This is a genomic window from Citrobacter sp. RHBSTW-00671, assembly GCF_014103415.1.
Lineage (GTDB): Bacteria > Pseudomonadota > Gammaproteobacteria > Enterobacterales > Enterobacteriaceae > Citrobacter.
The window spans coordinates 1-57,671 of record NZ_JABXPR010000003.1 but is presented as its reverse complement, the minus strand read 5'-3'; the positions used below and the strand labels follow the sequence as shown (position 1 = coordinate 57,671).

54 protein-coding genes, 1 tRNA gene and 3 pseudogenes (1 of these 58 running past the window's edge) are annotated in these 57,671 nt (G+C 52.5%); 30 read left to right on the top strand and 28 right to left on the bottom strand.

Going from position 1 to position 57,671, the window contains the following annotated elements:
* Positions 1–479 carry the 5' portion of a ribosome biogenesis factor YjgA gene (yjgA, locus tag HV261_RS25225; protein WP_202039778.1) on the bottom strand. 73 nt of this gene lie to the left of the window's left edge, so the window shows 479 of its 552 coding nt (coding positions 1–479); it begins with the start codon at positions 477–479; the stop codon falls past the left edge of the window.
* A gap of 95 nt (positions 480–574) precedes the next feature.
* Here yjgA and pmbA point away from each other — a divergent pair, with 95 nt between their 5' ends.
* The 13 genes from pmbA to HV261_RS25160 all read left to right on the top strand — a co-directional run bounded on the left by pmbA (position 575) and on the right by HV261_RS25160 (position 10,738).
* Entirely contained in the window at positions 575–1,927 is a 1,353-nt protein-coding gene (gene pmbA / locus HV261_RS25220) for a metalloprotease PmbA (RefSeq protein ID WP_202039777.1), read from the top strand.
* Positions 1,928–2,007: 80 nt separating this feature from the next.
* Entirely contained in the window at positions 2,008–2,394 is a 387-nt protein-coding gene (gene cybC, locus HV261_RS25215) for a cytochrome b562 (RefSeq protein WP_005134218.1), read from the top strand.
* Between the two features lie 345 nt (positions 2,395–2,739).
* Positions 2,740–3,048, top strand: a complete 309-nt coding sequence (locus HV261_RS25210; RefSeq protein WP_202039776.1) for a glycine dehydrogenase — start codon at positions 2,740–2,742, stop codon at positions 3,046–3,048.
* A gap of 10 nt (positions 3,049–3,058) precedes the next feature.
* Positions 3,059–3,421, top strand: a complete 363-nt coding sequence (locus HV261_RS25205) for an SFCGS family glycine-rich protein (protein WP_002437459.1) — start codon at positions 3,059–3,061, stop codon at positions 3,419–3,421.
* Positions 3,422–3,423: 2 nt separating this feature from the next.
* Entirely contained in the window at positions 3,424–3,723 is a 300-nt protein-coding gene (locus tag HV261_RS25200) for a DUF4312 family protein (protein ID WP_003025762.1), read from the top strand.
* 22 nt (positions 3,724–3,745) lie between these two features.
* On the top strand, positions 3,746–4,522 hold the full coding sequence (locus HV261_RS25195) for a DUF4311 domain-containing protein (protein ID WP_043018215.1): 777 nt from the start codon (positions 3,746–3,748) through the stop codon (positions 4,520–4,522).
* An 11-nt stretch (positions 4,523–4,533) separates the two neighbouring features.
* Positions 4,534–5,178, top strand: a complete 645-nt coding sequence (locus HV261_RS25190) for an EF_0833/AHA_3914 family membrane protein (protein ID WP_003830379.1) — start codon at positions 4,534–4,536, stop codon at positions 5,176–5,178.
* 58 nt (positions 5,179–5,236) lie between these two features.
* The gene (locus HV261_RS25185; RefSeq protein WP_202039775.1) at positions 5,237–6,370 is read left to right on the top strand and encodes an EF_0837/AHA_3915 family putative deacetylase; all 1,134 of its coding nucleotides are present in this window, start codon (positions 5,237–5,239) and stop codon (positions 6,368–6,370) included.
* Positions 6,354–7,472 carry a DgaE family pyridoxal phosphate-dependent ammonia lyase gene (locus HV261_RS25180; RefSeq protein ID WP_202039774.1) on the top strand — a complete coding sequence of 373 codons (1,119 nt, stop codon included), beginning with the start codon at positions 6,354–6,356 and terminating at the stop codon, positions 7,470–7,472. The genes HV261_RS25185 and HV261_RS25180 overlap by 17 nt, the downstream gene beginning before the upstream one ends.
* Positions 7,469–8,209: a 2-dehydro-3-deoxy-phosphogluconate aldolase gene (gene dagF / locus HV261_RS25175; protein ID WP_202039773.1), complete on the top strand. Its 741-nt coding sequence runs from the start codon at positions 7,469–7,471 to the stop codon at positions 8,207–8,209. The genes HV261_RS25180 and dagF overlap by 4 nt, the downstream gene beginning before the upstream one ends.
* Positions 8,210–8,230: 21 nt before the next feature.
* Positions 8,231–10,144 carry a BglG family transcription antiterminator gene (locus HV261_RS25170; protein ID WP_202039772.1) on the top strand — a complete coding sequence of 638 codons (1,914 nt, stop codon included), beginning with the start codon at positions 8,231–8,233 and terminating at the stop codon, positions 10,142–10,144.
* Between the two features lie 77 nt (positions 10,145–10,221).
* Entirely contained in the window at positions 10,222–10,464 is a 243-nt protein-coding gene (locus tag HV261_RS25165) for a type II toxin-antitoxin system RelB/DinJ family antitoxin (protein ID WP_137383949.1), read from the top strand.
* A complete protein-coding gene (locus HV261_RS25160; RefSeq protein ID WP_137383948.1) occupies positions 10,454–10,738 on the top strand; it encodes a type II toxin-antitoxin system RelE family toxin in 285 nt (94 codons plus the stop codon). Before HV261_RS25165 ends, HV261_RS25160 begins: the two co-directional genes overlap by 11 nt.
* 3 nt (positions 10,739–10,741) lie before the next feature.
* On the opposite strand, the gene nrdG is transcribed toward HV261_RS25160, so the two are convergent.
* The 5 genes from nrdG to treR all read right to left on the bottom strand — a co-directional run bounded on the left by nrdG (position 10,742) and on the right by treR (position 18,140).
* Positions 10,742–11,206, bottom strand: a complete 465-nt coding sequence (nrdG, locus tag HV261_RS25155) for an anaerobic ribonucleoside-triphosphate reductase-activating protein (RefSeq protein ID WP_202039771.1) — start codon at positions 11,204–11,206, stop codon at positions 10,742–10,744.
* A 159-nt stretch (positions 11,207–11,365) separates the two neighbouring features.
* A complete protein-coding gene (gene nrdD / locus HV261_RS25150; RefSeq protein WP_137383946.1) occupies positions 11,366–13,504 on the bottom strand; it encodes an anaerobic ribonucleoside-triphosphate reductase in 2,139 nt (712 codons plus the stop codon).
* 410 nt (positions 13,505–13,914) lie between these two features.
* On the bottom strand, positions 13,915–15,567 hold the full coding sequence (gene treC, locus HV261_RS25145; protein ID WP_202039770.1) for an alpha,alpha-phosphotrehalase: 1,653 nt from the start codon (positions 15,565–15,567) through the stop codon (positions 13,915–13,917).
* A 49-nt stretch (positions 15,568–15,616) separates the two neighbouring features.
* Positions 15,617–17,035: a PTS trehalose transporter subunit IIBC gene (treB, locus tag HV261_RS25140; protein ID WP_202039769.1), complete on the bottom strand. Its 1,419-nt coding sequence runs from the start codon at positions 17,033–17,035 to the stop codon at positions 15,617–15,619.
* A 157-nt stretch (positions 17,036–17,192) separates the two neighbouring features.
* The gene (gene treR / locus HV261_RS25135) at positions 17,193–18,140 is read right to left on the bottom strand and encodes a trehalose operon repressor TreR (protein ID WP_137383943.1); all 948 of its coding nucleotides are present in this window, start codon (positions 18,138–18,140) and stop codon (positions 17,193–17,195) included.
* Between the two features lie 417 nt (positions 18,141–18,557).
* On the opposite strand from treR, the gene mgtA reads away from it, so the two are divergent.
* The 4 genes from mgtA (at position 18,558) to HV261_RS25115 (ending at position 24,501) form a co-directional block, all read left to right on the top strand.
* Entirely contained in the window at positions 18,558–21,266 is a 2,709-nt protein-coding gene (mgtA, locus tag HV261_RS25130) for a magnesium-translocating P-type ATPase (protein ID WP_202039768.1), read from the top strand.
* A gap of 375 nt (positions 21,267–21,641) precedes the next feature.
* Positions 21,642–22,619, top strand: a complete 978-nt coding sequence (locus HV261_RS25125) for a TRAP transporter substrate-binding protein (RefSeq protein ID WP_202039767.1) — start codon at positions 21,642–21,644, stop codon at positions 22,617–22,619.
* 55 nt (positions 22,620–22,674) lie between these two features.
* The gene (locus tag HV261_RS25120) at positions 22,675–23,184 is read left to right on the top strand and encodes a TRAP transporter small permease (RefSeq protein ID WP_202039766.1); all 510 of its coding nucleotides are present in this window, start codon (positions 22,675–22,677) and stop codon (positions 23,182–23,184) included.
* Positions 23,185–23,214: 30 nt separating this feature from the next.
* Entirely contained in the window at positions 23,215–24,501 is a 1,287-nt protein-coding gene (locus HV261_RS25115) for a TRAP transporter large permease (protein WP_202039765.1), read from the top strand.
* Positions 24,502–24,592: 91 nt separating this feature from the next.
* On the opposite strand, the gene ridA is transcribed toward HV261_RS25115, so the two are convergent.
* The 4 genes and pseudogenes from ridA to pyrL all read right to left on the bottom strand — a co-directional run bounded on the left by ridA (position 24,593) and on the right by pyrL (position 26,604).
* Entirely contained in the window at positions 24,593–24,979 is a 387-nt protein-coding gene (ridA, locus tag HV261_RS25110) for a 2-iminobutanoate/2-iminopropanoate deaminase (protein WP_202039764.1), read from the bottom strand.
* 76 nt (positions 24,980–25,055) lie between these two features.
* Entirely contained in the window at positions 25,056–25,517 is a 462-nt protein-coding gene (pyrI, locus tag HV261_RS25105) for an aspartate carbamoyltransferase regulatory subunit (RefSeq protein WP_003025816.1), read from the bottom strand.
* A 13-nt stretch (positions 25,518–25,530) separates the two neighbouring features.
* Positions 25,531–26,466, bottom strand: coding sequence for an aspartate carbamoyltransferase (gene pyrB / locus HV261_RS25100; protein WP_003025818.1), 936 nt, complete (start codon positions 26,464–26,466; stop codon positions 25,531–25,533).
* Between the two features lie 2 nt (positions 26,467–26,468).
* Positions 26,469–26,604: pseudogene (pyrL, locus tag HV261_RS25095) on the bottom strand (pyr operon leader peptide).
* Between pyrL and HV261_RS25090 the strand changes: the two are divergent.
* Entirely contained in the window at positions 26,584–26,706 is a 123-nt protein-coding gene (locus HV261_RS25090; protein ID WP_085951582.1) for a hypothetical protein, read from the top strand. The pseudogene pyrL and the gene HV261_RS25090 overlap by 21 nt on opposite strands.
* Here HV261_RS25090 and HV261_RS25085 read toward each other — a convergent pair.
* The 5 genes from HV261_RS25085 to arcA all read right to left on the bottom strand — a co-directional run bounded on the left by HV261_RS25085 (position 26,703) and on the right by arcA (position 32,008).
* The gene (locus HV261_RS25085; RefSeq protein WP_202039762.1) at positions 26,703–27,182 is read right to left on the bottom strand and encodes an arginine repressor; all 480 of its coding nucleotides are present in this window, start codon (positions 27,180–27,182) and stop codon (positions 26,703–26,705) included. The genes HV261_RS25090 and HV261_RS25085 overlap by 4 nt on opposite strands.
* A 144-nt stretch (positions 27,183–27,326) precedes the next feature.
* Positions 27,327–28,730 carry a YfcC family protein gene (locus tag HV261_RS25080; protein ID WP_202039761.1) on the bottom strand — a complete coding sequence of 468 codons (1,404 nt, stop codon included), beginning with the start codon at positions 28,728–28,730 and terminating at the stop codon, positions 27,327–27,329.
* Positions 28,731–28,785: 55 nt separating this feature from the next.
* Entirely contained in the window at positions 28,786–29,790 is a 1,005-nt protein-coding gene (argF, locus tag HV261_RS25075) for an ornithine carbamoyltransferase (RefSeq protein ID WP_202039760.1), read from the bottom strand.
* Between the two features lie 55 nt (positions 29,791–29,845).
* The gene (arcC, locus tag HV261_RS25070; protein WP_123268586.1) at positions 29,846–30,778 is read right to left on the bottom strand and encodes a carbamate kinase; all 933 of its coding nucleotides are present in this window, start codon (positions 30,776–30,778) and stop codon (positions 29,846–29,848) included.
* Positions 30,779–30,787: 9 nt separating this feature from the next.
* Positions 30,788–32,008, bottom strand: a complete 1,221-nt coding sequence (gene arcA, locus HV261_RS25065; protein WP_202039818.1) for an arginine deiminase — start codon at positions 32,006–32,008, stop codon at positions 30,788–30,790.
* A 673-nt stretch (positions 32,009–32,681) separates the two neighbouring features.
* Between arcA and HV261_RS25060 the strand changes: the two genes are divergently transcribed.
* On the top strand, positions 32,682–33,134 hold the full coding sequence (locus tag HV261_RS25060) for a YhcH/YjgK/YiaL family protein (protein ID WP_202039759.1): 453 nt from the start codon (positions 32,682–32,684) through the stop codon (positions 33,132–33,134).
* 95 nt (positions 33,135–33,229) lie between these two features.
* On the opposite strand, the gene argF (HV261_RS25055) is transcribed toward HV261_RS25060, so the two are convergent.
* The gene (argF, locus tag HV261_RS25055) at positions 33,230–34,234 is read right to left on the bottom strand and encodes an ornithine carbamoyltransferase (protein WP_202039758.1); all 1,005 of its coding nucleotides are present in this window, start codon (positions 34,232–34,234) and stop codon (positions 33,230–33,232) included.
* Positions 34,204–34,299, bottom strand: a complete 96-nt coding sequence (gene argL / locus HV261_RS28055; protein WP_416348267.1) for a putative translational regulatory protein ArgL — start codon at positions 34,297–34,299, stop codon at positions 34,204–34,206. Before argL ends, argF (HV261_RS25055) begins: the two co-directional genes overlap by 31 nt.
* Positions 34,300–34,397: 98 nt before the next feature.
* Here argL and rraB point away from each other — a divergent pair, with 98 nt between their 5' ends.
* Positions 34,398–34,823: a ribonuclease E inhibitor RraB gene (rraB, locus tag HV261_RS25050; protein ID WP_003025845.1), complete on the top strand. Its 426-nt coding sequence runs from the start codon at positions 34,398–34,400 to the stop codon at positions 34,821–34,823.
* Between the two features lie 51 nt (positions 34,824–34,874).
* Positions 34,875–35,639, top strand: coding sequence for a tRNA isopentenyl-2-thiomethyl-A-37 hydroxylase MiaE (miaE, locus tag HV261_RS25045; protein WP_202039757.1), 765 nt, complete (start codon positions 34,875–34,877; stop codon positions 35,637–35,639).
* A gap of 8 nt (positions 35,640–35,647) precedes the next feature.
* On the opposite strand, the gene HV261_RS25040 is transcribed toward miaE, so the two are convergent.
* A complete protein-coding gene (locus tag HV261_RS25040) occupies positions 35,648–36,151 on the bottom strand; it encodes a GNAT family N-acetyltransferase (RefSeq protein ID WP_196210239.1) in 504 nt (167 codons plus the stop codon).
* A gap of 192 nt (positions 36,152–36,343) precedes the next feature.
* On the opposite strand from HV261_RS25040, the gene HV261_RS25035 reads away from it, so the two are divergent.
* Positions 36,344–37,534, top strand: a complete 1,191-nt coding sequence (locus HV261_RS25035; protein ID WP_202039756.1) for a YjgN family protein — start codon at positions 36,344–36,346, stop codon at positions 37,532–37,534.
* Between the two features lie 117 nt (positions 37,535–37,651).
* Here the strand turns inward: HV261_RS25035 and HV261_RS25030 are convergent, their stop codons facing one another.
* The 3 genes from HV261_RS25030 to pepA all read right to left on the bottom strand — a co-directional run bounded on the left by HV261_RS25030 (position 37,652) and on the right by pepA (position 42,580).
* Positions 37,652–40,507, bottom strand: coding sequence for a valine--tRNA ligase (locus tag HV261_RS25030; protein WP_202039755.1), 2,856 nt, complete (start codon positions 40,505–40,507; stop codon positions 37,652–37,654).
* Positions 40,507–40,950: a DNA polymerase III subunit chi gene (gene holC / locus HV261_RS25025; RefSeq protein ID WP_202039754.1), complete on the bottom strand. Its 444-nt coding sequence runs from the start codon at positions 40,948–40,950 to the stop codon at positions 40,507–40,509. Before holC ends, HV261_RS25030 begins: the two co-directional genes overlap by 1 nt.
* Positions 40,951–41,068: 118 nt before the next feature.
* Positions 41,069–42,580, bottom strand: a complete 1,512-nt coding sequence (gene pepA / locus HV261_RS25020) for a leucyl aminopeptidase (RefSeq protein ID WP_003025870.1) — start codon at positions 42,578–42,580, stop codon at positions 41,069–41,071.
* Between the two features lie 153 nt (positions 42,581–42,733).
* Here pepA and ytgA point away from each other — a divergent pair, with 153 nt between their 5' ends.
* From ytgA to HV261_RS28050, 4 genes and pseudogenes are all read left to right on the top strand, one after another.
* Positions 42,734–42,784: a protein YtgA gene (gene ytgA / locus HV261_RS27555; RefSeq protein WP_211180521.1), complete on the top strand. Its 51-nt coding sequence runs from the start codon at positions 42,734–42,736 to the stop codon at positions 42,782–42,784.
* A 63-nt stretch (positions 42,785–42,847) separates the two neighbouring features.
* Positions 42,848–43,948 (top strand): LPS export ABC transporter permease LptF, encoded by a 1,101-nt coding sequence (gene lptF / locus HV261_RS25015; protein ID WP_202039753.1) that lies wholly within the window; start codon positions 42,848–42,850, stop codon positions 43,946–43,948.
* A complete protein-coding gene (gene lptG, locus HV261_RS25010) occupies positions 43,948–45,030 on the top strand; it encodes an LPS export ABC transporter permease LptG (protein ID WP_137383924.1) in 1,083 nt (360 codons plus the stop codon). The genes lptF and lptG overlap by 1 nt, the downstream gene beginning before the upstream one ends.
* Positions 45,031–45,045: 15 nt before the next feature.
* Positions 45,046–45,141: pseudogene (locus HV261_RS28050) on the top strand (hypothetical protein); the annotation flags it as partial.
* Here the strand turns inward: HV261_RS28050 and HV261_RS25005 are convergent.
* The 5 genes and pseudogenes from HV261_RS25005 to idnD form a co-directional block, all read right to left on the bottom strand.
* On the bottom strand, positions 45,136–46,638 hold the full coding sequence (locus tag HV261_RS25005) for a helicase HerA-like C-terminal domain-containing protein (RefSeq protein ID WP_202039752.1): 1,503 nt from the start codon (positions 46,636–46,638) through the stop codon (positions 45,136–45,138). The pseudogene HV261_RS28050 and the gene HV261_RS25005 overlap by 6 nt on opposite strands.
* A 79-nt stretch (positions 46,639–46,717) precedes the next feature.
* Entirely contained in the window at positions 46,718–47,716 is a 999-nt protein-coding gene (gene idnR, locus HV261_RS25000; RefSeq protein ID WP_202039751.1) for a DNA-binding transcriptional regulator IdnR, read from the bottom strand.
* A gap of 51 nt (positions 47,717–47,767) precedes the next feature.
* Positions 47,768–49,083 (bottom strand): annotated as a pseudogene (gene idnT, locus HV261_RS24995) (gnt-II system L-idonate transporter).
* Positions 49,084–49,180: 97 nt separating this feature from the next.
* Positions 49,181–49,945: a gluconate 5-dehydrogenase gene (gene idnO / locus HV261_RS24990; protein WP_005134165.1), complete on the bottom strand. Its 765-nt coding sequence runs from the start codon at positions 49,943–49,945 to the stop codon at positions 49,181–49,183.
* 11 nt (positions 49,946–49,956) lie between these two features.
* Positions 49,957–51,000: an L-idonate 5-dehydrogenase gene (idnD, locus tag HV261_RS24985; protein WP_137383920.1), complete on the bottom strand. Its 1,044-nt coding sequence runs from the start codon at positions 50,998–51,000 to the stop codon at positions 49,957–49,959.
* Positions 51,001–51,218: 218 nt separating this feature from the next.
* On the opposite strand from idnD, the gene idnK reads away from it, so the two are divergent.
* Positions 51,219–51,740, top strand: coding sequence for a gluconokinase (idnK, locus tag HV261_RS24980; protein ID WP_137383919.1), 522 nt, complete (start codon positions 51,219–51,221; stop codon positions 51,738–51,740).
* A gap of 30 nt (positions 51,741–51,770) precedes the next feature.
* On the opposite strand, the gene ahr is transcribed toward idnK, so the two are convergent.
* Entirely contained in the window at positions 51,771–52,790 is a 1,020-nt protein-coding gene (ahr, locus tag HV261_RS24975; RefSeq protein WP_103768575.1) for an NADPH-dependent aldehyde reductase Ahr, read from the bottom strand.
* A 219-nt stretch (positions 52,791–53,009) separates the two neighbouring features.
* Here ahr and HV261_RS24970 point away from each other — a divergent pair.
* The 3 genes from HV261_RS24970 (at position 53,010) to HV261_RS24960 (ending at position 57,107) form a co-directional block, all read left to right on the top strand.
* A tRNA-Leu gene (locus tag HV261_RS24970) sits at positions 53,010–53,094 on the top strand.
* A 163-nt stretch (positions 53,095–53,257) separates the two neighbouring features.
* Entirely contained in the window at positions 53,258–54,523 is a 1,266-nt protein-coding gene (locus HV261_RS24965) for a tyrosine-type recombinase/integrase (RefSeq protein WP_202039750.1), read from the top strand.
* Between the two features lie 64 nt (positions 54,524–54,587).
* Positions 54,588–57,107: a P-loop NTPase gene (locus tag HV261_RS24960; protein ID WP_202039749.1), complete on the top strand. Its 2,520-nt coding sequence runs from the start codon at positions 54,588–54,590 to the stop codon at positions 57,105–57,107.
* Positions 57,108–57,409: 302 nt separating this feature from the next.
* Here HV261_RS24960 and HV261_RS24955 read toward each other — a convergent pair.
* On the bottom strand, positions 57,410–57,671 hold a 262-nt coding region (locus tag HV261_RS24955; protein WP_326929182.1), incomplete at its 5' end, for a phage polarity suppression protein.

Sequence of the window (57,671 nt, the reverse complement as noted above, 5' to 3'; positions counted from 1 at the left end):
GCTTTTTCTTTCCTGGCGTTACGCACCAGCGAACGCAGTTGCTGACGGTCGGCATCAGGCCACAGGTTCATCACTTCTTCGATGGCTTCATCGCTACCGTCAACCATACGGTCACGCAGTTGCTCCAGCTTATGGAAGACAACAACTTGCTGGTTGTGGCGGTTTTTCAGCTTGTCCAGCGCCTGGCGGATGGGATCGACGTCGCGCTGGCGCAACATTTTGCCAATCAGCTGCAGCTGGCGGCGGCGTCCTTCCATCTTAATACGCTGGGCCAGCTCAATGGCGGCACGTAAATCCGCATCGAGCGGGATTTTATCCAGCGCGTTTTTCCCCAGTTTTACCAGTTCCACGCCCAGATGTTTTAACTCCTCGGCGTCACGTTTTATTTCACTTTTACTGACCCAGATAATTTCATCGTCTTCGTCATCGATGTCATCACCGGGAACGTCGTCGAGCCAGTCTTCGGGCTGCTTAGTCATGTCAGGCTCCTTAAAAAAAGAGGCTAATGTTACCAGTTAAGATGCGCACTGAAAAACGGTTCTCTGTTAGACTTCAGAGAAACTCTCTCTACATTATGGCATTTGCGATGAAAGTAATCTCACAAGTTGAAGCGCAGCGTAAGATTCTGGAAGAAGCGGTCTCGACAGCACTGGAATTAGCGTCAGGTCAGTCGGATGGCGCGGAAGTCGCTGTAAGCAAGACCACGGGTATTAGCGTCAGCACCCGTTATGGTGAAGTGGAGAACGTAGAATTCAATAGCGATGGTGCGCTGGGGATTACGGTTTATCACCAGAACCGTAAGGGCAGCGCATCGTCCACCGATTTAAGCCCACAGGCGATAGCGCGCACCGTGCAGGCCGCGCTGGATATCGCCCGTTACACTTCACCGGACCCGTGCGCAGGCGTGGCGGATAAAGACCTGCTGGCCTTTGATGCGCCAGATTTAGACTTGTTCCACCCGGCGGAAGTCTCCCCTGACGAAGCCATCGAACTGGCGGCGCGCGCTGAACAGGCAGCGTTGCAGGCGGACAAACGCATCACCAATACCGAAGGTGGCAGCTTTAACAGCCACTATGGCATCAAAGTGTTTGGTAACAGCCATGGCATGTTGCAGGGCTACTGCTCTACGCGTCACTCTCTTTCCAGCTGCGTGATCGCGGAAGAAAATGGCGATATGGAACGCGATTATGCCTACACCATTGGCCGGGCGATGGGCGATCTGCAAACGCCGGAATGGGTGGGGGCTGACTGTGCGCGCCGCACGTTATCGCGCCTGTCGCCGCGTAAGCTCTCCACCATGAAAGCACCGGTTATTTTCGCCAATGAAGTGGCGACCGGGCTGTTTGGGCACCTCGTCGGCGCCATTGCGGGTGGCTCGGTATATCGTAAATCGACCTTCCTGTTGGACTCGCTGGGCAAACAAATTCTGCCGGAATGGCTGACTATTGAAGAACATCCGCACCTGCGCAAAGGACTGGCTTCTTCGCCGTTCGACAGCGAAGGCGTGCGTACGGAACGCCGTGACATTATTAAAGATGGCGTGCTGACCCAGTGGCTGCTGACCAACTACTCTGCGCGTAAGCTGGGGCTGAAGAGCACCGGCCATGCTGGCGGAATTCACAACTGGCGAATTCCGGGGCAGGGGCTAAGCTTCGAGCAGTTGCTCAAAGAGATGGGCACTGGCCTGGTGGTGACTGAGCTGATGGGGCAGGGCGTGAGCGGTATTACCGGAGATTACTCGCGCGGCGCGGCGGGCTTCTGGGTTGAAAATGGCGAAATTCAGTACCCGGTGAGCGAAATTACCATCGCCGGTAACTTAAAAGATATGTGGCGAAATATCGTCACCGTCGGTAATGATATTGAAACCCGCAGCAATATACAGTGTGGTTCGGTACTGTTGCCGGAGATGAAGATCGCCGGGCAGTAATACCCGTCATACTTCAAGCTGCAGCTCGAATGATTTAGGGTATCCGGCGTTATTTTTTAATAATAAAAAGGAAGTGAGCAATGCGTAAACACCTGTTAGCGATCGTCGCGGCTTCAACGCTGGTTCTTGGTTCTTCTGCCTTTGCAGCCGATCTTGAAGACGATATGGGGATCCTCAACGACAACCTGAAGATCGTTGAAAAAACGGATAACGCGACCGAGCTAAAAGATGCGTTAACCAAAATGCGTACAGCTGCGCTGGATGCACAAAAGGGAACGCCACCGAAGCTGGAAAGCAAATCCCCTGATAGCCCGGAGATGAAAGATTTCCGCCACGGTTTTGACACGCTGATCGGCCAGATCGACGGTGCGCTGAAACTGGCGAATGAAGGTAAAGTCTCAGAGGCGAAAGCCGCAGCGGAAGAGCTAAAAACCACCCGCAACGCTTACCATAAGAAGTATCGTTAATTTATGTATCCGGCCTGCGCAACCGTAGGCCGGATAAGACGCGGAAGCGTCGCCCTCCGGCACCACTCTCACCCATAAGTAAACGTTATCCCCATCACATTATTTAACTTTTAACGCCAACCCGTTTTTCCTGCTGCTTGCGGTTTCCCTGCTATCTCGTGCGATCTCCATCACGTTATCTAAGGGGAAAATAACCAATCCCGCCCTTTTTGCGGCACAGATCACTGTCGCTGCATCCCTTTCCACTTCGAAGTGGAAAACAACTCGCTACAAACTTTTAACCTCCACCGCTACTTTACCCTCAGAGCCATTAGTGGGGTAAGACGAGTGAATAACGGAGCTGTAATGAATGACATGGGGGAATCGGTGGAACTGGCCGACCGCATGCTGGCGCAGGTGTATGCCTTGCTGCGCGAACGTCACATTATTCCCAACGCAGTACAGGAACAGATGCTGACATCGCACGTTCGCGCCATGGCGCACCGTTCGGTCACGTGTGAACCGCTACCTGAAGTCGATGCCAGCTTATTTGATGAAATATCTGCCGAATCAATGGCGCTTGCCCGCGACATCGTCGCCGAGTTTGGCAATCTTCCTGAGGAAGAGGCCTGGCTGCTGTCGGTGCACTTCGAAGTCGCGAAAGACAACCTTTAAGGAGCAAAAGATGGAACAGATTACCGTAGTGATTGGCGATCGTCTGGGTAAAGGCCAGAAAGTGGCGGCAGGCGTTGAGAAAGCGGGTGGCCGTGCGGTTGTGGTACCGGGCGTTGCCGCTGATATGAAGCTGGGCGATGTGATGAAAGCGGAAAATGCCACCTTTGGCATCTCGTTTTGCGGCAGCGGTGGTGCGGGGGCGATTACCGCGCAGACCAAATACGGCTACAAGGCGAAATACGGCATGCGCTCGGTTGAAGAGGGCGTAACCGCCATCAACGAAGGGTGCAACGTGCTGGGGTTCGGCTTTATGGACAAAGAAGAACTCGGCGAGCGCCTGGTGCAGGCGTGGCAAAAGAAACACGGCGCTTAAGCATGAAAGAGCAATTCACCACCACGGTGAGAGTCACGGGTAAGGGCGAGACTAAAGCTCGCGCCTTTGCCGATGCCCTGAACCACGTTCAGGCTGCGGTGATGAAAGCGTCGCCGCATATCTTACTGCGTATTGAGCCACAGGATGTGCAGGTTGTTCAAGCGCGTGAATCGGTGCGTAAAGAGGCATTTTTATTCCTCTTTTTGCGCCGGGAAAGACGTACTTTCAGCGTGGAGCTGGACGTGACCGTCAACGTGACTGCCATCAATCTCGACAAGGTGGATTTCGTTACGCAACGCTGATTCTCTATTAAAAGGCATAATTATGTTCCTGATAATATTAATAAAATCGCTCATCATCGGTGGCCTGGTTGGCGTCGGTGTCGGCGCTGGGGCTGCACGCATGTTTCATGCGCCTACCACGCAAGGGATGGGCGCGTTTCGTACTCTGGGAGAACTGAATTCCTGCGAAGGGGATCCGGCGTCTCACTTCTCGTTCGGCCTGGGCTTCTTCTTTAACGCCTGGGCTTCTTCCGTTGCGGCAGGGGCGTTCACGCAAGACGTTGACCACCGCATCATCCCCAACTGGGGGGCCGCCGCGCTGATGATTAAAAATCGCAACGTCGGTGAAACGCTGCACGATCCTAAACGCATGGCGATTGCTTGTGGCGTTATCGGGATGATTGTCGTGACGTTCCTGAACCTTACCGCATCATCCGTACCCGAAGCATTGCAGGTTACCGCCGTTAAGGTGCTGGTTCCTGCAGCCAACCTGTTGGTCAACACGGTAATGCCGGTGATCTTCTGGCTGGCGGCGATCGATGCCGGTAAAAAATCTGGCTTCTGGGCGACCGTTTTCGGTGGTGCAGCACAGCTGATTATGGGTAACGCCGTTCCGGGTTTGGTCCTCGGTATTCTGATTGGTAAAGGTGTTGAAGAGAGCGGCTGGAACCACGTCACCAAAGTGATGATGGTGGCTATCGTCGCGCTGTTCGTCCTGAGCGGCTTCTTCCGCGGCTTCGATATGAAGATGATCGAATCCTTCCATCTGACCGTGCCTAACTGGCTGGAACTGATCCACAACTCGCTCAGCGGCAAATAACGGAGGCCATCATGGAACAAAATAAAGGTTTTTGGTTTGCCGACTGGTCGTTCCCGATCTTCGTTGGCCTGCTCTCTTCCGGCGTCTTTGCCGGAACGCACATGTACTACCTGTATGGCATTGGTGCATTCAACGAAGTGGCGTTTGTGGCGATGCTTAAAGCGGGAATGGATACCGGCTCCTACGGCGCGGTAGCGGCATTTGGCGCAAGTTTCCTGTTTGCCCGCATCATTGAAGGTTCGTTGGTGGGGATTTTGGACATTGGCGGGGCGATTCAGACCGGTGTTGGGCTAGGCGTTCCGGCGCTATTGCTGGGCGCGGGCATTATTTTCCCGGTCGCCAATTTTGCCGCCTCACTGGTCACTGGTCTGGTGATTGGTCTGGCGATTGGCTACATCATCATTCTGGCGCGTAAGTTCACCATCAACCAGAGCGACTCGACCTACGGGGCTGACGTGATGATGGGGGCCGGCAACGCCTCCGGCCGCTTCCTTGGGCCGTTGATTATCCTCAGTGCCATGACGGCCTCTATTCCTATCGGGATCGGCTCTCTGGCGGGCGCACTGCTGTTTTACCTGTGGCAGAAACCAATCACCGGCGGTGCGATCCTCGGCGCGATGATCCTCGGTTCCATCTTCCCGATTGCCATTAGCTAACTGTTGATTTGCAGGCCGGATAAGGCGGTTACGCCGCCATCCGGCAAAGGAGAGAGCAATGTTTGATTTACTCCTGCGCCATGCGCGTCTGGTTCACGATACGGTGAGTGATATTGCGCTCAAGGACGGCAAAATCGCGGCGCTGGGCGACATTGATAGCCCGGCGGCAAACATCATCGACTTACGCGGCGAGTGCTACGTCAGCGCAGGCTGGATTGATTCCCACGTCCACTGTTATCCCAAATCCCCGATTTATCATGACCAACCCGACAGCGTCGGCATTGCCACCGGCGTCACCACGGTGGTCGATGCGGGCAGTACCGGGGCGGATGACATCGACGATTTTTACACCCTGACGCGCGATGCCGCCACCGAGGTGTATGCGCTGCTGAATATCTCCCGCGTTGGGCTTATTGCCCAGAACGAGCTGGCTAACATGGCCAATATCGACGCCGATGCGGTGCAACAGGCGGTGAAGCGCCACCCTGATTTTATCGTCGGCCTGAAAGCGCGTATGAGCAGCAGCGTAGTCGGTGAAAACGGCATCACGCCGCTGGAGCGCGCCAAAGCGATGCAGGCGCAGAACGGTGACCTGCCGCTGATGGTGCACATCGGCAACAACCCCCCGGATCTGGATGAGATTGCCGAACGCCTGATGGCGGGCGACATCATCACCCACTGCTACAACGGCAAGCCAAACCGCATTCTGACACCGGAAGGTGAGCTGCGTGCGTCGGTGACACGGGCGATTTCGCGCGGGGTTCGTCTGGACGTTGGGCACGGTACAGCCAGCCTCAGCTTTGCGGTGGCGAAACGCGCTATCGAACTGGGTATTCTGCCGCACACCATCAGTTCCGATATTTACTGCCGCAACCGCATCAGTGGCCCGGTGCATTCCCTGGCGAATGTGATGTCGAAGTTTCTCGCTATCGGCATGTCACTGCCACAAGTTATTGAATGCGTAACCGCTAATGCGGCCGATGGTCTGCGTCTGAAAAACAAGGGCCGACTGCTGGTGGGGCTGGATGCCGATCTGACCCTCTTTGCGCTGAAACGCCAGCCTGGCGTGCTGGTAGATGCCGAAAACGACAGCCTGCAGGCTGAACAACTGCTGGTGCCGCTTGCCGCAATACGTGCGGGTAAGGGCTATATGACCGAACAAGGGAGCGCGGAACATGCCTTCAATTTTTGAGAAGTACCATTTAAAACAGGTGATTAATACATCCGGTCGCATGACGGCACTGGGTGTCTCCACGCCACGACCGGAAGTGGTTCAGGCTGCGATGGCGGGGATGAATCAATACTTCGAAATGAAAGATCTGGTCAATAAGACAGGTGAGTACATTGCGAAGTTACTGGATGTGGAAGGAGCAACCGTTGTTTCCTGTGCCTCGGCAGGGATTGCCCAGTCGGTGGCGGCGGTGCTGGTGAAAGACAGTGACTGGCTATTGGAAAACCTGCACGTGACGCCTGTCGATAACAACGAAATCGTGCTACCCAAAGGCCACAACGTTAACTTCGGCGCCCCGGTTGGCGCGATGGTGGCGCTCGGCGGCGGTAAGTTAGTGGAAGCAGGCTATGCCAACGAATGTTCGGCGGCGCAGTTGGCTGCGGCTATTACACCGCGCACGGCGGCAATTCTGTATATCAAATCGCACCACTGTGTACAGAAAAGCATGCTCAGCGTGGAGCAGGCTGCGGTGGTCGCTCGCACGCATAACCTACCGTTGATCGTCGATGCGGCGGCGGAAGAGGATTTGCAATGTTACTACCGTGTCGGCGCGGACCTGGTCATTTACAGCGGTGCGAAGGCGATTGAAGGGCCAACCAGCGGTCTGGTGATTGGCAAAACGCAGTATGTTGAATGGGTCAAGCGCCAGACGGCGGGCATTGGCCGGGCAATGAAGGTCGGCAAAGAAGGCATCCTCGGTTTGACCTGTGCTATCGAACTGTATCTAAGCGCGCAGAAAGAGAGCGGTGCGGAGATGGTAGAAAAAATGACGCCGTTTATAGCGGCGTTGAATGCCCTGAATGGCGTGAGCGCTCGTGTCGTGTGGGACGGTGCGGGACGCGACATTGCACGCGCAGAAATTAAGTTTGATGAAGCGGTAACCGGTATCGCTACGGGCGAACTGGTCGAGGCGCTGAAACAGGGGGAGTATGCGATTTACTTCCGTGGTTACAAAGCCAATGAAGGCATCATCGAGGCGGATGTGCGCAGCGTCGATCGCGCGCAACTGGAGATTGTGGCTCGCCGGATTGCTGAAGTGATTTCGCAGGAGAAAAAAGCATGAAATTAACCCCTAATTTTTACCGCGATCGCGTCTGTCTGAACGTGCTGGCAGGCTCCAAACAGAACGCCCGGGATATTTATGCGGCGGCGGAAGGCCATGTGCTGGTTGGCGTGCTGTCAAAAAATTACCCCAACGTCGCAAGCGCGGTTGCGGATATGCGTGAATACGCGGCGCTTATTGACAATGCACTGTCTGTGGGGCTGGGGGCGGGCGATCCGAACCAGTCGGCGATGGTCAGTGAAATTTCCCGCCAGGTGCAGCCTCAGCATGTTAATCAGGTGCTCACCGGCGTGGCAACCAGCCGTGCGCTGCTTGGTCAGCAGGATACGGTGGTCAACGGTCTGGTCTCGCCAACGGGGACGCCTGGCAGGGTGAAAATTTCCACCGGTCCGCTAAGCAGCCAGACGCCGGACGGCATTGTGCCGGTTGAAACCGCGATTGCTCTGCTCAAAGATATGGGCGGTAGCTCAATTAAGTACTTTCCGATGGGCGGTCTGAAATGCCGTGACGAATACATCGCGGTCGCGCAGGCCTGCGCCCGTCATGACTTCTGGCTGGAGCCAACCGGCGGTATCGATCTGGATAATTTCACTGAAATCCTGCAAATTGCCCTCGATGCCGGAGTGAGTAAAATCATTCCTCACATCTATAGTTCGATTATTGATAAGGTGAGTGGTAACACTCGTCCGGACGACGTACGCCAGCTGATGGCGATGACCCGGGCCTGCGTAGGCTAACTGACAGATGAGGAAACTGACGTGCGATTCCCCAACCAACGTTTAGCACAGCTGTTTGACATGCTGCAAAACGAGGCGCTCCCGCAGGATGAGCTGGCGCAGCGGTTGTCGGTTTCTACACGCACCGTACGTGCGGATATTACGGCGCTAAACGCGCTGCTTACTCAGTATGGTGCCCAGTTTGTTCTCAGCAGGGGCAGCGGTTACCAGCTTAAAATTGACGACCCGGCAAGCTTTCACACCCTGCAAACGCAGCAGCCCAATACGTTGCTGCGTATCCCGCGGACCAGCCAGGAACGGATACACTGGCTGGTGGTGCGTTTTCTGACGTCGGCCTTTTCGCTGAAGCTTGAAGATTTAGCTGATGAATGGTTTATCAGTCGTGCGACGCTGCAAAATGATATGGCCGAAGTCCGTGAACACCTGCAACGTTATCATCTGACGCTGGAAACGCGTCCCCGTCACGGCATGAAGCTGTTCGGCAGCGAGATGGCGATCCGCGCCTGTTTGACCGATCTGCTATGGACGCTGGCGCAGCAGGACCCGCAGCATCCGTTAGTGACGCAAGAGGCGCTTAATGCTGGGATACCTGAGCAACTACAGCCGGTTTTACAGGATATTTTTGCTCGTTTTCATATTCGTCTGACCGATGAGGGCGAGCTGTTTCTGCGCTTGTACTGTGCGGTGGCTATCCGGCGGATTAGCGAAGGGTATCCACTGCCTGAGTTTGCCGCTGAAGAAACTGAACAGGCGGTGTGCCTGGCGGCAAGAGAGATTGCGGGGATTTTGCACCAACTGGCAGACAAGCCGCTTTCCGTGTATGAAGAAAACTGGCTTCAGGTACACATTGCCGCCCGTCAGGTACAGGAGATTGCGCCCAGCGCCATCAATGCCGATGATGACGAAGCGCTGGTCAATTACATCCTGCGTTTTATCAACACCCAGTACAACTACAACCTGCTGAATGACCAGCAGTTGCATGCCGATCTGCTGACACATATTAAGACGATGATCACCCGGGTTCGCTACCAGATCATGATCCCTAATCCGTTGCTGGAAAATATTAAACAGCACTACCCGATGGCATGGGATATGACGCTGGCCGCCGTGTCAGGTTGGGGGAAATACACGCCGTATACCATCAGTGAAAATGAGATCGGCTTTCTGGTTCTGCATATTGGCGTTGGACTGGAACGTAGTTACAACATCGGTTACCAGCGTCAACCGCGTGTGCTGTTGGTCTGTGATGCGGGAAATGCGATGGTGCGGATGATTGAAGCGGTGCTGGCGCGAAAATATCCGCAGATTGATATTGTGGGCACCGTGACGCTACGCGACTACGAACAGCGGGACAGCATCAGCGAAGACTTCGTTATTTCTACCGCGCGGATCGGTGAAAAAGACAAGCCCGTAGTGATGATTGCGCCGTTTCCTACTGACTATCAACTGGAGCAGATCGGGAAACTGGTGCTGGTGGACCGAACCCGTCCGTGGATGCTGAACAAGTTTTTCGATGCCGCCCACTTTCGTGTTATCGACGGCACCATGGATCAGCAAACGCTGTTCAAAACGTTATGCCACCAGTTGCAGGATGAAGGTTTTGTCGACGCGGAGTTTCTTGATTCGGTTGTGGAACGTGAGGCCATTGTTAGCACGATGTTGGGTGACAGCATTGCCCTGCCGCACGCCCTCGGTCTGCTGGCAAAGAAAACGGTGGTCTACACCATCCTCGCCCCGCAGGGTATTGCCTGGGGCGATGAAACGGCACACGTGATTTTCTTGCTCGCCATTAGCAAAAGCGAATACGAAGAAGCGATGGCCATTTACGATATTTTCGTCACCTTCCTGCGTGAGCGCGCCATGGCGCGGCTCTGCGCATGTCAGAATTTTGCCGAGTTCAAAACGGTTGCCATGGAGTGTGTGAGCCGTTTTTGAGAGGCGTTTTCCAGAATTCGATGTAATGTGAATGTAATGCTAAACTGCATTACACATTCGATTCTACTGGAGGCATAATGGCCACGCTGAACGTCCGTCTGGATGAAAAACTCAAAAATGAGGCTTATGCCGTGCTGGAAAAACTGAACATTACGCCAACGGAAGCCGTGCGATTACTGTTTCAGTACGTCGCGGAAACGGGGCGAATGCCAGTGAAAACCGTTACCGTTAGCGACAGTGAAGATGCACTGATTCAGACAGTCCGGGAGAGGCTGGCCAGCCCGCAAAAGGGAATCAAGGTTAGTCTGGATGACTTATGAACTGGAATTCGACCCGAGAGCCTTAAAAGAGTGGCATAAACTGGGTGATACGGTGAAGGCTCAGTTTAAGAAGAAGTTGGCCGACGTGTTGTTGAACCCCAGAATTGACTCTGCCCGTTTAAACGCTCTTCCAGATTGCTATAAAATTAAGCTTAAGTCGTCCGGCTATCGTCTGGTGTACCAGGTTCGGGATGAGGTTGTGATCGTGTTTGTTGTCGCGGTCGGCAAGCGAGAACATTCAGCCGTTTATCACGATGCAAACAAACGGCTTTAGCGATTAACGCAAATGATGTACAACCTGGTTGCTGCTACCGCGCCAGATCAGCGCCGGGTCTTTAAGATCCTGCACAAATTTGCCATCGACCAGCACGTTGATGAGATCCACCACCTGCATTTGCGCGGCGTTGAGTTCATCGAGCTTGTAACCGGTCCACACCCAGATGTCTTTCCCCGGACACTCAGCGCGAATACGCTGTACCAGTTGCAGGATATCCGGCACGTTTTGCGGATGCAGGGGATCGCCGCCGGACAGCGAAATACCCTGACGGTGAATACGCGTGTCGTTAAGATCGGCAACGATCTTGTCTTCCATCTCTTTGGTGAATGGCAGACCGGAGTTTAACCGCCATGTGCTTTTGTTATAGCAGCCCGGACATTCGTGTACGCACCCGGAGACAAACAGGGTGCAGCGGGTGCCGGGGCCGTTAACGATATCGACGGGGTAATATTGATGGTATTGCATTTTCGCGTCTCAATTGACGTCATTACTGCGTTGGCTGCGCTCGCTCGCCCGGGTCACTTACTAATGTAAGCTCCCCGGGATTCGCTTGCTTGCCGCCTTGTCCTGGCGCCAATTGCTTTGCGAAAAGCGTCGCATTGCCGGGCAATAATACTGTCGAAATTAACCTATCTGCCCGTTACCTAAATGCTTAACGCGGCGCTTCACTTCTTCCTGCTTACCGGCGTTAAACGGACGAGCGTCCGGGCTGCCTAAGTAACCGCATACGCGACGGGTTACCGATACGCGTGCGGCGTCGTGGTTACCACATTTCGGGCAGGTGAAGCCTTTGCTGGTGCATTCGAACTCACCGGTAAAGCCACATTCGTAGCACTCATCGATTGGCGTGTTGGTCCCGTAATACGGCACGTGCTGGTAGCTGTAATCCCACACGTCTTCCAGCGCTTTCAGGTTGTGCTGAATATTCGGGTACTCGCCGTAGCAAATGAAGCCTCCGCTTGCCAGCGGCGGGTACGGCGCTTCGAAATCGATTTTGTCGTACGGGTTTACCTTCTTCTCTACATCAAGGTGGAAGCTGTTGGTGTAGTAGCCTTTGTCGGTTACGCCTGGCACTACACCAAACTCGGCGGTATCGAGACGGCAGAAACGGTCACACAGGTTTTCACTGGGTGTGCTGTACAGGCTGAAACCGTAGCCGGTCTCGTCTTTCCACTGATCAACAGCCTGACGCAGACGTTCGACAATGGCGATACCTTTGGCGCGCAGCTCTTCGCTGTCGTACAGGTGCTTATCACCAAACAGCGCGTTGATGGTCTCGTGAATGCCGATGTAACCCAGAGAGATGGATGCGCGTCCATTTTTAAAGATTTCAGACACATCATCGTCCGCTTTCAGGCGAACACCGCAGGCACCTTCCATATACAGGATCGGTGCAACGCGGGCCTTCACGCCTTCCAGACGCGCAATGCGGGTCATCAGCGCTTTACGTGCCAGAATCAGACGGTCGTCGAGCAGTTTCCAGAAGGTGGCTTCGTCACCATGGGCTTCCAGCGCGATGCGTGGCAGGTTCAGGCTAATAACGCCAAGGTTGTTACGTCCGTCGTGAACCTGTTCGCCGTTCTCGTTTTCCCATACACCGAGGAAGCTACGGCAGCCCATTGGGGTTTTGAACGAACCGGTGACTTTCACTACCTGATCGTAGTTCAGGATATCCGGGTACATACGCTTGCTTGCACATTCCAGCGCCAGCTGTTTGATATCGTAGTTCGGATCGCCAAACTTGTGATTCAGACCGTCACGAATCGCGAATACCAGTTTCGGGAAGACGGCCGTTTTACGGTTTTTACCCAGTCCCGCGATGCGGTTACGCAGAATGGATTGCTGGATCAAACGGGATTCCCAGCTGGTTCCCAGGCCAAAACCAAAGGTGACGAATGGCGTCTGACCATTAGCGGTATGCAGGGTATTCACTTCATACTCAAGGGACTGGAATGCGTCATAGCACTCTTTCTCGGTACGGGAATGTGCATAACCGTCAGCGTCCGGGATCTGCCATTCTTCAGCGGTTTTACGGTGTTTATTAAAGCTCTCGGTCACGAATGGCGCGAGGACTTCATCAATACGGTTGATGGTGGTGCCGCCATAAATATGGCTGGCAACCTGCGCAATGATTTGTGCAGTGACGGCGGTCGCGGTCGAGATGGATTTTGGCGGCTCAATCTCCGCGTTACCCATCTTAAAGCCCTGTGTCAGCATACCTTTCAGGTCGATCAGCATGCAGTTAAACATCGGGAAGAACGGAGAATAGTCGAGGTCGTGATAGTGAATATCACCACGTTCATGTGCCTGGACGACATCACGCGGCAGCAGGTGCTGGCGCGCATAATGTTTGGCGACGATACCCGCCAGCAGGTCACGCTGGGTCGGGATCACTTTGCTGTCTTTGTTGGCATTTTCATTCAGCAGAGCAGAGTTGGTTTGCTCAACCAGACCACGAATTTCCTGGTTCAGACGGCCACGTTTTTCACGCTGTATATCACGGTCGTGGCGATATTCGATGTACGCACGGGCGAGTTGTTTGTACGGACCAGACATCAGTTGGTTTTCTACCGCGGTCTGGATCTCGTTGATATCGACCTGGCTGCGCTCATTCATCTGACTGCTAACGACTTCTGCGACGGTGGCACAGTAATCTGCGTCATCGACTCCCGCTGCTTTAGCTGCACGCAGAATGGCTTCTTTGATGCGCTCTGATTTAAACGGCACTTTACAGCCATCTCGTTTCATCACATGCGGTGTCATGATCACTCCATATTTATAAGAACAGGTTATCCACAGAGGTTGGGGAAGCAGCCATGGGGCTATTCATCTATCAGGCCAATGACTTCCCGCAATCCCGACCCACTTTATCCACAATTCCACCGCTAACCGGGGGAAATGTCGTTGTAGCAATTGTAGTCGATTAATACAACATATTGGGTCGGCGTGCATTTTAAGTTCTATATGTAGTGATTTGCATCAAGGATGTTTACGATTTATTTGATGTAGCGCAAAGTAAAAACTGGAGCGTACAGATGACGGGCACTGTAGCCGATTGTAAATTGTGGCAAGAAAAATCTGATTAATTATTCAACAAAAACAGGAAGGTAAGGCAGACATCTTCGGTGAAGCCCGGTAGCGCCATACGTACCGGGCTCAAAGCCAATTGCAAGCTATTTTTGCAGCCACCAGATGGCTTCAAAAGGACGTAATGTCATATCGCCTGGCTGACTGGCGACCTCGGCATAGTTGTGCATCATCACCTGCCAGTTTCCCTGGGTGTCAGCGGGTTGCCAGGGCTGGAAGGTGTTGCTCAGGTTGGCAATGACCAGAAGCCGTTGCCCTTGCCACTCGCGCTGATAACACCACATGTGCGGGCTGTCAGGTAGCAGATCCTGGTAGTTACCCCAGGTGAGAACCGGCTCCGCTTTACGCAATGCAATCAACTTCTGATAGGTATAGAACACAGAGTCGTCATCATTCAGCGCCGCTGCGACATTGATATCCGCTGCGTTGTTGCACAGATTGATCCATGGCTCACCCTGCGTGAAGCCTGCGTGTTTGCTGGCATCCCATTGCATCGGCGTGCGGCTGTTATCACGGGATTTGCTGGCGAGGATCGCCAGTAATTCGTCGGCATCGCGTCCCTGCGCATTCAGCTCAGCGAACATGTTATGGCTTTCTACGTCGCGATAATCGGTTATCTGGCGGAAGTGTGGGTTGGTCATGCCAATCTCTTCCCCCTGATAGATATAAGGTGTGCCCTGCATACCGTGCAGCACCATGGCCAGCATTTTAGCGGCAGGAACGCGGTATTTCTCTTCATCGCCGAAGCGCGAAACGATACGTGGCTGATCGTGATTACACCAGAACAGCGCGTTCCAGGCGACGTTGTGCATGCCTTGCTGCCAGTGGCGGAACAGGGTTTTTAGCGCCACATAGTCGGGTTTTGCTAACGTCCATTTCTCTCCATTGGGGTAATCCACTTTCAGATGGTGGAAGTTAAAGGTCATCGACAACTCACTACCATCCTGGGCGGCGTATTGCTGGCAATGTTCCAGCGTAGTGGATGACATTTCTCCCACCGTCATCAGATTGCGTGGGGTAAAGACATCGCGGTTCATCTCGCGCAAGAATTCATGTGCGCGTGGACCGTCGGTATAAAAACGGCGTCCATCGCCGTCTGGATCGTTCGGGAAGTCCTGAACTTTAGAGATAAGATTCACCACGTCGAGACGCAGACCGTCCACGCCGCGATCGGCCCAGAACTCGCACACTTTTTTCAGCTCAGTGCGAACCGCCGGGTTTTCCCAGTTCAGATCGGCCTGCTCCGGGGCAAAGAGGTGCAGGTAATACTGCTCGCTTTCGGCGTGCCAGCTCCAGGCGCTGCCGCCAAATTTGGAGCGCCAGTTGTTCGGGCTGGCCTCTGACGTGCCATCGCGCCAGAAATAAAACTGACGATACGGGCTGTTTTTATCCAGAGCTTCACGAAACCAGGCATGCTGGGTTGAGGTATGGTTAAACACCATATCGAGAATAATGCGGATGCCACGTGCCTTCGCCTGCGCGACCAGTTCGTCAAAGTCTGCAAGCGTACCGTAGGCCGGATCGACGGACATATAGTTAGCGACGTCATAGCCGTTATCAACTTGCGGTGAAATGTAGAATGGCGTCAGCCAGATAGCATCGACCCCCAGTTTTTGCAGGTAGTCGAGACGCTGTGTTACACCGCGCAAATCACCGGTACCGCTACCGGTGGTGTCCTGAAAACTCTTGGGATAAATTTGATAGATAACGCCGTTTTGCCACCAGTGTGGAATATTCATTGCTGTTTCCTGGAGATACGATGGGGCGCAACTGCGCCCCGAAGAAAAGTCAGACAATCTGTAAGGTGCCCTGACGGTATTTACGCTGGTAGATGAACGAGGTCAGTACCATCGGGATAACAATTGAAATCACCATCGCCAGACCAAATACCTGCCAGTACGTTGGCTGGATGGAGAGGATGCCTGGCAAGCCGCCGACGCCAATGCCGTTTGCCATCACGCCGTTCAGGCCGCACAACAGCCCGGCAAGGCCCGAACCAATCATCGCGCACAGCATCGGGAAGCGATATTTCAGGTTGATGCCGTACATCGCGGGTTCAGTTACCCCCAGATAGGCCGAGATCGCGGCAGGAACGGAGATTTCACGCTCGTTGTGTTTACGGCTGGAGATAATGATGCCGACCACTGCGGAGGCCTGTGCGATGTTAGACAGCGCAATCAGTGGCCATACCGGTGTTCCGCCCATGCTCTGGATCATCTGCATGTCGATAGCCAGCGTGGTCTGATGTACACCGGTGATCACCAGCGGGGCATACAGGAAGCCGAACAATGCTGCGCCAATCGGGGCAAAGCTGCCGGTCAGCAGATGGCGGACGGCAAACGCCACACCGTCGCCGATCATGCGGCCAAATGGACCGATAAAGGCATGGGCGAGGAACACCGCCAGGATCAGCGAACATACCGGGACGATGACCAGGTACAGATAATCCGGGACGATGCGTTTCATCCGCGTTTCAATAAAGCCGAGCGCCAGGCCCGCCAGCAGCGCCGGAATAACCTGCGCCTGGTAGCCCACTTTCTCGATACTGAACAGGCCGAAGTTCCACACTTCTGGTACCTGCTGGCCGAGCAAATAGGCGTTCATCAGTTGCGGAGAAACCAGCGTGACGCCCAGCACGATGCCGAGGATCGGCGTACCGCCCATTTTCTTCACCGCCGACCAACAAATCCCCACCGGCAGATAGAAGAAGATCGCTTCGCCAATCAGCCACAAGAAGTCGTAGAGCGTTTTCAGCGAGGGATGCATCTGCGCCAGCGTCTGCCCGTTGCTCATCGGCACATCGCCGATGACGTTACGAAAACCTAAGATCAAACCACCGCTTATCAACGCTGGGAGCAGCGGAAAGAAGATCTCCGCGAAGTGGGAAATCAGCTGCTCGTGCCACTTCATGTTCTGCCGTGCCGCTTTCTTTGCCTGCTCTTTGTTGGCACTGGCTTGTCCGGTGGTCGCCAACAGCGCCTTGTAGTAATCGCCCACCTCGGTGCCAATCACCACCTGGAATTGCCCGGCGTTGGTGAAGCAGCCTTTGACCATCGGTAGCTGTTCGATCTCTTTCGGTCTGGCATTCGCGGGGTGATTCAACACAAAACGCAGGCGCGTAATGCAGTGACTCACCGTGGCGATATTGTCGCGCCCGCCAACCAGCTCTATCAGTCGGTCGATATCCGCTTGTTTTACTTTGCTCATGATGACGTGTGTTCCCCGTAGGTCGGATTAGACGCTTTCGCGACGTCATCCGGCAGCTGTCTCGTTGTTGGTGCCAGAGTATATCTTCGGTGAATATTTAAAAATGGGAACGTTCCCGAAACGCAGCGAAGATCACAAATTAGTGCTCAGAAAGCGATCAGGAGAGGGTGGCGGGAATGACGATTTGCCGCAGTTCGCTGCGGCCGTTGATCTGTTCGATCAGCTGTAACGCCGCTTGCCGTCCGGCTTCAGCGTAGCCGGGATCGACGGTGATGATCTCCGGATGGAGGAATTTCATCAGCGGCGTATTACCGACGCTCGCCAGTTGCAGGTTGTCGATTCGCTGTTCCTGCAGATATTTGCTGACGCCAAGGGCAAGCGTGTCCGTTGCACAGACTAACGCGGTGGTTTCCGGCGTAATGACATCGGCGGCATGCTCATAGCCCTGCTTCATGGCAAGACCTGGCAGAGCAGCGACAGGATGCAGCTTATGTTTCTTGCAGAAGGTCAGGTAGGCCTCATGACGGCGCTTACCGGTGGTGACGTCGCTATGGGGGACGCCAAGGAAACTGATATGACGATGTTCACGATCGTACAGACGCTGCATCAGGGTATGAATGGCACCTTCGTCGTCATAGCAGACGGAGGCAAAGCCTTTGGCATCCCTGGCCAGCAGCACCAGCGAGTCCTGCCAGGAGGTGAGCATGGTTTCCGTTACGCCGGTAAAACCAAACAGCACCACGCCATCAATGTTGCGACGTTTGAGCATTCCCAGATGTTCTTCTACCAGTTCAGGTGAGAACTGGCTTTCCATCATAATCGGATCGTAACCCTGCTCATAAAAGGCGGGCAGCATGGTCTGCACCGCGAGGTTTTCTGAAAGTGAGTCCAGACGTGTGACGATAATTGCCACGACTTTGTCGCTTTGCCCACGCATGGCGCGTGCGGAGCGGGAAGGGGAGAAACCGTGCTGATTCATCACTGCTTCAACACGTTCACGGGTGCGTTCGCTAACGCCGCTTTCGTTGTTGAGCACGCGGGAAACCGTTGATTTCCCCACGCCGCTTAAGCGGGCGATGTCTTTAATAGTCAGCCGATTTTGCATCCTGTTTTCCCGTTGCGCACTTTTTCAGTTATACCAAAGAGAGTAACTTTACTCATGTGGAGTGCAATGGGCAAAGTCTGCTTTAAAGCGTTCACCCTTCAGGCGATGTGTATACGTTTGGTTTAGTTTCCATGCTGTATCATACCGCCATAATTGTCACAAACCTTATGGTTTTCTGCGTATAATCCGCAGCGCTTATCATTCACTTACCGGAGGCTATATGGATCCCGATCCCACCCCTCTCCCGAAATGGAGAACCCCCCTTCTCCGGTAAGCCTGTTTTCACTGTCTTACCGGAGCTGTAAGACAGTGACGTTCTGACGTCCCTGTTGTGATTTTAAAATTGCCACCAGGCAAGGCTTTGCCACGCCTGAAGGATTTACTGCGCCCGTTTATACTGGTGCAGAGGGACTGCCTATGTTCAAAAATATTACCCGCCAGCTGTTTGCCCGGCTTAACCGCCATTTGCCGCATCGTTTGGTGCATCGCGATCCGTTGCCTAATGCGCAGACCGTTGCCAGCACGCCGATCCCACCGTCACTCAGTGAACATTGCCTGAAGATGGCGCTGATGGATGAAGAGGCGCTGTGGAAAACGTTTGATGCGCATCCGGAAGGATTGAATGCCGCAGAAGTGGAAAGCGCCCGCGAAAAGCATGGCGAAAACCAATTGCCGACGCAAAAGCCGTCGCCGTGGTGGGTACATCTGTGGGTCTGCTACCGCAACCCGTTTAATATTCTGCTGACTATTCTGGGCGGCATTTCTTATGCCACCGAAGATCTGTTTGCTGCGGGCGTCATCGCCTTGATGGTGTGTATCTCTACGCTGCTGAATTTTGTGCAGGAGGCGCGTTCCACCAAAGCGGCGGATGCGCTGAAAGCGATGGTCAGCAATACCGCAACCGTCCTGCGTGTCATCAACGAAAAAGGGGAGAACGGCTGGGTTGAGCTGCCGATCGACCAGCTGGTTCCTGGCGATATTATTAAGCTGGCAGCCGGCGATATGATCCCGGCCGATTTACGTATCGTCCAGGCGCGCGATCTGTTTGTGGCGCAGGCTTCGCTGACCGGTGAGTCTTTGCCGGTTGAGAAAGTGGCGGCCAGCCGTGACCCGCAGCAAAGCAACCCGCTGGAGTGCGATACCCTGTGTTTTATGGGCACTAATGTGGTGAGCGGAACGGCACAGGCCATTGTCATTGCCACCGGGGCGAACACCTGGTTTGGACAACTGGCAGGCCGCGTCAGCGAGCAGGAAAGCGAGCAAAATGCCTTCCAGAAAGGGATCAGCCGCGTCAGCATGTTGCTGATCCGCTTTATGCTGGTGATGGCGCCCATTGTGCTCATCATCAACGGCTATACCAAAGGTGACTGGTGGGAAGCGGCGCTGTTTGCGCTGTCTGTCGCGGTGGGGCTGACGCCGGAAATGCTGCCAATGATCGTCACCTCAACGCTGGCGCGCGGGGCGGTGAAGCTGTCCAAACAGAAGGTCATCGTCAAACACCTCGATGCTATCCAGAACTTTGGCGCGATGGATATTCTGTGCACCGATAAAACCGGTACCCTGACTCAGGATAAAATAGTGCTGGAGAATCATACCGATATCTCCGGTAAGCCCAGCGAACATGTCCTGTATTCCGCGTGGCTAAACAGCCATTACCAGACCGGGCTGAAGAATCTGCTGGATACGGCGGTTCTCGAAGGTGTGGATGAAGAATCTGCCCGTCAGCTCTCCACCCGCTGGCAGAAAATTGATGAAATCCCGTTTGATTTCGAACGTCGTCGGATGTCGGTGGTGGTCGCTGAACAAACCGATGTGCATCAGTTGGTCTGTAAAGGGGCGTTGCAGGAGATCCTCAGCGTTTGCACCCAGGTGCGTCATAACGGGGAAATTGTCCCGCTGGATGAGAACATGCTGCGCCGGGTGAAACGCGTTACCGATACGCTGAACCGCCAGGGGCTGCGCGTGGTGGCGGTGGCGACGAAATACCTGCCTGCGCGTGAGGGCGATTACCAACGTATTGATGAGTCAGACCTGATCCTCGAAGGCTATATCGCCTTCCTCGATCCACCGAAAGAAACGACCGCCCCGGCGCTGAAAGCCCTGAAAGCCAGCGGTATTACGGTGAAAATTCTCACCGGTGACAGCGAGCTGGTGGCGGCGAAAGTGTGTCATGAAGTGGGTCTGGATGCAGGTGATGTGGTTATCGGCAGCAGCATTGAAGGGTTAAGCGACGACGAGCTGGCAAAACTGGCTCAGCGTACCACGCTGTTTGCTCGCCTGACGCCAATGCACAAAGAGCGCATTGTCACACTGCTCAAGCGTGAAGGTCACGTAGTGGGCTTTATGGGCGATGGTATCAACGATGCCCCGGCGCTGCGCGCGGCGGACATTGGTATTTCCGTTGATGGTGCGGTTGATATTGCGCGTGAAGCGGCAGACATCATCCTGCTGGAAAAGAGCCTGATGGTGCTGGAAGAAGGGGTGATCGAAGGGCGTCGTACCTTCTCGAACATGCTGAAGTACATCAAAATGACGGCCAGTTCCAACTTTGGTAACGTGTTTAGCGTGCTGGTGGCGAGCGCATTTCTGCCGTTCCTGCCGATGTTGCCGCTGCACTTACTGATTCAGAACCTGCTGTACGATGTATCCCAGGTGGCGATCCCGTTTGATAACGTTGATGAAGAGCAGATTAAAAAGCCGCAGCGCTGGAACCCTGCCGAGCTGGGACGCTTTATGATCTTCTTTGGACCGATCAGCTCTATCTTCGACATTCTGACCTTTTGCCTGATGTGGTTCGTTTTCCATGCCAATACACCAGAGCATCAGACGTTGTTCCAGTCAGGCTGGTTCGTGGTCGGTCTGCTGTCGCAAACGCTGATTGTGCATATGATCCGTACCCGTCGCGTGCCGTTCATCCAGAGCCGCGCCGCATGGCCGTTGATGCTGATGACGCTGGTCGTGATGGTGGTGGGCATTGCGTTACCGTTCTCGCCGCTGGCCAGCTACCTGCAATTGCAGGCACTGCCGCTGAGCTACTTCCCGTGGCTGATTGCGATTCTGGCAGGCTACATGACATTGACCCAGTTAGTGAAAGGTTTTTATAGCCGTCGTTACGGCTGGCAATAACCGCTACGCGTCTCAACAGGATGGTGTTAACACCATCCTGCATTTCTCTTCTTCATTCGAAGATATTCCTCCGTAATATTGCTGTTTTATTTTTATTGAAATACTAACGCGGCTAATTAGTATAAAACCACGTCCTTTGCGTTGCTTTTTTATCAGGAAAACGATCTGCGTTGCAAAAATGAAACAGCGTGCTAAAAATTATAGAGCTTAGTTTTTTTTTGTGAAGGCAGTCATCGAAATAAATTGTTACACCAGTTAGTCTGCACCGGTAACGTCGTTAAGAAAGTTTCTCGCTGCCCATTTTTAATTCCGGCAGTCATTTGCTCTGCAAGCTATTCCTGTTAATGGATATTATGAACTTCTGGAGAAGGACAAATGAAACTGACAAAAAACCTGATAAGTCTGTGTATTGGCGCATCGGTATTACTGGCCAGCCATTCAACGTTGGCACAAACCTTCCGCGCCGCAGACGTGCATCCGGCTGATTACCCGAACGTGGTGGCAGTGAAACACATGGGGGAAAAGCTCAGCGCGGCGACCGATGGCCGTCTGGAAATTAAAACATTTCCAGGTGGTGTGTTAGGCGATGAAAAACAGATGATTGAACAGGCGCAATTAGGCGCTATCGATATTATTCGCGTCTCGATGACACCTGTCGCTGCTATCCTCCCTGAAATTAACGTATTTACCCTGCCGTATATTTTCCGTGATGAAGACCATCTGCATAAGGTTCTCGACGGCATGATCGGCCAGGAAATTGGCGACCGTCTGACGGCAAGTAACAAATCACGGCTGGTGTTTTTGGGCTGGATGGATGCGGGGACGCGTAACCTGATCACTAAAAATCCGGTGGTGAAACCGGAAGATTTACACGGTATGAAAATCCGCGTGCAAGGAAGTCCGATAGCGCTGGATACCCTGAAAGCGATGGGCGCTAACTCCGTTGTCATGGGCGTCAGCGAAGTCTTTAGCGGCATGCAGACCGGCGTTATTGATGGCACGGAAAATAACCCGCCAACGTTTGTTGCGCATAACTATTTGCCGGTCGTGAAAAACTATACCTGGAGCAGACACTTTATTATTCCTGAGCTTTTTCTGTTCTCGAAAGCCAAATGGGATAAGTTGAAAAAAGAAGATCAGGATCTCATTATTAAACTCGCTAAAGAAGCCCAGGTAGAGCAACGCAAACTTTGGCAGGATTATAATGCGAAATCACTGGAAACCATGAAAGCCAACGGCGTTCAGTTCCACGATATTGATACGGACTATTTCTATAAAGCCACGCAGTCAGTGCGGGATAATTACGGTAAAGACCACCAGGATTTGATCAAACGTATTCAGGATGTGCAGTAGTTCATCGGGCGGATGATATCCGCCTGAATCATTTGATTAATTCGAGGTGATGATTATGGGTGAATGCTATTCATCGGTAATGGATTTTCTTTATCGGGTCTCAATGTGGATTGCCGGTGTGGCATTATTGGTGATGGTTGCCATTATACCGATTGGGATATTCGCACGTTATGTCCTGAACAATGCCCTGTCATGGCCTGAACCCGTTGCTATTCTCTGCATGGTGACATTCACCTTTATTGGTGCTGCGGTAAGTTATCGCGCAGGCTCACATATCGCAGTGAGTATGGTCACTGACCGTCTGGGCGAAAGCGCCCGTCGTTATTGCTTTATTGTCGCGGATATCATGCTGGCGGCGATAAGCCTGTTTATCCTCTGGTACGGAACCAATCTGTGTCTTGAGCTGTGGGATCAACCCGTTGCGGAATTCCCGATTTTAAGCGCTGGGCAAAACTATCTTCCGCTGCCAATTGGCTCTGCTATCACGCTGCTCTTTATTGTTGAGAAGATCTGCCGTGGCCCGCAGTACCAGCGTCCCGTTGTCATGCTGGGATCGACCAGCTAATTACCGCCCCCATTTCATTAAGGAAAGCAGATGGATGCATTTATTCTCGTCTTTACGCTTGGCATCATGCTGGCGATTGGGGTACCGGTAGCGTACGCGGTAGGGATTAGCGCCATCATTGGTGCCTGGTACATTGATATCCCACTGGAAGCGGTGATGATCCAACTGACCAGCGGCGTGAACAAGTTCTCTTTGCTGGCGATCCCGTTCTTTATTCTGGCCGGTGCGATCATGGCCGAAGGCGGAATTGCGCGTCGGTTAGTGAATTTTGCCTACATTTTTGTTGGTTTTATTCGCGGAGGCTTGTCACTGGTCAACATCGTGGCATCGACCTTTTTTGGCGCCATTTCTGGATCGTCCGTGGCAGATACCGCGTCTATCGGTTCGGTAATGATCCCGGAGATGGATAAAAAAGGCTATCCGCGCGACTTTGCCGCGGCGGTGACCGCCAGCGGTTCGGTACAGGCAATCCTTACGCCGCCCAGCCATAACTCGGTCATTTATTCGCTGGCGACCGGCGGTACGGTATCGATTGCCGCGCTGTTTATCGCCGGGATCCTGCCGGGTCTGCTGTTAAGCTTGAGCCTGATGGTGATGTGCGTGGCGTTTGCCCATAAACGCGGCTATCCAAAAGGCGAGCGTGTACCATTTCGTCAGGCGCTGAAGATTTTCGTCGATACGCTGTGGGGATTGATGACGGTGGTGATCATCATGGGGGGGATCCTGTCGGGCATCTTTACCGCGACGGAATCCGCGGCGATTGCCTGCCTGTGGGCCTTCTTCGTCACCATGTTTATCTATCGCGATTATAAATGGTCTGAGCTGCCGAAGCTGATGTTCCGCACGGTGAAAACCGTCACCATCGTGATGATCCTGATTGGTTTTGCTGCCGCGTTTGGCGCTGTCATGACCTACATGCAGTTGCCGATGCGTATCACCGAAGCCTTCACCAGTATCTCGGATAACAAATACGTCATCCTGATGTGCATTAACATTATGCTGCTGCTGATTGGTACGCTGATGGATATGGCGCCACTGATCCTGATCCTGACACCGGTCCTGCTGCCAGTGACCAACGCGCTCGGTATTGATCCGGTTCATTTCGGCATGATCATGTTGGTGAACTTAGGGATCGGGTTGATTACGCCGCCGGTAGGGTCGGTGCTGTTTGTCGCCAGTGCGGTGAGTAAGCAGAAGATTGAACAAGTGGTAAAGGCGATGCTGCCGTTCTACCTCGTCCTGTTCCTGGTGCTGATGTTGGTAACGTACATTCCGGCGATTTCACTGTTCTTGCCGAAACTGTTTGGTGTGCTGTAATAAATGCCCGGTGGCGCTCGCGCTTACCGGGCCTGCAAATTACGCTTCCGTCGGCCGGATAAGGCGAAACCGCCATCCGGCACAAGGAAACTTAGCGACGAACGGCGATCGCTTCAATCTCGATTTTCACGTCTTTCGGCAGACGAGCAACTTCCACGCAAGAACGCGCCGGGAAGGTGGCGTTGTGCTCGTTAAAGAACGCTTCGTAGGTGGCGTTGACGGTAGCGAAATCGTTCAGGTCTTTAACGAAGACGGTCGTTTTAACGATATCGCCCACTTTCAGGCCTGCGGCTTCAACGATAGCTTTTACGTTTTCCAGCGACTGACGCGCCTGAGCGGACACGTCTTCCGCTACGGCACCGGTTTTCGGATCGACCGGGATCTGACCGGAAGTGATTACCATGCTACCCAGGTCAACGCCCTGAACGTATGGGCCGATTGCTGCTGGTGCATTTTCCGTCGCGATAGTCTTGCTCATGATTTCTCCTGAATTACAGCGGTAATAGAATGTTCCCGCTCATTATAGGGAGCCGGGATCTCATAACCAACCCCAATTAGTTGGCCAGCACCACATAATGCGAAAACTCTTTTTCACAGTATTTACATTTGAGTGCGATGTCATCGGCACGCTTTTTCACTGCAAAACTGGAGGAAACCGGCTCAGCATGGCTGATGCAGTTGCTGTTCGGGCAAACCAGTACATTGTCGATACGCTCAGGCAGGCTCGGACGTGATTTACCCACCACGTCGTAATCGTCAATGCGGTTTACCGTTGCCTGCGGGGCGTACAGGGAGAGCTGGTTTACCTGCTCATCGGTCAGGAACGTGTTTTCGATTTTAATCAGGTCCTTACGGCCCATCTCACCAGACGGCAGGTTCAGACCGATGGTGATACGTTGGTCGGTTTCCGTCAGTTTAAACAGCGTCAGCAGCTTAAAACCAACCTGTGCGGGAATATGGTCAATCACGGTGCCACGTTTGATGGCTTCAACCTGCAGTTTGTTATCGTGTGTCATCTCTTTTTCTCCCTTACAGTGCCAGTTCGCTATTCAGTACCAGTGCCAGTAACGCCTGACGGGCGAAGATGCCGTTGCCAGCCTGCTGGAAATACCAGGCGTGCGGCGTCTTGTCGACGTCGGTGGTGATCTCATCGATGCGCGGCAGCGGATGCAGTACCTTCATGTTCGCTCTGGCACCGTTCAAATCGCTGGCGCGCAGGACAAACTGCGCTTTCACGTTGGCGTATTCGGACGGGTCCAGACGCTCTTTTTGCACGCGGGTCATGTAGAGAATATCAACCTCTGCCATCACCTCTTCGATGGTGCCGTGCAGGCTCCAGGCGATACCTTTTTCATTCAGCATATCCAGAATGTATTGCGGCATGGCCAGCGCATCCGGGGCGATGAAGTAGAAGCGGTTACCTTCGAATTTTGCCAGCGCCTGGGTCAGGGAGTGGACGGTACGGCCATACTTCAGGTCACCCACCATGGCGATGTGCAGGTTGTCCAGGCGACCCTGGGTTTCCTGAATGGTAAACAGGTCCAGCAGCGTTTGGGTGGGATGCTGGTTGGAGCCGTCGCCTGCGTTCAGTACCGGCACGTTGCCGGAGAACTCCGTAGCCAGACGCGCGGCGCCTTCCTGCGGATGACGCATGACGATGGCGTCGACATAGGTGCTGATGACGGAAATGGTGTCGGCCAGGGTTTCGCCTTTTTTGCCCAGAGAGGTGTTGCTGCTGTCAGAGAAACCCACCACGCTGGCGCCCAGGCGGTGCATCGAGGTTTCAAAGGATAAACGGGTGCGGGTTGACGCCTCAAAGAAGCAGCTGGCAATCACCTTATGCTTTAGCAGCTCCGGCTGTGGGTTGGCTTTCAGTTTCGCCGCTGTCGCGAGAACCAGATTGAGGTCATCGCGGCTGAGGTCATTTATGGAAATGATGTGTTTTTGATAGAGCGGGTTAGCCATGTTTATCTCCTGACGTCTGGGCAAAAAAAAAGCCCCTCAATTGAGGGGCTTGGAATGGATGATCAACGGAAAGAAAAACGGCAGGCCAGCGTCCTTTTTCAGACGCGGTAAGACAAAATGTCGTACACACTGAACCATACATCCTCCCGGCAAATTGTCCGCGATTATACTCAGCTCCGTTATGGGATCAAGCGGAAAATGCACAATTTATTCACCGCAAACGGTTCTTATGAATTTTAATTCATTTTAAATAGATAGTTAATCTGCTTGTGCACCAGTCCCGTTCGCTGCACGACGCGCGGCGCGACCCAGACAATACTGCTGCCAGCGATGACACCCAGAATCTCTGGTAACGCGTGGTAATCGAGGATTCTGGCAACGGCACGGCCATAGCCTGCGGCAGTGTGAATGAGGATAAACTCGCTATTGTGTTCCACGCTGACCACCATTTCAGCAATCGATCGGGCTGCATCAGGAGCGGGGCGTGATTGCGGATTTACAGAATAAATTTTTTGCCCTTTTGTATTTCTTATTTTTATCGCCCCGAGCAGTTTCAGCAGGCGGGATACCGTTGACTGGCTAATTCCGGTAAAACCATGGTGCTGGAGATCGCGGCGAAGCGCTTCCTGGGACTGGTAGCTTTTTTCAGTAATCAGGCGCTGACAAATCGCCAGTTGTTTCTGCTCTTTGGTCGAGTAATCATCGAATTCCTTCATAAATACACCCTAAATTTATCACTTGTATCAATGTGATGGCGAAATTCACCACATTTGCAGTATCAATAACGGCTCAAACGGGCGGTTGTGCAGAAAAACGAGAGCACGCTCAAAAAAGCCGTCGGGGTCCGACGGCTAAAAGGGCTACAACATCGCGCCGATACTCAGGACGGCCATGTTCAGTAACGTCAAAATGAGCAGCAGCGGGGCCACCCATTTCAGGTATCGCACGTAAGGAACGCGGGCGATGGCCAACCCGCCCATCACAACTGCTGAAGTGGGCGTAATCAGATTCACAATGCCGGAAGCGGATTGATACGCGGTGACGACCAGATCCCTGGGGACATGCGCGAAGTCGGCCAGCGGGGCCATAATGGGCATGGTGAGGACCGCCAGGCCCGAAGAGGAAGGGACCAGGAAGGAGAGCAAAACTTCCAGCCAGTAGGTCACATTGATGAAAATGGTGGAGGAAAGACCGGAGACGACATTTTCCGCGCTGTGCAGAATAGTATGGGTGATCATGCCGTTATCCATCACCACCACGATGCCGCGTGCAATACCGATAATTAGCGCGACGCCAAGCAGGTCACGTGCCCCGTCAATGAATGTGCCAGTAAATTCCTCCTCACTCATACGGGCGATAACGCCGACGATAATCGCAGATGCCAGAAAAACCCCGGAAATTTCCGCCATCCACCAACCGAGCACCGCCACCCCATAAATCATCACCGCAAAGGCAGCGGCGAAAATGAACAGGATGCATTTACGCGTTGCTGTGAATTCAAGATTGGTATTGGCGCGACTACCGAGAAAATGGACGCGGTTTTCTTCCATTTTATCTGCCACGATGGAAAGTTCAGGATGGCTGCGAACTTTCCGTGCATAGCGCATGACCCAGACCACGCAGATAACATAGCCGACGACCAGCAGCAGAATGCGCATCAGCATGCCCTGGGTGAAGGGGATCCCGGCGGCGTTAGCCGCGATAACCGTTGCGAAAGGGTTGATTGTCGAGCCGAGTGTGCCAATGCCCGCGCCGAGCAGAACGGTGGCGGCGGCTACCAACGGATCAAAGCGTGCGGCCATCATTACCGGAACCAGCAATGTGTAGAAAGGGAGTGACTCCTCTGCCATCCCGTAAATCGTACCTCCGGCGGCGAACAGTCCCATCAGAATGGGGATCATCCACTCCTCTTTACCGTTCAGCCTGACCGTCACGCGCTCGATACCTGCGTCGATGGCGCCTGTTTTGTTTACCACGCCGAGAAACCCACCAATAATCAGGACAAACAACGCCACATCAATGGCGCCTGCGGTATAGGTTTCGTGGTTGTAAAGACCGTCAATCGGCGCCAGCAGTACAGCGGTAAAACCTTGCGGATGCGCCTCTGTCGGGGCATAAGTACCGGCAACCGGCACTTCTTTGCCCAAAGTGGCATTCATCGCCATCTGGTATTTCCCTGCCGGGACTATCCAGGTCATAACCGCGACGAGTGCAATGAGAATAAACAGGATGGTATATGCGCTGGGAAATTTGAATTTGCCCATGATGTTCTCCGGATAGCTTGGGCATATGCCGTCAGGCGACATATGCCCGCTGGGGTTAGTCGCCGAGGGTCGCTACCATTACCGCTTTAATGGTATGCATCCGGTTCTCTGCTTCGTCGAAGACGATGGAATGCGCTGACTCAAAAACCTCTTCCGTGACTTCAAGCCCTTTCAGGCCGTAGGCCACTTCAATTTCACGTCCAACTTTTGTGTGCTCGTTATGGAAGGCGGGCAGACAGTGCATAAATTTCACATTGGGATTACCGGTTGCGTTGATGACCCGCTGGTTAATTTGATAGGGCGTCATCAGGCTAACGCGTTCTGCCCAGGCTTCTTTGGGTTCGCCCATCGAGACCCAGACATCGGTGTAGAGGAAATCGACGTCGTATACGCCTTCTTCAACATCCTCTGTGAGCGTAATGCGTGCGCCTGTCACGCTGGCGATTTCACGGCATTCGGCAACCAGCGCCTCGTCCGGCCAGAAGGATTTAGGTGCGACCAGGCGGATATCCATCCCCATTTTCGCTGCGCCAACCATCAGCGAATTACCCATGTTATTGCGGGCGTCACCGAGATAAGCGAAACTCAGTTCCGGCAAGGTTTTACCCGGCGCGTGTTCCAGCATGGTCATCAGATCCGCGAGGATCTGCGTGGGGTGAAATTCATTGGTCAGTCCATTCCATACTGGAACCCCGGCAAATTGCCCCAGTTCCTCCACAATGTCCTGACCGTATCCGCGGTACTCAATGCCGTCGTACATGCGGCCTAGCACGCGGGCGGTATCTTTCATTGATTCTTTATGGCCGATCTGCGATCCGCTTGGGCCGAGATAGGTCACCTGTGCGCCCTGATCGAAAGCGCCAACTTCAAAGGCGCAGCGGGTGCGGGTTGAGGTTTTTTCGAAGATCAGCGCGATATTTTTACCCACCAGCGTCTGTCTTTCGCGCCCGGCCTTTTTTGCCGTTTTTAACTCGATAGCCAGATCGATCAGGTACTGGATTTCCGTTGGGGCGTAGTCCAGCAGTTTGAGAAAATTGCGATTTTTCAGGTTAACAGTCATGAAAATGTCCTTATGTAGGCCGGATAAGGCGCAGTCGCTATCCGGCAAAAAAGCCCTACGCGTTTGCGTCGGTGGTTTCGAGCCGAATGAGCGTGCCTTTGTCTCCGGCGAGGATGGCCGGACCGTCAGCCAATGAGCCGATGCCTGCTATTCCGTGACAGCGAGAGACAAATTCCGCGCAGGCGGTGACTTTGGGGCCCATTGAACCGGCGTCGAATTGCATTTCGCCGAGCAGTTCCGGCGTGACCTGGGCCAGCGGGCGCTGGGTAGGTTTGCCCCAGTCGAGATACACGGCATCAGCATCGGTCAGGATCAGCAGCGCATCGGCGTGGATTTGGCTGGCGAGCAGGGCGGCGGAGAGATCTTTGTCGATCACCGCTTCGATACCGTGGTAGCCATCGGCTTTTTCCACCACCGGGACACCGCCGCCGCCGTTGCAGATAACCAGATGATCGCGAGCGATCAGTGTGCGAATAGCGTCACTTTCAACGATACGTTTAGGTTGTGGAGAGGGCACAACGCGGCGGAACGCTTTGCCATCAGCTTTGAAAATCCAGCCTTTTTCCGCCTGCAAGGCGCTAGCCTGGTGAGCGTCGTAAATCGGCCCGATATATTTGGTGGGATTGCTGAAAGCCGGATCGTGAGCATCGACTTCAACCTGTGTCAGCAGCACACTAATTTCACGCTGTGGAAGCTGGTTTTTCAGCGCCTGTTGCAGCATATAGCCAATCATTCCCTGACTTTCCGCGCCGAGAATGTCGAGCGGATAGGGGGTAACGCTGGCATACGCGCTGTTTTGCAACGCTAAAAGTCCAACCTGGGGACCATTGCCGTGTACCAGGATCACGCGCCACTGTTGCGTGAGCTGCGCGATAGTCTTTGCCGCCAGCTCAATATTCTTGCGTTGGATGTCAGCTTCCAGCGGCTCGCCGCGTTTAAGCAATGCATTGCCGCCCAGAGCTACAACCAGGGTAGGTTTGTTTTCCATGACTTTTCCTTAAATACCGTCGCGTTCCAGTGGGCAGCTCATGCAGCGTGCGCCGCCGCGTCCGCGTCCAAGTTCGTCGCCAGGAATGGGTAAAACAGTGATGCCTGCTTTGTCGTATTTCTCGTTGGTCCAGATGTTGCGCTCGTAGCCCACTACCACACCGGGGCGCAGCGTCAGGACGTTGTTTGCGTCATTCCACTGTTCGCGTTCAGCTTCGAAGGCATCGCCACCGGTGGTGATCAGACGAATGTGGTCGAGGCCAAGCGCTTTCTCGAGAGCATTGAGCAGCGTATTTTCCTGCGTCCTTTTCAGTCCGCCGCGACCGTCTGGTGTCAGGGTCCAGCACTGCACATCCGGACGTACTACTTCCGGGTAGACGGAGAAGGTATCGATATCGATGTGGGTCATTACGGTATCGAGGTGCATGCAGGAGCGATGTTTAGGCAGTTCGACCGCGATGACGCGTTCTGCCTGACGATGGCTGAATAGCGACTGGGCAAGGAACTCAATTCCCTGCGGTGTTGTGCGTTCCGACATACCGATGAGAACGGCACCGCGACCAATGACCAGCACATCTCCACCTTCTAATGTGGCGTGGTCGTAATTAATATTTTCATCGCCGAAATATTTAATAAATTCACCATCAGCAAATTGGGGATGCCAACGGTAGATCGCCCGCAGGTTATTGGTTTCTCGTTGCCGCGCTGTTTTTGCCATTGGGTTAATTGACACGCCGTTATATATCCAGCATGAGGTGTCGCGGGTAAATAAGTGGTTTGGTAATGGCTTCATAATGAAATCATTAATATCGTGAGTATCGACTACCATATTTTTGATTGAGGCAGGAATTTCTCCATAGGTCAGCCCACCGCTTAAATGCCGGGCGAGTTCCCGGTGCTGCATATCTGCAAGCCAGGCGCGAATATCCGTGGCGAAAGCGGGGCCAAGGCGATAATCAGAAATTTGTGTATCCAGTAGCCAGCTTTTGGCATCAGGGATATCCAGGGTTTGTGTCAATAAATCAGTGAGTAACAGAACCTCAATTCCCTGTTCACGCAACGTGTTGGCGAAAATGTCATGCTCTTCTCCTGCACGTTCTACCGAAAGAACATCATCAAAAAGCAGTTCCTGACAATTTGAGGGCGTCAGCCTTTTTAAACTGAGGTTAGGGCGATGTAGCATCACGCTACGTAATTGACCGATTTCCGACCCGACATAATGCTTTTCCATCATTATTCCTTTAATACTATTTTAAAAAATAAAGAGGAGATGCCTGCAAATAATATTTATCGCAGTCATGATTTTTCAGCTGATTTCAGAATCTATATTTAGATCTTATTTGATGATGAAATGTGATTTATTTCACAGTCAGGTCGATATTTGGCTTTTGTTGTTTAATTTATGATGTGGCTCTGAGAATTAAAAAAATAAAAATATGAATAATTGAATGACTACGCGGGAATATGTCTTGTTATTTATTGTTGTTAATTTTATGTATATATCTAAAAGTGCTGCGATATAAATAATCTATTGATTTATTTGTGTTTTTTTCTTTGCTGTGAATTATTATGCGAATCTATAATTTTATTATTTGTACGGTAAAGTTTATTTCAAAATAAATATGACGATGGAGAAGGATAGCGAAGGAGATGTGAACTGTGAGCGACGGCTGGTTTTTCTGACAAATCTTTTGATAACAGTGGGTTACTGATGTAGTCGGAAAAGGGTAGCCGAAAGTTATGCAGAGTTTATGCATAACCTGTTGCTGAGAGTTAGCAATTAATTAACATCATCAGCGATAAACATGCGTTGACGCAAAATATCGGCAAATAGCAGTGGTATGGCAGCGCGTTTTTTCGTATAACAACTAAAATGAAACGATGTTTTAATTAAGGGGTTTAAGATGATTGTCGGCAATATTCACAACCTGGATGCGTGGCTGCCGGAAGAGCTGCGTCAGGCGATTGAACATATCAAAGCGAACGTGACGGATGCGACGGAAAAGGGTAAGCATGACATCGACGGCGATCGCCTGTTTTATCTGATTGCAGAAGATATGACAGAGCCGTTTGCCCAGCGTCGCGCTGAGTATCACGCCCGTTATCTGGATATTCAGATCCTGCTCAAAGGTCAGGAAGGCATGACCTTCAGTACGCAGCCTGCGGGTGCGCCGGAAACCGACTGGCTGGCGGACAAAGATATCGCCTTCCTGCCGGAAGGCGTACAGGAGAAAACGGTGGTGCTGAACGAAGGTGACTTCGTGGTGTTCTATCCGGGCGAAGTGCATAAACCGCTGTGCGCGGTGGGGGCGCCGGCACTGGTGCGCAAAGCCGTAGTGAAAATGCGCGTGGCATAAGCGTGCTTGCCGGGTGCGGCTTCGCCTTACCCGGCCTACGGGAACACGGTTGTAGGCCGGATACGATGCTTAGCATCGCCATCCGGCATATGCCCTCATTTCGCCAGTGTCGCCACCATCACCGCTTTGATGGTGTGCATCCGGTTTTCCGCCTGAGAGAATACGATGCTGGCGGATGATTCAAAGACCTCATCCGTCACTTCCATACCGCCGTGCAGACCATATTCCTGCGCCATTTGTTTGCCAAGCGTGGTTTGATCGTCATGAAACGCGGGCAGGCAGTGCAGGAATTTCACCTGCGGATTGCCGGTCAACGCCATCATCGCGCTATTAACCTGGTATTTACGCAGCAGAGCAATACGTTCGGCCCACTTCTCTTTTGCTTCGCCCATTGATACCCAGACGTCGGTATAGATGAAGTCCGCGTCTTTCACGCCCGTGGCGACATCTTCGGTCAGCGTAATATTACCGCCGTTTTTCTGTGCCAGCGCTTTGCACTCCGCCACCAGACTTTCTTCCGGCCAGCAAGCCTGCGGCGCGACCAGGCGCAGATCCAGCCCGGTTAGCGCGGCAGCCTCCAGCATGGAATTGCCCATATTGTTACGGGCATCGCCGGTGTAGACCAGCGTCATCTCATTAAACGCTTTACCCGGCAGGTGTTCCTGCATAGTTAACAGATCCGCCAGCAGCTGGGTGGGATGAAACTCGTTGGTTAATCCGTTCCACACCGGAACTCCGGCATATTCCGCCAGCGTCTCGACAATCTCCTGGCCGTGGCCCCGATACTGAATACCATCGTACATGCGGCCGAGCACGCGGGCGGTGTCTTTGATCGACTCTTTATGGCCAATCTGGCTGCCGCTTGGCCCGAGATACGTCACGCGAGCGCCCTGATCGTATGCGGCAACTTCGAAAGAGCAACGGGTACGGGTTGAGTCTTTTTCGAAGATGAGCGCGATGTTTTTGCCGGTGAGCTGAGCGACCTCTGTACCGTTTTTCTTATCTGCCTTCAGCTGTGCGGCGAGCTGGAGCAGTGACGTGAGTTCAGCAGAGGTGAAATCGAGCAATTTCAAAAAGTGCTTCTGATAAAACGCAGACATGGTTCCCTCGCATGGCTTAAGCCATTTATTGAATTAAAATTCAATTTATATGGATGTTTATTCATTTGCAACCTTGTTTAACAAATCTTTCCTGGAAAGGTGGAGGCAATGTCAGCGGTATGTGACAATAAGAGTATCGGCAGGACATTATGAGGAACGAGCCATGGCAAACCCGGAACTACTGGAAGAGCAGCGTGAAGAAACACGCTTGATTATTGAAGAGTTACTCGAAGATGGCAGCGACCCTGATGCGCTGTACACCATCGAACATCACCTTTCCGCGGATGACTTTGAAACCCTGGAAAAAGCGGCAGTAGAAGCCTTTAAACTGGGTTATGAAGTGACCGAGCCGGAAGAGCTGGAAGTGGAAGAAGGCGACACGGTTATTTGCTGTGACATTCTGAGCGAATGTGCACTGAATGCGGAGTTGATCGATGCTCAGGTTGAGCAACTGATGAACCTGGCAGAAAAATATGATGTGGAATACGACGGTTGGGGCACCTATTTTGAAGACCCGAACGGCGAAGAAGGCGAAGACGGCGACGATGAAGACCTCGTCGACGAAGATGATGACGGCGTGCGTCACTAAGTCATCTGATGACCTGCGGTAGCCCAGGCTGCCGCAGGCCAAGGACAACGTATGGATTACCCGCAAATACTCTCCCCAATCCACAACTTCCTGCACTGTAAAACGCCTCAGGCCTGGCTTGATAAAGCGCGAGACCCGGCAAATCTTCCTCTGTTGCTGACCGACCATCTCGTCTGCGAGTTGAAAGCGGCGCAAACCGCGATGCTGCTGGTGCGTAAATATGTTGCGGATAAGCAGGGATCGCAGGCAATGCTGTCGTGGCTGAAACCCTATGAAGCCTTTGCCTTCCGAGAAGGGGAAGAGCCGGATTTCACCTTGTTGAACAAACAGATAAGCAAAAGCATAATGCCCCAGACCGACGATCCGTGGGGGCAACAACTGATCGACAGTATGGTGCTACTGATCAAAGAGGAATTACACCACTTCTGGCAAGTGCGTGAAGCAATGCTGAGTCGTCAAATTCCGTATATCAAAATTACCGCCAGTCGTTACGCTAAAGGCATGCTCAAAGAGGTACGCACCCATGAGCCGCTGACGCTGATAGATAAGCTGATCTGTGGCGCTTACATAGAGGCGCGGTCCTGCGAACGGTTCGCGGCGCTGGCACCGTATCTGGATGATGAATTACAGGCGTTTTATCTGTCGCTACTACGATCAGAGGCGCGCCATTATCAGGATTACCTGGCGCTGGCACAGCAGATTTCAACCGATGACATCAGCGCCCGGGTGCGGTTCTTTGGTCAGATAGAAGCGTCTCTTATCTTATCGCCGGACGATGAGTTTCGTTTTCATAGTGGCGTGCCAGCCACCTCTTAAACGCTGGCTTACAGGGATTTGAGCATCCGCACTTCGCAGTCGACGTGCCCGGTGCAACCTAGCGGCTCGCTGATGTGCTCAAATCCTAAGTGTTCGTACAGGCCAATAGCCTCGTGTAAGAACGCGGTGGTTTCCAGGTAACAGCGTTTAAAGCCCTGTTTGCGGGCGTGATCCAGCGCCATCTGCGCCAGCTTTTTCGCCATACCTTTTCCGCGAACCGCGGGTAAAAAATACATTTTCTGCAGTTCACAAATGTCCGGTTCGCTACAACCTAATGGCGCGACACCCCCACCGCCAACCACCAGTCCATTCTGTTCAACGACCCAATAGGCCGCGCCCGGTTGGCTGTAAACCTGGAACAGCTCATCCAGATTGGGGTCGGCCACGGTGTAGCCTTTATCAGCAGTAAGCCCATATTCTGCGGAAACCTGGCGGATAACCGCGGCGATGGCCTGGTTATCGGGTTCAGTGATTCGGCGCAGTGCAAGCGTGGGGGACAGAACAACATTCATAACATGACTCAATTTCAAAAATACATTTATATATTTCTTTAATACCACTCTCTTCTGCCAGGTGCAAGGTGTTCCTGATTCAGAAAAAATACAATACATAAAACAAACAGAAATAGTATTGTAGTTAAACCAGTAAATAAATGCTGGTGTTTATAATTTTAATTAATGGAATAGCTATTAGGGATATTATTCATGAATGATGTTATCGGTGCTCAGGATAACCAACGCCACACATTTATTTTTACCGGGAAAGGATGGGAATACTTTCTCATTTGCCTTGTTAATTTTTTGCTGAGTATTATCACCTTAGGTATTTATACGCCTTGGGCTATGGTGAAATGCCGTCGTTACATTTATCAAAAAATGACGCTAAACGGGCAATCTTTTGCTTACAAGGCAACGGGTGGCGCGATTTTTGTTAGCTTCTTACTTATTATGATCGTTTACGGTGCCAGCGTGAGTTTAATCGTGAATGGTAGTCATTTCTTAGGGTTTACCTTGATAGGGTTGCTCGTTATTGCCATCCCTTTGATGGCAGTAAAAAGCTTGCAGTATCAGGCGATGATGACCTCTCTGAATGGCGTTCGCTTTGGTTTTAGCTGTTCAAAATTATACGCATGGCTCTATATGCTGGCAGTGCCATTGGTACTTTCGTTGGTGAACTGGGGCGTGGTTTATCTGCTGAGTGTTGCTACCGAATGGTTAGAGGGCAGCACGGGAACACTCTTTAGAATAACGTTTATTGCAATGGTTGGCATTATAGGTATGGGGATCACCTACGGTATTACTTATGCAAAATGGATGCAGCTGGTGGGCAATGGCGGGCATTTTGGTATTCATCATTTTGCGATAAACGTAGATATGAAAGCGTGCGTGATTGGCTGTATAAAAGCGGTGCTGGTGTTTCTGCCCTTTGTGGTGGTAATCGCCTGGCTGATCGCCCCTATTTTTCTACAAATGGTGATGCTTGCCGTGATGGGCGTGGCTAACGATGCCTTTATTTTGGAAAACTACAGTCGGATTATGGCGTGTTATTTTCTTTATTTTGTCGGGATTATTGTACTGATCAGCTATTTATACGTCACGCTGCGTAACCTGTTCATGAATAACCTGACTCTGGCAGAGGGCAAGATTCGTTTTCATTCTTCAGTGACGGCATCGGGTATGGTCTGGCGCTTTGCGCTCGTGATGCTTATTTCGGGCATAACGTTTGGGTTGGCTTACCCGTGGATGAAAATGTGGCAGGTCCGATGGCTGGCAAGCAACTCCCATGTTCAGGGGGATTTGGATTCGCTGGAACTGACCGACAGCGAACTCGCGTTAGAAACGGGTCCGGCAATGTGGCTATCACGCGGTGTGATGACCTACTTCCCGTTCATCTGATACAACAAGGCCGAAGCATGCTCCGGCCTTTGATATTGATTACCTGATAACGCCTGAATGTAGGCCGGATAAGCGTAGCGCTATCCGGCAAACAAGCAGGCACAATCTCAACGGCAATTACAGTGCGCTAATAACGGCCTGCTGTTCAATCAGCTTCGCTTTTGCTTCGGCGTAACCTTCCAGCTTCTCACGCTCTTTGGCGATGACCGCTTCCGGTGCGCGGGCTACGAAACCTTCGTTGGAAAGTTTGCCTTCGATACGGGCAATCTCGCCTTCGATTTTCGCCACTTCTTTCGCCAGACGCGCCAGCTCATCTTCTTTGTTGATGAGGCCAGCCATCGGGATCAGCAGCTCGGCGCCGTCGATGATTTTGGTCACGGAAACCGGACCTTTGTCATCGGCTGGCAGCACGGTAATGCTTTCCAGACGTGCCAGGTTCAGCAGGAAGCTGCGGTTGTCGTTCACACGACGCATCGCATCAGCGCTGCAACCACGCAGCAGCAGCTCCAGCGGTTTGCCCGGGGCGATGTTCATTTCCGCACGGATGTTACGTACGGCAACGATCGCCTGTTTCAGCCACTCGGTATCGGCCAGCGCGGCTTCATCAACCTGTGCAGCGTTATATTCCGGGAATGGCTGCAGCATGATGGTATCTGCGGTGTTGCCGCAAATCACTTTCACGCGCTGCCAGATGGTCTCGGTGATGAACGGAATGATCGGGTGCGCCAGACGCAGCAGACCTTCCAGCACGGTAACCAGCGTATTGCGGGTGCCGCGCAGTTCAGACTCGGAACCACCGGTCATTACCGGCTTGGTCAGCTCCAGATACCAGTCGCAGAACTGGTTCCAGGTGAACTCGTACAGGATGCCCGCAGCGATATCGAAGCGGAAGTTATCCAGCGCTTCGCGGTACGCTTTAACGGTCTGGTTGAATTCAGCCAGGATCCAGCGGTCTGCCAGAGACAGGGTCATTTCGCCGCCGTTGAAGCCGCAATCCTGCTCTTCGGTGTTCATCAGCACGAAGCGGCTGGCGTTCCACAACTTATTACAGAAGTTACGGTAACCTTCCAGACGCTTCATATCCCAGTTGATGTCGCGGCCGGTAGAAGCCAGCGCGGCCAGGGTGAAACGCAGGGCGTCGGTACCGTGCGGCTCGATGCCGTCCGGGAACTGTTTCTCGGTACGCTTGGCAATTTTCTCGGCCAGCTGCGGCTGCATCATGTTGCCGGTACGTTTTTCCAGCAGCTCTGCCAGGGAGATACCATCGACCATATCCAGCGGGTCGATGACGTTGCCCTTGGATTTAGACATCTTCTGGCCTTCGTCGTCACGAATCAGACCGGTCATGTAGACGGTCTTGAACGGCACCTGCGGCTTGCCGTTTTCATCTTTGATGAAGTGCATGGTCATCATGATCATGCGGGCAATCCAGAAGAAGATGATGTCGAAGCCGGAAACCATCACGCTGGTTGGGTGGAACTGACGCAGCGCGTCGGTATTTTCCGGCCAGCCGAGGGTAGAGAAGGTCCACAGCGCGGAGGAGAACCAGGTATCCAGAACGTCTTCGTCCTGACGAAGCGCAACGTCGGCGCCGAGGTTGTTTTCCTGACGCACTTCGTCTTCGGTGCGGCCAACGTAGACGTTGCCGTCGTTGTCATACCATGCCGGGATACGGTGACCCCACCACAGCTGACGGGAGATACACCAGTCCTGAATATCGCGCATCCAGGAGAAGTACATGTTTTCATACTGCTTAGGTACGAACTGGATGTCGCCGTTCTCAACCGCTTCAACCGCCGGTTTCGCCAGCACATCAGCGCGGACGTACCACTGGTCGGTCAGCATTGGTTCGATAACCACGCCGCCACGGTCACCGTAAGGCACGGTCAGATCGTGCGGTTTGATCTCTTCCAGCAGGCCCATCGCATCGATGGCAGCCACGATGGCTTTACGTGCGGCAAAGCGCTCCAGTTTCTGGAATTCAGCCGGGATCTCGTTGGAATAGACGTCGGATTCTTCACCTTTGGTGTCGTACACTTCCGCGGTTTCGCGAATATCACCGTCAAAGGTCAAAATGTTGATCATCGGCAGGCCGTGACGTTTACCGACTTCGTAGTCGTTAAAGTCGTGTGCCGGGGTGATCTTCACGCAGCCGGTGCCTTTTTCCATATCCGCATGTTCGTCGCCGACGATGGGAATGCGGCGGTCAACCAGCGGCAGCATGACGAATTTGCCGATCAGATCTTTATAGCGTGGATCTTCCGGGTTCACGGCTACGCCGGTATCGCCCAGAATGGTTTCCGGACGGGTGGTGGCAACGACCAGGTAATCTTTACCGTCTGCGGTTTTCGCGCCATCGGCCAGCGGATAGCGGATGTGCCACATCGAGCCTTTGGACTCGCGGTTTTCCACTTCCAGGTCAGAGATAGCGGTGCGCAGTTTCGGGTCCCAGTTTACCAGGCGCTTGCCACGGTAAATCAGGTCTTCTTTGTACAGGCGAACAAAGACTTCTTTCACGGCATTGGAAAGACCTTCGTCCATAGTGAAGCGCTCGCGCTCCCAGTCAACAGAGTTGCCCAGGCGGCGCATCTGACGGGTAATGGTGCCGCCGGATTCCGCTTTCCACTGCCAAATTTTATCGATAAACGCTTCGCGACCGTAATCGTGACGGGTTTTACCTTCTTCAGCGGCAATCTTACGCTCAACCACCATTTGGGTTGCGATACCCGCGTGGTCGGTACCGGCCTGCCACAGGGTGTTTTTACCCTGCATGCGCTGGTAGCGAATCATGGTGTCCATGATGGTTTGCTGGAAAGCATGACCCATATGCAAACTGCCGGTGACGTTCGGCGGCGGGATCATGATGCAGAAGGACTCTTTGCTTTCATCGCCGTTAGGTTTGAAATAGCCCTGCTTTTCCCAGTGCTCGTAAAGCGGCTGTTCGATATCTTGTGGGTTGTATGTCTTTTCCATTATTTCCAGGTTGCCGTATTCAGGTTAAAACCAGCCACGCGGTAAGCTTTGTAGCGATCGCGTGCCGATTGTTTCAAAGAATCTTCGTAAGGGACGAAGTCTATCACTTCTGTGAAAGCGGTGGCAAAATCTGCAAAGCCAACGCGCAAACTGATGAGCAGGTCGCGTGGGCTGCTGTTGCGTTTTTCTGGCCAGGCTATCTCTACCGGCGCGCCCCCTCTGGGGCCTTCACCCGCCAGATTATGCGGCACAAAACGCTCTGCCGGTCTTGCCCACAATGCTTCATCCAGGCGTATGGCCTGTTTTTCATCTTCGCAGGCGATCAATACACGCTTGCCCGCGCGCCAACGTTCTGCGGCAATTTCACACACCAGTTGCTCGACGGCGCTCAGACCGTCTTGCTGTGTGTCGTTGTCCAGAAGGTAGAACGTTGCATTCTTCATATATGGGGTTTCTTGTGGTGGATTTAAATGCAAAGCTGGGTGGCGCTACGCTTACCCGGCCTACGGTTGAGTGACGTTGTAGGCCGGGTAAGGCGAAGCCGCCACCCGGCGTTTTACATCACTCTTCGCCGTTAAAACCCGCGCGATTGAGCAGGAACTGCGACAACAGCGCGACCGGACGACCGGTTGCGCCTTTGGCTTTCCCTGAACGCCACGCGGTACCGGCGATGTCCAGGTGCGCCCAGTTGTACTTACGGGTAAAGCGTGACAGGAAGCAACCTGCGGTAATCGCGCCGCCAGGACGTCCACCGATGTTCGCCATATCCGCAAAGTTGGACTCTAACTGTTCCTGATACTCATCACCCAACGGCAAACGCCACGCACGGTCGCCCGCTTGTTCGGACGCCCCGATCAGCTCGTGTGCCAGTGGGTTGTGGTTCGACATCAGGCCGGTGATGTGATGGCCCAGGGCAATCACGCACGCGCCGGTCAGGGTGGCGACGTCAATAACGGCTTCGGGTTCAAAGCGCTCGACGTAGGTTAACACGTCGCACAGCACCAGACGGCCTTCGGCATCAGTATTGAGCACTTCAACGGTTTGACCGGACATGGTGGTGAGCACGTCGCCCGGACGATACGCGCGGCCGCCCGGCATGTTTTCACAACCCGCCAGTACGCCGACGACGTTGATCGGCAGCTGGAGCTCCGCCACCATGCGCATCACGCCGTACACTGCCGCAGCACCGCACATGTCGTATTTCATCTCATCCATGCCTTCGGCTGGTTTGATGGAAATACCGCCGGAGTCAAAGGTCAGACCTTTGCCGACCAGCACAATCGGACGCGCATCTTCAGACGGATTGCCCTTGTACTCGATAACCGACATCAGCGACTCGTTCTGCGAACCGTGGCCGACCGCCAGATAAGAGTGCATACCCAGCTCTTTCATCTGCTGCTCGCCAATGACGCGCGTCACAACATTTTTGCTGTAGCTGTCAGCCAACTGACGCGCCTGAGACGCCAGGTACGCGGCATTACAGATATTCGGCGGCATGTTGCCGAGGTCTTTCGCCGCTTTGATACCGGCTGCAATGGCCAGACCGTGCTGAATAGCACGTTCACCGCTGGTCAGCTCACGGCGGGTCGGTACGTTGAACACCATCTTACGCAGCGGACGACGCGGCTCGCTTTTGTTGGTCTTCAACTGATCAAAGCTGTACAGCGTTTCTTGCGCTGTTTCGACAGCCTGACGTACTTTCCAGTAGTTATTGCGGCCTTTGACGTGCAGCTCGGTCAGGAAGCAAACGGCTTCCATCGAACCGGTATCATTCAGCGTATTGATGGTTTTCTGAATGACCTGCTTGTACTGGCGCTCATCAAGCTCACGCTCTTTGCCACAACCAATGAGGAGAATTCGCTCAGACAGGACGTTAGGAACATGGTGCAGCAACAGGGTTTGACCCGGTTTACCTTCCAGTTCGCCACGACGCAGCAGTGCGCTGATGTACCCGTCGCTGATCTTGTCGAGCTGCTCTGCAATCGGAGAGAGGCGGCGAGGTTCAAAGACGCCCACGACGATGCAGGCACTCCGCTGTTTCTCCGGGCTACCGCTTTTTACACTGAACTCCATGCACTACGCTCCTGAATCTTAAAGACAACGGCGGTGGCTACGGATAGAATTGCAAGCTTTCGTAACTCATACCCGCTGTTGCGGTGACTTCGTGTTAATCTTAACGTTATTACGGCATTGGCACGTCAGAACAATTTCTGAGAGGTGGATCCGTTGAGTATAATAATCTTAGCGACGATTTCGACGACTCAAGAGAATAAATGACGTTTAAGCCATGAAACAAGCTATTTTCCTGCAAAAAGACGGGTTTTTACGGGCGTATTTAAAGTGATAATCATAAGATATCTGGTACGGGAAACGCTCAAAAGCCAACTTGCGATCCTTTTCATCCTACTTTTGATCTTCTTCTGTCAAAAGTTAGTCAGGATCCTCGGTGCGGCGGTTGACGGTGATATCCCGGCAAATCTGGTGCTCTCGCTGCTGGGGCTGGGCGTGCCAGAAATGGCGCAACTTATCTTGCCCTTAAGCCTGTTCCTTGGGCTGCTAATGACGCTGGGCAAACTGTATACCGAAAGTGAAATTACGGTCATGCATGCCTGCGGGCTGAGCAAGGCTGTGCTGGTAAAAGCGGCGATGGTGCTGGCGTTGTTCACCAGTATCGTTGCGGCAGTCAACGTAATGTGGGCAGGGCCATGGTCCTCCAGACATCAGGACGAAGTGCTGGCGGAAGCGAAAGCGAACCCCGGCATGGCGGCGCTTGCTCAAGGGCAATTCCAGCAGGCAACGAACGGCGGTTCGGTGTTGTTTATCGAAAGTGTTGACGGTAGCAGCTTCAAAGATGTGTTCCTCGCGCAAATCCGCCCGAAAGGTAACGCCCGTCCTTCGGTGGTGGTGGCTGATTCCGGACATCTGACTCAGTTGCGTGACGGCTCTCAGGTCGTGGTGCTGAACAAAGGGACGCGCTTTGAAGGGACCGCGCTGCTGCGTGATTTCCGCATTACCGATTTCCAGGACTACCAGGCAATTATCGGCCATCAGGCCGTGGCGCTGGACCCCAATGATACCGACCAGATGGGTATGCGCACGCTGTGGAATACCGACAATGCTCGGGCCCGTGCGGAGCTGCACTGGCGTATCACATTGGTATTCACCGTATTTATGATGGCGCTGATGGTTGTCCCGCTGAGCGTGGTTAACCCGCGTCAGGGGCGCGTACTGTCCATGCTGCCAGCCATGCTGCTCTATTTGCTGTTCTTCCTGGTGCAGACGTCGCTGAAGTCGAACGGTGGGAAAGGTAAGCTGGACCCGGTGTTCTGGATGTGGGTGGTTAACCTGGCCTATCTGGCACTGGCGATTATGCTTAACCTCTGGGATACGGTGCCGATGCGCCGCTTGCGTGCCCGTTTTATGCGTAAAGGAGCGGTATAATGCAGCCCTTTGGTGTACTTGACCGCTATATCGGTAAAACCATTTTTACCACCATCATGATGACGTTGTTCATGCTGGTGTCACTTTCCGGGATCATCAAGTTTGTCGACCAGCTGAAAAAAGCCGGGCAGGGGAGCTACGATGCAATGGGCGCCGGGCTGTATACCCTGCTTAGCGCACCGAAAGATATCCAAATCTTCTTCCCGATGGCGGCACTGCTCGGCGCGTTGCTGGGGCTGGGCATGCTGGCTCAGCGTAGTGAACTGGTGGTGATGCAGGCGTCCGGTTTTACCCGTATGCAGGTGGCGCTGTCGGTGATGAAAACCGCGATCCCACTGGTGCTGCTGACGATGGCCATCGGCGAATGGGTGGCGCCGCAGGGCGAGCAGATGGCGCGTAACTATCGTGCGCAGCAGATGTACGGCGGCTCGCTGCTGTCTACCCAGCAAGGGCTGTGGGCGAAAGATGGCGACAGCTTTGTCTACATCGAGCGGGTGAAAGGCGACGCCGAGTTAGGTGGGATTAGCATTTACTCCTTTAACGACAAACGTCGTCTGCAGTCTGTTCGCTATGCCGCAAGCGCGACGTTTGACCCGGAGCAGAAAGTCTGGCGTTTGTCGCAGGTGGATGAATCCAACCTGACCGATCCGAAGCAAATCACCGGTTCACAAACGGTGAGCGGGACGTGGAAAACCAACCTTACGCCGGACAAACTCGGTGTGGTGGCACTGGACCCGGATGCGCTGTCGATTAGCGGGCTACACAATTACGTGAAGTACCTGAAGTCGAGTGGTCAGGATGCCGGACGCTACCAGCTCAATATGTGGAGCAAAGTCTTCCAGCCGCTGTCTGTCGCGGTGATGATGCTGATGGCGCTGTCATTTATCTTCGGTCCGCTGCGTAGCGTGCCGATGGGCGTGCGCGTGGTGACGGGGATTAGCTTTGGCTTTGTGTTCTATGTGCTGGACCAAATCTTCGGCCCGCTGACGCTGGTGTATGGCATTCCGCCGATTATCGGCGCGCTGCTGCCAAGTGCCAGCTTCCTGCTGATTAGTCTGTGGCTGATGCTGCGTAGGTCGTAATCACAGTAAAGCGCAGTGCCTGATGGCGCTGCGCTTATCAGGCCTACCAGGGCCCGTAGGCCGGATAAGGCGTTTACGCCGCCATCCGGCACAGTGCCACGGGTGCTAGCGTTTTCTCCCGCCCATCAAACTCCCCAACATCCCCCGGATTATCTGATTGGTGACCTGTCGCGCCGCGCTTTTCGCTACGCTCTGTACCACGCCATCGCGCTTGCCGCCGCGCGGTCCGGTGCTGCCAAACAGGATATCCTTCAACCCACCGAGAATACCGCTGTCCACCTCGACCGCTTTACCGTTGGCGGGTGGCGTATTTTGCTGCCCGGTGCTGGCCTGCACGCCTTGCTGCAAACGTTCATAGGTGGATTCACGGTCGATCTCTTCCTCATATTTGCCGTACAGCGAGGAGTGATTAATCAGCCCGTTGCGCTCATCGTCCGTCACCGGTCCCATCCGTGAACACGGTGCAATGACCATTGCTCGTTCAACCACCGACGGGCTGCCTTTGGCGTCCAGAAACGAGATTAGCGCCTCGCCGGTGCCCAACTCCTGAATGGCTTTTTCGGTATCAAATGCCAGGTTGGCGCGCATGGTTTGCGCCGCGGTTTTCACCGCTTTCTGATCTTTCGGCGTGAACGCGCGCAGGGCGTGTTGCACGCGGTTGCCCAACTGGCCGAGTACGTTGTCTGGAATGTCCGACGGGTTTTGCGACACAAACCACACGCCAACGCCTTTCGAGCGGATCAGGCGGATGACCTGTTCGATTTTATCCAGCAGCACCTGCGGGGCGTCGTTGAACAGCAGGTGAGCCTCATCGAAGAAGAACACCAGTTTAGGTTTCTCCAGGTCACCCGCTTCCGGCAGTTGTTCGTACAGTTCGGAGAGCATCCACAGCAGGCTGGCGGCGTACAGTTTGGGCATCTGGTAGAGCTTCTCGGCGCTGAGGATATTAATCACCCCTTTGCCACTGGCGTCGGTACGCATCCAGTCTTTGATATCCAGCATCGGCTCGCCAAAGAAGTGCGCTGCACCCTGTTGTTCCAGCGACAGCAGACCGCGCTGGATAGCCCCGACCGAAGCGCTGCTGATGTTGCCGTACTGGTTCTGGAAGGATTTAGCGTTATCGCCAATGTACTGGGTAATGGCCCGCAGGTCTTTGAAATCGAGCAGCAACAGACCCTGGTCATCGGCAATGCGGAAGATAATATCCAGCACGCCGGACTGCACGTCGTTGAGGTTCAGCAAACGGGCCAGCAGCAGTGGCCCAAGGTCAGAGACTGTGGCGCGAACAGGGTGACCTTTTTCGCCGAAGATATCCCACACCGTGACCGGATTAGCATGCGGTTGCCAGTCGGTAATGCCGATATTTTTCAGGCGGGCGAGCAGCTTTTCAGAGGCTTGTCCTTCCTCGGCTACGCCGGTTAAGTCACCTTTCACATCGGCCATAAAGACCGGCACGCCAATCTCGGACAACGATTCGGCCAGCTTCTGTAGCGTGACGGTTTTACCGGTCCCGGTTGCGCCGGTAATCAGCCCGTGACGGTTGGCCATACCTGGCAGTAAAAACAGTTCGGTGTCCGGCGTGCGGGCAATTAGCAGGGGTGCGCTCATTGAGATTTCCTCCATTTATCCTGCCTGGAGTATAGGCAATGTCCATCAAAGAGAGTATGCGATGGCGAGAGAAAATGACTTAAAGCGTATTGCCGTGGTAAATCTGATACCCCAAATCCACGGTGTTGTGGTTATGGTCGTTGTTCTTGATTTTGCTCAGCAACATCTGTGCCGCCATACGGCCAATGTCGAAACGCGGAGTGATCACGCTGGCGAGGCTGGGGATCATCTGTCGGCCCATTTCCAGCCCGTGAAAACCCGCAATCGAGATCTGCTCCGGGACGGCAAGCTCGCGCTCGCGACACAGCAGCAGTGCGCCCATCGCGATGTCGTCGTTGGTGCAAAACACGCCGTCTAAATCCGGATGCGCAGTGAGCGCATCACGCATCATTTGTGTGCCCAGATGGATGGAGGAGATGGCGCGTGGGTTAACGCGCAGCGGTTCCAGACCCCGGCGGGTCATGGCGTCGCAGTAGCCACGATAGCGCTGTTCATCGCGGATATCGTCTTTCGAACCCAGGTAGAGGATTTTGCGCCGCTGGCGCTTATCCAACATGGTACTGACCATATCAAATGCCGCCTGACGGTTATCAAAGCCCACTTCCATGTCCAGACGATCGCCCTGGATATCCATCAGCTCGACCACCGGAATGTTGGCAGAGCGCAGGAATTTAACCGTGCGCAGGGTGTGGTATTTCTCGGAAAGAATAATGCCGTCGATATTGTACGACAGCAGGTTGATTACCGACTCTTCTTCGGATTCCCGGTCGTAGTTATAGTTGGCGATTAGCGTCTGATAGTTATGGTCGGAGGTGACCGACTCAATACCGGCCAGAATGTCAGCGAACAGCTGGTTTTGAAACGAGGGGATCAGCACGCCGAGCGTATAGCTTTGCGCGTTCAGCAGCATCGCGGGTGCGCGGTTGGGGATGTAATTAATCTCCTCCATAATTTGCGCGATGCGTTCACCGGTTTCCTTTGCGACCTTTTTCGGCGAGCGAATGTAGCGGCTCACCGTCATTTTGGTCACACCTGCCAGCGTGGCGATGTCTTGCAAAGAAATTCTGTGGTTCCTCATTTTCTCTCCTGAGCCGGGGAGCGCGGACTGATGCTCCCCGGTAATACCGTATTAATGCAGGATGGCGTTCAGCGCCAGAACCCCCAGCAGACCCATAATGGAAATCAGCGTTTCCATTACCGTCCAGGTACGCAACGTTTCGCCTACGCTGAGATTAAAATAGCCTTTAAACAGCCAGAATCCCGGATCGTTAACGTGGGAGGCAATCACGCTACCCGCACCGGTTGCCAGCACCATCAGCGCCGGGTCAGCATGGGTGACGTTAATAATCGGCAGCACCACGCCTGCAGTGGTGATCGCCGCCACGGTCGCAGAACCGAGCGCGATGCGCAGCAACGCGGCGACCGTCCAGCACATCAGCAGTGGAGAAAGCGACGTACCGGTCATCAGGTGCGAGATATATTGCCCCACGCCGCTGTCGACCAGAACCTGCTTAAACGCACCGCCCCCGGCGATGATAAACACAATCATCGCAATCGCGCCGATAGAGTCGCCAATGATATCCATAATTTGCTCGATCGTCCGTTACGCCGTCCAAGGGTAAAAATGGCGAGGACGATAGCGATAAACAACGCGACCGCAGGGTTACCGATAAACTCAAAGAACACCCGCACGCTGTTAGTCTTCGGTAGCGTAATCTCACACACCGCGGCGACCGCCATCAGTATGACCGGGATAACCGCCGCAAAGATACTGTTCCAGAATGACGGCATCTCTTCTTCGGTGAACAAATGCGGGTTGAATAACCCCTCCGGCGGTGCTTTCTCAAAGCGGGTCAGCAGCTTAGAAAATAGCGGCCCGGCGACAATCACCGTCGGAATGGTAATAATAAATCCGTACAGCAGGGTAGTGCCGAGATTGGCCTCGAAAATGGTGGCAATCGCGGTTGGCCCCGGATGCGGCGGCAGGAAGCAGTGGGTCACGGACAGTGCGGCGACCATCGGCACGCCAACATACAGCAGCGGCAGGCCGGAAGAGGCCACTACCGTAAACACCAGCGGCAGCAGCAGAACAAAGCCGACTTCGAAGAACATCGCCAGACCGACAACCAGACCGGTGATCACCAGCGCCCATTGCACGCGTTTTTTACCGAACGTGCCAATCAGCGTGGTGGCGATGCGCTGGGCCGCGCCGGTATCGGAAATCAGCTTACCGAGCATCGCGCCGAACCCGAGGATCATCGCCAGCCCGCCGAGCGTCCCGCCGATCCCATTTTGTATAGAGTGTAAAACGGCCTGTGCATCCATCCCTTCGGCAAAACCGACGACCGCCGCAACCAGTACCAGGGCAATAAAGCCGTTAACTTTAAAGCCAATCATCAGGACCAGGAGCAGCGCGACGCCTGCCGCAATTATTATTAATGGCATAATCTTTTCTCTTTTATCCCCGTCATCCTGCAACTCGAATGATTTAGGGGGTGTGCCAAAAATGCAGCGCCGGAGCGCTGCGCGGTGTCGCTAAATGTCAGACGGCGACCAGCATGCCGCCATCGACAAACAGCAGGTGCCCGTTAACAAAATCAGAAGCTTTGGAAGAGAGGAAGACCGCTGCGCCAATCAGCTCCTGCGGATCGCCCCAGCGGGCGGCTGGCGTACGTTTGCACAGCCAGGAGGTGAAGGCCTCATCTTCGACCAGCGCTTTGGTCATTTCGGTTTTGAAGTAGCCCGGTGCGATACCGTTGACCTGGATATTGTGGCGTGCCAGCTCAACGCACATCCCGCGGGTGAGCATTTTCACTGCGCCTTTGGAGGCGGCATACGGCGTGATGGTGTCGCGGCCCAGTTCGCTCTGCATGGAGCAGATGTTGATGACCTTCCCGGCCTGACGTTCCACCATGCGGCGCGTGACCGCCTGCGAGACCAGGAACACCGCCGTCTGGTTAACAGCGATTACATCGTTCCAGTCCTGTTCCGGGAACTCGGTAAACGGATGGCGGCGCTGAATACCGGCGTTATTCACCAGCACATCGATTGGACCAATGTCTTTTTCGATATGGTCGATGGCGGCATCGATATCCTGTTTCTGCGTAACATTAAAAGGTGCAGCAACGGCACGAATCCCTTCCTGCTGCAGTTTGGCGACGGCGGCCTCCGCACGCTCTGGCGTAATATCATTGACGATAATCTGCGCGCCATATTTGCCCAGCCCGGTCGCCAGTAAATAACCAATACCCTGGGCCGAACCGGTGATCAGAATGTTTTTGCCGTCCAGTGAAAAAAGATCGTTCATCATGTTATTCCTTATTTTGTTTCTGCAAAAACGAGCTGGACTTTCGCCGCCTGGGTTTTATCCCCGGCGAAGATCAGCGCTTGTTCAAGTTCGGTAAACGGATATTCGGCGCTGAGTAACGGCAGCGGATCGATAACGTTATTTGCCAGCCACGACACCGCGGTGTTGAACTCGGTGGTAAAGCGGAACGAGCCTTTGAGCGCGATCTCTTTGCCGATCAGCATCATCATCGGGAAGTCCGGTACCGCGCCGCCCATGCCGACCTGCACCATCACGCCTTTCGCGCGGGTCACTTCCAGGCAGGTGGTGATTGAGGACGGATGACCGGAGACTTCGAAGCTGACGTCGAAGTAGCCTTTTTCTTTTTTCCACTCATCGAGTGAGTCCTGCTGCGGGTTAATCAGCGTATCGGCACCCATCTGCTGGGCAAGGGACAGCGAGCGCGGGCTGATATCAGCACAGACAATCTCTGCCGCACCGAGCGTTTTCACCGCGCTGACGATCAGACAGCCGATAGGACCGACGCCGGAGATAAATACGCGCTTGCCCTGCAGGTCGCCCGCTTCATGCGCGGCGTGGATCGCGACCGCCAGCGGTTCGGCAAAGGCCATGACTTTTTCATCGGCCTCTTGCGGGTACGGGATACACTGCGCGGTATCGACGGTTTTAAACCGGGTAAAGCCGCCGTCGACATGGGGAAAATACATGGCGCTGCCAAAAAAACGCATTTCCGTGCACTGGTTTTCTTCGTGCTGCAAACAGTATTTACAGTGGCCACAGGGTTTCGACGGATTAATCGCCACCGACTGACCTTCATGTAATTCTTTTGAATCGCTGTGCACCACTTTACCAATAACTTCATGGCCTAAAATCATTGGCGCTTTAACGGTAAAATTACCGACTTTGCCTTCCTGATAATAATGTAAATCGGAACCGCAAATTCCCCCGCGGGTAATTTGTACCAGTGTTCCTTTATTATTCCATTCAATGTTTTGGTCGGTAATGGCAACAGTTTTCTTACCCGCGACAACGCAGGATTGGGTTTTGACTTGCATAAATGCCTCACTGGTCAGGTAGTAACCTCGGCAGCATTTAAACGGTTTTGAGTGTTATTATTTGTGATGCAGATCACGCTGGAAAATTGTTACACTACAATGTTACGCATAACGTGATGCGCCTTGTAATTCTCATCAGCAGCGCTGAAAAAGCGTGAAATCCTCAATGTGGAAAGCGTAGTATCTCGCCATGGAATATGAATCTGGAGTTTTTTTCGATGGCCGGGGAAAGTTATATTTTGATGGGTGTTTCAGGTAGCGGTAAATCTTTAATTGGCAGTAAAATTGCCGCTGTATTATCGGCAAAATTCATTGATGGTGACGATCTCCATCCCGCTAAAAATATTGATAAAATGTCTGAAGGCATTCCATTAACCGATGAAGACCGACTGCCGTGGTTAGCGCGATTAAATGATGCCTCATACAGTTTATATAAAAAGAATGAGACCGGGTTTATTGTCTGCTCGTCATTAAAAAAACAGTATCGCGATATATTACGTCAGGGCAGCCCGAATGTGCATTTCCTGTGGCTGGACGGCGACTACGAGACCATTCTGGCGCGCATGCAGCGCCGGGCAGGGCATTTTATGCCGGTGGGATTACTTAAAAGCCAGTTCGACGCGCTGGAGTGTCCGCAGGAGGATGAACGCGATATTGCCCGCATCGACGTGAACCACGACATCGAGCATGTGACGGAACAGTGCCGCCAGGCGGTGCTCGCGTTTCGTCACGGGCAATAGGCCCAGCCCCTTGCGGGACTGAGCCCGGCATCAGAAGTCGGCTTTCAGTACCACGCGGTAGCGGGCCTTGCCGTCACGCACGTGCTGGATAGCGTCGTTAATTTGCGACATTGGGTACAGCTCGGTGGTGGGTGACACCTTGCTGCGCCCGGCAAACTTCATCAGCTTGCGCAGTTCGAACGGCGTACCGGTTGCCGAACCGGAGATGCTGCGATCGCCGGCAATTAAGGTGAATGCCGGCACCGGCAGTGGTTTCATCACCGCGCCGACGGTATGGAAGTTACCGCCGTAGGCCAGCGCTTCAAAATAGGGCTGCCAGTCGAGATCGACGTTAACCGTGTTAATAATGAGATCGAACTGGCCCGCCAGCGCTTTTAGCGCATCCGGATCGCGGCTGTTGACCACCTTATCCGCCCCCATCGCCAGTACTTCCTGCTCTTTCGCCGGATTGGAACTGAACGCGGTGACTTCACAACCCATCGCGTGTAACAGCTTAATGGCGATATGCCCCAGGCCGCCGATGCCGATCACCCCAACGCGGCTGGTGGCAGTGATATGGTGCATCAGCAGCGGTTTGAATACCGTGATGCCGCCGCACAGCAAGGGACCGGCTGCCGCCAGATCGATACTCTCCGGCAGCGGGATCACCCACTGCCAGTCGGCCCGTAGCTTCTCGGCAAAGCCGCCGCGATTGAGGATCGTGGGAACGGACCCTTCCAGGCAGTTAATTTGATTGCCGCTGATACAGGCATCGCAGTGCCCGCAGCTGCGCGCCGTCCAGCCAATGCCAACGCGCTGGCCCACTTTCAGACCTTTATCCTGCGCCGCGCTGCCCAGCGCCGCCACGCGACCAATCACCTCATGCCCGGCAACCAGCGGATACTGAGAGAATCCCCATTCGTTGTCGATCATCGACAAATCAGAATGGCAGATACCGCAGTAATCGACCTGCACTTCGACATCTTCCGGCTTTAGTTCGCCCGCATCGTATTCATAGAGTTCGAGTTCGCTGCCCGCCGCTTTTGCGGCGTAGCTTTTTATCATCGACATCGTGTTTCCCTCAGTGTGGTGTTGAACTGGAAGTGTAGAGCATGGGGAAACGGGACGCTTCGCAGAAGGGGGGTTAAAAAGGGGGTAAACTGTGATGATGGTTACAGCTAAGAAAGGTAATGCTGAAATTTTCAACACTTAGCGAGCCAGACACACGCTGGTGCTTGCATGGTGGCGCATGACAGGTATAATCCACAACGTTTTCCGCATCCCTTCCGTGCCGGAGTGGCGAAATCGGTAGACGCAGTTGATTCAAAATCAACCGTAGAAATACGTGCCGGTTCGAGTCCGGCCTTCGGCACCATTAGTACTTCCAAGACCATCCGAGAAAGTCTAATTATCCCTTAAAAATCAATGCTTGCAGCGATTTTTACGTCCTGAGTCGTCCGAGGTTGTCCGTTGAAATCCGGATGTCATTGGGGGCATAATTGGGGGCATCTTAACTTCGATTAGAAATGTGCCCCCAAATGAAGCTCAACGCCAGACAGGTCGAGACCGCAAAGCCAAAAGACAAAACCTATAAAATGGCCGATGGCGGCGGTTTGTATCTCGAGGTTTCGGCCAAAGGTTCTAAATACTGGCGCATGAAATACAGACGCCCCTCAGACAAAAAAGAGGATCGCCTCGCTTTTGGTGTTTGGCCTACTGTGACGCTTGCTCAGGCAAGAGCAAAGCGCGACGAAGCCAAAAAGCTGTTAGTTCAGGGCATTGACCCAAAAGCCGAACAGAAAGAAGCTCAGGCTGAGAATTCGGGGGCATATACGTTCGAAACCATTGCTCGTGAATGGCATGCAAGTAACAAGCGCTGGAGTGAAGACCATCGATCTCGTGTTCTTCGATATCTTGAGCTTTATATTTTCCCTCATATCGGTTCGTCCGACATTCGCCAGCTCAAAACCGGCCACCTGTTAGCCCCGATTAAAAAAGTTGATGCCAGTGGAAAGCATGACGTCGCTCAGCGCTTGCAACAGCGTGTCACGGCAATCATGCGTTATGCCGTACAGAACGATTACATCGACTCAAATCCAGCCAGTGATATGGCCGGTGCGCTATCGACAACCAAAGCGCGACATTACCCCGCCTTACCCTCAAGCAGGTTCCCTGAGTTTCTTTCTCGTCTTGCTGCATATCGTGGCCGTGTAATGACAAAAATCGCGGTTGAGCTTTCATTGCTCACTTTTGTGCGTTCCAGTGAGTTACGTTTTGCACGTTGGGAAGAGTTTGATTTCGATAAATCTCTTTGGCGCGTTCCTGCAAAACGAGTAGAAATTAAAGGTGTGCGTTATTCGTACCGTGGCATGAAGATGAAAGAGGAGCATATCGTTCCGCTTAGTCGACAAGCTATGATTTTGTTAGAGCGGCTTAAGCAAATCAGTGGTGATAAAGAGCTTCTTTTTCCGGGAGATCATGACTCAACTAAAGTTATGAGTGAGAATACGGTAAACAGTGCATTACGTACGATGGGCTATGACACAAAAACTGAAGTTTGTGGGCATGGTTTCAGAACTATGGCACGAGGTGCTTTAGGTGAGTCAGGTTTGTGGAGCGATGACGCGATAGAACGTCAATTAAGCCATTCTGAGCGTAACAATGTACGCGCTGCCTATATTCACACTTCAGAGCATTTAGATGAGCGTCGGTTAATGGTCCAGTGGTGGGCGGATTATCTCGATGATATAGTCAAAGAGTACTTATCACCCTTTGATTTTGCGAAAAAAATACTTAAGAATTGACCCATCTTTCCGATACTTCTCTTATTCTATGATTTTAAGAACAATTTATTAAAATGGAGATTTTATGAATAACGACATTAAAAACGCCATTCTTGAAGGCAGAGTAATGCTTCTTTTGGGAGCGGGAGCATCATTTGGTTCTTTAACAAGTAGTCGTGAAGCTATACCATTGGGTTTCGATCTGGCTAAGATTTTATGCAAAGAAGCAGATTTCGATTACAATAATGAATCTTTGCCAATGGTTTACTCTGCTTGTTCATCAAAACTTGGATCAAGACTGGAATCTATATTTGATAAATATTTTAGAAATTGCATCCCTTCCGATGAATATAATGTCTTGGCTAGATATACATTTGCTAGAATATATACTTTAAATATAGATGATGCTTTTGAAAAAAGTTTACTCTCAAATTCCCCCCAGCATATATATATACGAGATAGGAACGATAAAGTTTATCCCCAAGATCAATTATTCAAAAACTTGGATTATATTAAGTTGAATGGAGACTCACATCACTTTCGTCAGGGATATATTTTCTCACCTCAGGAATATGGAGCTGCATCAGCACAGGCTCCACTGTGGTACAATGAATTAGGGAGTGATTTCTTTAATTATAAATTTATATTCATTGGTTCAAAATTGGAAGAGCCACTGTTCTATCACCAAGTTGAAAGATATAAAGGTAAAACACATAGTACTGAACAGCGGAGTTATGTGCTTACACCCACAGCTTCCGAAATAGCTAAGGCAAGCTTAATGACTTCCAATATTGAGCATATTAATGCTACGATTGGGGATTTTGTTGAGTGGCTTAAACGTGAAATACCAAAGCCAAATACCCCAAGTGATACATTAATAAAAAGCCGTCCTGAATATAATGTTGTTGGCGAGCAAGATCAAAAAAGTTATATGGATGCATTCAAAAATGTAATTGCTATAACTAGATCCAACATATTAATGATTAATGAAAGAGATTCTGGTAGTCCGATTAGAACTTTCTATAAAGGATTTAAGCCAACTTGGAAGGATATATTGGATGGTGTTCCGGCATTTCTTGATAATGCCAAAAACATCCTTAAGGATATTGAACTTCAAATAAATGGAGATAACTCAAAGAATCTTTATTGTATTTTCGGATCAGCGGGTTCTGGCAAGTCAACACTTCTAAAACAAGTTGCATTGAAATTATCTGAAAAAAATTATCCTGTATATTTTGTTGATAACATAAATGCCAATTTGAAAGATCTTGTTTCTGTTATGGAAACGAAGACAAGTGGTCGATATTATATTTGTTTGGAAAGGGTGGCTGATTCCGCTCAAGTTATTGGTGAAATCTTTAACCAAAGAAAAAGCATGAAGTGTGTATTTGTTGGCTTTGAAAGCAAGCACATTTGGAGTTACCGAGGCAAGGAGTACTTTGAGTCAACGCGTTATGTCACTAAAGATGTTTCTTCGATTACTCGATCAGATGCGACAAAAATTCTAGAAAAAGTCAGGTTGTATGGAAATTGGACTTATCTTGAAAAGCTGACACCGTCGGAAAGAATTAAGCGTTTAATTACTAATTCAAGAAAACAATTACTAATTGGGCTAATGGAAACGACATTTGGTGAGGGTTTCGAGAAGATTATACATCGTGACTTCCATAATATCCCTTCTGAAAGCCATAGAGCGCTACTGATTCTAAGTGGTATCGCTACCTATCAGCGCGTTAGTGCTCACGAGTCCACTTTAACAAGAGCATTAATAAATTTAGGTCTTGATGCAGATATTAAATTACTTACATCTCAAATGGATGGGATTTTAGCTTTCAAAAATGGATATGTTGAGACAAGGCATTATGCATATATTGAGAAAATTTTTGATAACTTAGTTGAAACTCAATATCTTTCTAATATTCTGTCAGCCTATATTGAGTCGTTTACTGTATATGACTACCCTATTGTGAAAAATGTTAGTAAGACTGAGGGTATGATTTATAAATCTTTAGTTAATTCTAAGAACTTAAGAAAGCTACTGAAAGGTGATAAGGCTAAAATACTTGATTTATACAATAAATTTGAGAAAAAGCTGGAGCATGAAGGGTTGTATTTAATGCAGTATGGCTTGGCGCTTAGATATTTTAATATGCAGGATGATGCGTATGATAAATTAAGGGTTGCAAGTCAGGCATTTCCTAACTCGCCCCAAATTGAACATGCTTTAGCTCAGCAAAAAATAATTATGTCTTTAAGGTGTGAATCAAAATCCGATGCAATGAAATTATTCGTTGAGGCTGAAGAAATACTTTCTCGACTTGATGGTGGAAAAGTTAAACTTGTTGACGGATATCCGATAGTGACTCTTTCAGAAGGTCATGTGGAACTCGCGAGAAAATTTGACGGAGAAGAGGCTGCACAGAAACTTGCTGCTCAATATCATGAGAAAATTAGAAAGTTATATCAATTCTCTGGTAGCGCAGAGACAAGGATTGAAGAAACTTCAAGGAAATTATTTATATATTCGACTACGGGTAAGTATTATAAAAATAATGCATCGAACGGGTCTGAAATTATTTTTTCAGATGACGAGGGTGATGATTGATTTAAATTAATAAATTCCATTAGTTTTTTCTACTCTTTATGACCAATAGGAGCTCGAGCTAATCGATCCCCTTAGTCGTATGAACAAAATTATCTCCGCATCAGCGCGCAATGCTCTCCCCGCCACGCCTGCCCGCTTAAGAGGTCGCTTTTAATGCAGGTGCATGAACCGACTCAGGCCGCGCCGGTACTGGCGCGGTGGGGAAAATAAAATGCGGGGATTTGCATGCAAAACCATGCACCTTATGGATGCATGGCTTTTTTCGGGAAAAATAGCGGAATTTTCGGGGATTTTTTTGCGTGCTACCGTGCAGTCAGTTCTGCACGTCGGCGGGTGTAAATCAGGTTCTGTGCCGGGGTGAATTTCTCGCGATTATCATCCCGCGAAGCCGCATCAGGCCTGAATCCGATGGCCGTTAAAATGTCGCTGTCCTGCGCGGAATAATTAATTTTTTCACCGGCGGCCAGCCACACCGACAGGGCTTCACGCAGATAATCAACCGAGTGCTGCATGGCGCTCTGTTTTACTGCGGGAAGCTGTTCGTGATATCCCATCAGCTCAGGT

Excerpts from the sequence above, each read along its gene's own strand:
- miaE (WP_202039757.1), top strand. The coding sequence starts at position 34,875 with ATGGATTACCCGCAAATACTCTCCCCAATCCACAACTTCCTGCACTGT.
- HV261_RS25125 (WP_202039767.1), top strand. The coding sequence starts at position 21,642 with ATGAAACTGACAAAAAACCTGATAAGTCTGTGTATTGGCGCATCGGTA.
- nrdG (WP_202039771.1), bottom strand. The coding sequence starts at position 11,206 with ATGCAATACCATCAATATTACCCCGTCGATATCGTTAACGGCCCCGGC.
- arcC (WP_123268586.1), bottom strand. The coding sequence starts at position 30,778 with ATGGAAAACAAACCTACCCTGGTTGTAGCTCTGGGCGGCAATGCATTG.
- pyrB (WP_003025818.1), bottom strand. The coding sequence starts at position 26,466 with ATGGCTAACCCGCTCTATCAAAAACACATCATTTCCATAAATGACCTC.
- HV261_RS25210 (WP_202039776.1), top strand. The coding sequence starts at position 2,740 with ATGAATGACATGGGGGAATCGGTGGAACTGGCCGACCGCATGCTGGCG.
- HV261_RS25165 (WP_137383949.1), top strand. The coding sequence starts at position 10,222 with ATGGCCACGCTGAACGTCCGTCTGGATGAAAAACTCAAAAATGAGGCT.
- HV261_RS25040 (WP_196210239.1), bottom strand. The coding sequence starts at position 36,151 with ATGAATGTTGTTCTGTCCCCCACGCTTGCACTGCGCCGAATCACTGAA.
- idnD (WP_137383920.1), bottom strand. The coding sequence starts at position 51,000 with ATGCAAGTCAAAACCCAATCCTGCGTTGTCGCGGGTAAGAAAACTGTT.
- HV261_RS25030 (WP_202039755.1), bottom strand. The coding sequence starts at position 40,507 with ATGGAAAAGACATACAACCCACAAGATATCGAACAGCCGCTTTACGAG.
- HV261_RS25080 (WP_202039761.1), bottom strand. The coding sequence starts at position 28,730 with ATGGGCAAATTCAAATTTCCCAGCGCATATACCATCCTGTTTATTCTC.
- argF (WP_202039758.1), bottom strand. The coding sequence starts at position 34,234 with ATGTCTGCGTTTTATCAGAAGCACTTTTTGAAATTGCTCGATTTCACC.
- idnR (WP_202039751.1), bottom strand. The coding sequence starts at position 47,716 with ATGAGGAACCACAGAATTTCTTTGCAAGACATCGCCACGCTGGCAGGT.
- holC (WP_202039754.1), bottom strand. The coding sequence starts at position 40,950 with ATGAAGAATGCAACGTTCTACCTTCTGGACAACGACACACAGCAAGAC.
- HV261_RS25060 (WP_202039759.1), top strand. The coding sequence starts at position 32,682 with ATGATTGTCGGCAATATTCACAACCTGGATGCGTGGCTGCCGGAAGAG.
- HV261_RS25195 (WP_043018215.1), top strand. The coding sequence starts at position 3,746 with ATGTTCCTGATAATATTAATAAAATCGCTCATCATCGGTGGCCTGGTT.
- argF (WP_202039760.1), bottom strand. The coding sequence starts at position 29,790 with ATGACTGTTAACCTGAAAAATCGCAATTTTCTCAAACTGCTGGACTAC.
- HV261_RS25035 (WP_202039756.1), top strand. The coding sequence starts at position 36,344 with ATGAATGATGTTATCGGTGCTCAGGATAACCAACGCCACACATTTATT.
- HV261_RS25200 (WP_003025762.1), top strand. The coding sequence starts at position 3,424 with ATGAAAGAGCAATTCACCACCACGGTGAGAGTCACGGGTAAGGGCGAG.
- idnO (WP_005134165.1), bottom strand. The coding sequence starts at position 49,945 with ATGAACGATCTTTTTTCACTGGACGGCAAAAACATTCTGATCACCGGT.
- arcA (WP_202039818.1), bottom strand. The coding sequence starts at position 32,008 with ATGGAAAAGCATTATGTCGGGTCGGAAATCGGTCAATTACGTAGCGTG.
- cybC (WP_005134218.1), top strand. The coding sequence starts at position 2,008 with ATGCGTAAACACCTGTTAGCGATCGTCGCGGCTTCAACGCTGGTTCTT.
- ridA (WP_202039764.1), bottom strand. The coding sequence starts at position 24,979 with ATGAGCAAGACTATCGCGACGGAAAATGCACCAGCAGCAATCGGCCCA.
- treB (WP_202039769.1), bottom strand. The coding sequence starts at position 17,035 with ATGAGCAAAGTAAAACAAGCGGATATCGACCGACTGATAGAGCTGGTT.
- pmbA (WP_202039777.1), top strand. The coding sequence starts at position 575 with ATGGCATTTGCGATGAAAGTAATCTCACAAGTTGAAGCGCAGCGTAAG.
- ahr (WP_103768575.1), bottom strand. The coding sequence starts at position 52,790 with ATGTCGATGATAAAAAGCTACGCCGCAAAAGCGGCGGGCAGCGAACTC.
- HV261_RS25190 (WP_003830379.1), top strand. The coding sequence starts at position 4,534 with ATGGAACAAAATAAAGGTTTTTGGTTTGCCGACTGGTCGTTCCCGATC.
- HV261_RS25185 (WP_202039775.1), top strand. The coding sequence starts at position 5,237 with ATGTTTGATTTACTCCTGCGCCATGCGCGTCTGGTTCACGATACGGTG.
- mgtA (WP_202039768.1), top strand. The coding sequence starts at position 18,558 with ATGTTCAAAAATATTACCCGCCAGCTGTTTGCCCGGCTTAACCGCCAT.
- HV261_RS24965 (WP_202039750.1), top strand. The coding sequence starts at position 53,258 with ATGAAGCTCAACGCCAGACAGGTCGAGACCGCAAAGCCAAAAGACAAA.
- idnK (WP_137383919.1), top strand. The coding sequence starts at position 51,219 with ATGGCCGGGGAAAGTTATATTTTGATGGGTGTTTCAGGTAGCGGTAAA.
- HV261_RS25085 (WP_202039762.1), bottom strand. The coding sequence starts at position 27,182 with ATGAAGGAATTCGATGATTACTCGACCAAAGAGCAGAAACAACTGGCG.
- HV261_RS25205 (WP_002437459.1), top strand. The coding sequence starts at position 3,059 with ATGGAACAGATTACCGTAGTGATTGGCGATCGTCTGGGTAAAGGCCAG.
- nrdD (WP_137383946.1), bottom strand. The coding sequence starts at position 13,504 with ATGACACCGCATGTGATGAAACGAGATGGCTGTAAAGTGCCGTTTAAA.
- HV261_RS25005 (WP_202039752.1), bottom strand. The coding sequence starts at position 46,638 with ATGAGCGCACCCCTGCTAATTGCCCGCACGCCGGACACCGAACTGTTT.
- HV261_RS25180 (WP_202039774.1), top strand. The coding sequence starts at position 6,354 with ATGCCTTCAATTTTTGAGAAGTACCATTTAAAACAGGTGATTAATACA.
- HV261_RS25160 (WP_137383948.1), top strand. The coding sequence starts at position 10,454 with ATGACTTATGAACTGGAATTCGACCCGAGAGCCTTAAAAGAGTGGCAT.
- HV261_RS25090 (WP_085951582.1), top strand. The coding sequence starts at position 26,584 with ATGTCGTACACACTGAACCATACATCCTCCCGGCAAATTGTCCGCGAT.
- HV261_RS24960 (WP_202039749.1), top strand. The coding sequence starts at position 54,588 with ATGAATAACGACATTAAAAACGCCATTCTTGAAGGCAGAGTAATGCTT.
- HV261_RS25120 (WP_202039766.1), top strand. The coding sequence starts at position 22,675 with ATGGGTGAATGCTATTCATCGGTAATGGATTTTCTTTATCGGGTCTCA.
- treC (WP_202039770.1), bottom strand. The coding sequence starts at position 15,567 with ATGAATATTCCACACTGGTGGCAAAACGGCGTTATCTATCAAATTTAT.
- HV261_RS25115 (WP_202039765.1), top strand. The coding sequence starts at position 23,215 with ATGGATGCATTTATTCTCGTCTTTACGCTTGGCATCATGCTGGCGATT.
- argL (WP_416348267.1), bottom strand. The coding sequence starts at position 34,299 with ATGAATAAACATCCATATAAATTGAATTTTAATTCAATAAATGGCTTA.
- rraB (WP_003025845.1), top strand. The coding sequence starts at position 34,398 with ATGGCAAACCCGGAACTACTGGAAGAGCAGCGTGAAGAAACACGCTTG.
- dagF (WP_202039773.1), top strand. The coding sequence starts at position 7,469 with ATGAAATTAACCCCTAATTTTTACCGCGATCGCGTCTGTCTGAACGTG.
- pyrI (WP_003025816.1), bottom strand. The coding sequence starts at position 25,517 with ATGACACACGATAACAAACTGCAGGTTGAAGCCATCAAACGTGGCACC.
- pepA (WP_003025870.1), bottom strand. The coding sequence starts at position 42,580 with ATGGAGTTCAGTGTAAAAAGCGGTAGCCCGGAGAAACAGCGGAGTGCC.
- lptG (WP_137383924.1), top strand. The coding sequence starts at position 43,948 with ATGCAGCCCTTTGGTGTACTTGACCGCTATATCGGTAAAACCATTTTT.
- treR (WP_137383943.1), bottom strand. The coding sequence starts at position 18,140 with ATGCAAAATCGGCTGACTATTAAAGACATCGCCCGCTTAAGCGGCGTG.